Raw genomic sequence first — 57671 nt, forward strand, 5'->3', positions numbered from 1 at the left:
GGCCACGCATCCCAGCCCCGCCGGCGACTGAGGCGCGGGGTTCGGGGGCGGAGCCCCGACAGGCCGGGGCACCCACTCCAGCCCCGCCGGCGATTGAGGCGCCGGGCCCGGGGCGGAGCCCCGGAAAGAGGCCGCAGGACATGCGCGGCGCCCCCGGTCCCCCGCCCCGGCCACCGCCTAATTGTGGCTGTGGAGAACCTCGTTCAGCCCACCCCACACCGCGTTGTTCGGCCGCGCCTCCACCGCTCCGGTCACCGAGTTCCGCCGGAACAGGATGTTGCTCGCGCCGGACAGTTCCCGCGCCTTGACGATCTCGCCGTCGGGCATCGTGATCCGCGTTCCCGCCGTGACGTAGAGCCCCGCCTCGACCACGCACTCGTCGCCGAGCGCGATGCCGACGCCCGCCTCGGCCCCCACCAGGCAGCGCTCGCCGATGGAGATGATGACGTTGCCGCCGCCGGACAGCGTGCCCATGGTGGACGCGCCGCCGCCGATGTCGGAGCCGTTGCCGACGACGACTCCCGCGGAGATACGGCCCTCCACCATGGAGGTGCCGAGCGTGCCCGCGTTGAAGTTGACGAAGCCCTCGTGCATCACGGTGGTGCCCTCGGAGAGATGCGCGCCGAGGCGGACACGGTCCGCGTCGGCGATGCGTACGCCCTTGGGCACGACGTAGTCCGTCATCCGCGGGAACTTGTCGACGCTCGTCACCTGGAGGTGCAGCCCGTCGGCCCGCGCGTTGAGGCGGACCTTCTCGATGTCGTCGACGGCGACCGGCCCGAGCGAGGTCCAGGCGACGTTGGCGAGGAGCCCGAAGAGCCCGTCGAGGCTCTGGCCGTGCGGCTTGACCAGCCGGTGGGAGAGCAGATGGAGCCGCAGATACGCGTCGTGGGCGTCGAGCGGCTTCTCGTCGAGCGAGGAGATGACCGTACGGACGGCGACGACCTCGACACCCCGGCGGGCGTCGGGTCCGACCGCCTTCCCGGCACCCTCGCCGAACAGCGCGGCGGCCCGCTCGGCGTCGAGCCGCTCGGTCCCGGACGGTCCGGGCTCGGCGACGAGTTCGGGGGCGGGGAACCAGGTGTCGAGTACGGCACCGGCTGCGGTGAGGGTGGCGAGCCCGGCGGCGACGGCGCCGGTGGTACGGGGAGCGGTGGTATCGGTCATGAGGAGAACCTAACCGCCGACGCGCCCCCCGGGCGAACCCATCTCACGCCCCGGGTCGGGCCCGGTCACGCGGGGACGGCGGTGTCCGCGCGCACCCCCGGCGCGGGTCCCGGGCCGGCCGCCCGACCGGCCGTGACCGCCGGCCGCACCTCCCCCGGCGCGGGCCCGGAACCACCCGCTCCGGAGCTCAGCGCAGCACCCTCGCCAGCATCTCCCGCGCGTACTGCCTGTCGTACGTCCCGTCGGTCAGCAGCACCTGGAGGCTGATCCCGTCCATCAGGGCCACCAGGGCCCGCGCGGTGGCCGGATCGGTGAAGGGGGACAGCGCCTCCACGACGCCGTCGGTCCACTGCGCGGCGACCGGCCGCAGCGCGGGCCTGCGCAGGGCGGCCAGATACAGCTCGTACTCCAGCTCGACGGCGGTACGCTCGCCGGCCAGCCACGTTTCCATCAGCAGCGCGAGTTCCGTGGCGAGATCGGCCTCCGGGTCGACGAGCGCGGGGCTCTCCCGGACGGCCACCGCGAAGCACTCGTTCGTCTGCCGGAGCGCGGCGATCAGCAGGTCGTCGAGGGTGGCGAAGTGATACGTCGTCGAACCGAGCGGCACATCCGCCTCAGCCGCGACGGTGCGATGGCTCAGCCCGGCGATCCCGGCGCGCCCGACGACGCGGATCGCCGCGTCGATGATGCGCTGACGCCGCTCGGGGTCGTAGCGGCGGGCCATCAGTGGGCCCCGCCCGCGTTGAGCACCACCACTCCGGCGATCACCAGCGCGATCCCGGCGAACTTGGCCGGACTGGCGGACTCCCCGAGGAAGAGCATCCCGATCGCCGCCACGGCGGCGGTGCCGACGCCCGCCCAGATGGCGTAGGCGGTGCCCACCGACAGGGTCTTGAGCGTCAGCGCGAGGAGCGAGAAGGCGATCAGATAGCCCACGACCGTGAAGAGCGAGGGCCAGAGCCTGGTGAAGCCCGCGCTGTACTTCATGGCGGTGGTCGCCGCCACTTCGGCCGCGATCGCCCCGGCCAGCAGTCCGTATCCCATGCGTACGACTGTACACAACGATATGTACGGAAGTACACACCAGGTGGGAGGGGTGACCGTCGGACCGTACCTGCGCTACGACTACGGTGTCCGATCGGGCACAGTGCCGCTCCGGGCCGTGCGGCCACCGGTGGCTCGCACCCCGTCCGCGGCCGGCACCTCATCAACGGGAGACAACCTCAGTGGCATACGGAAACACGCCTCCGGGCTGGAGCGGCTGGGCGCCCCCGCCTCCGCCCAAGCCCGGAGTGATACCCCTGCGTCCGCTCGACCTCAACGAGCTGCTCGGCGGGACCTTCGCCACGATCGGCCGCTACTGGAAGCCGCTGTTCGGCATCGTCGCGGCCGTGTATCTGGCGGCGACCGCCCTTCTCTCGGCCGTGGCCGTGATCCTGTACCGGCAGGTCGAGGAGAGCGCCGACGCGCTGATCGCCCTGGAGGGACGGGATCCCGTCTGGGACGACTTCCGGCCCCTGGTGACCGCTCTGACCGTCTTCGGGGCCGCCGGGGTGGTCGTCATGCTGCTGACGACGGCCCTGGTCTCCGCTGTATGCCAGTCGGCGCTCCAGGACGCCGTGCTCGGCAGGCGGACGACCGCCGGCACCGTCTGGGGGCGGGCGTGGGCACGGTTCCCCGCCGTGCTCGGCACGGTGGTGCTCACCGGGCTGCTGTATCTGATCCCCGTCGGGCTGTTCATGACCGCCTATGTGTCCCTGCTGATCACGCTGGCCACCGACAGCGGGGGGACGGTCGCCCTTCTCCTGGTGACCGTGATCGCCGGGCTGATCGCGATCCCGCTGTGCACCTGGCTGTGGGTCCGGTTCAGCCTCTCCCCCGCGGTCGCCGTCTTCGAGCGCCAGGGCGCGGTCGCGTCGATGCGGCGCTCCGCGAAGCTGGTGGGCGGCAGCTGGTGGCGGGTTCTGGGCATCACCCTGCTCGCGGGTGTCATCGCCGGTACGGCGGGCTATGTGATCCAGATGCCGCTCAGCTTCATGACGATGGTTCCCGGTGTGGTGGACACCTCCGAGCTGGGCTCCGAGCCCACGTTCTCTCAGATCGTGTCCGCGCTGAGCGGTGTGGTGATCCTGCTGGTGCTGGGTCAGCTGATCAGCCAGATCCTGATCACGGTGTTCCCGCAGCTGGTCGTCGGGATGCTCTACATCGACCAGCGCATCCGCCGGGAGAACCTGGCCCCCGCCCTCGCCGAGGCCGCGGGCCCCCAGCCCCCGGGGCCGGTCCGCCCCGGCCCGTCCGGCGCCTGAGAGCGGACCCGTCCACCGGCACGGACCCCCGGAGCACGGATCATGGCCATGCCCGCCAGTGATCTGGCGGGCATGGCCATGATGTACGAGACCGATGTGCTCAGTGCGCCCCGACCGGTGCGCGGTCCCCGCGGAAGCCCCGCACCGTTCCGCGCCCCGGCCGCCGCAAGGCTCCCGGGCGCCTCAGACGTTGAACCCCAGCGCCCTCAGCTGCTCGCGCCCATCGTCCGTGATCTTGTCCGGTCCCCACGGCGGCATCCAGACCCAGTTGATCTTCAGCTCGTTGACCAGACCCTCCGTCGCCGACTGGGCCTGGTCCTCGATCACATCCGTCAGCGGACAGGCCGCCGACGTCAGGGTCATGTCCAGCGTGGCCACATTCGAGTCGTCGATGTGGATGCCGTAGATCAGACCGAGGTTGACGACGTCGATGCCCAGTTCGGGGTCGACGACGTCGTACAGCGCCTCGCGGATCTCTTCCTCGGAAGCCGGCTTCAGCGCGGCCCCTGCGTTCTCGGTCATACCGTCTTCCTCTCGGGGCCGTCGCCCAGCGCCTGGGCGGTCGCGTCCTTCCACGCCATCCAGCTCAGGAGCGCGCACTTCACCCGGGCCGGGTACTTGGAGACACCGGCGAACGCGATCGCGTCCTCCAGCACCTCCTCCATCGCGTCGTCCGGCTCGATCCTGCCCTTGGACTGCATCAGCTCCAGGAACGTGGCCTGGATCTTCTGCGCGTCGGCCAGTTCCCTGCCGACCAGCAGCTCGTTCATCACGGAGGCGCTGGCCTGGCTGATGGAGCAGCCCTGGCCCTCGTACGACACGTCCTCGATGCGCGAACCGTCGTACTTCACCCGCAGCGTGATCTCGTCGCCGCACGTCGGATTGACGTGGTGCACCTCGGCGTCACCGTCCCGAAGCCCCCGGCCGTGCGGGTGCTTGTAGTGGTCGAGGATGACGTCCTGGTACATCGAATCAAGCTTCACAAGGGCTCCGCTCTACCCGAAGAAGTTACGGACGTGCTCCAGCCCGTCGATCAGCGCGTCGACCTCTCCGGGCGTGGAGTACAGATAGAACGACGCTCGCGTGGTCGCCGGAATTCCGTACCGCAGACAGACCGGCCGCGCGCAGTGGTGGCCGACGCGAACCGCGATGCCCTGTTCGTCCAGCACCTGACCCACGTCATGGGGGTGGATGTCCCCCAGCGTGAAGGAGATCGCGGCGCCCCGGTCCTCGGCCGTGACCGGGCCGATGATCCGCAGATCGGGAACCTCCAGCAGACGCTTCACCGCGTACTCGGTGATCGCGTGCTCGTGGGCGGCGATGTTCTCCATGCCGATGGAGCTCAGATAGTCCACCGCCGCACCGAGGCCGACGGCCTGGGCGATCGGGGGCGTACCGGCCTCGAACTTGTGCGGCGCGGGCGCGTAGGTCGAGGAGTGCATCGAGACGGTCTCGATCATCTCGCCGCCGCCGAGGAACGGAGGCAGATCCTCCAGCAGCTCCTGGCGGCCCCACAGCACCCCGATCCCGGTCGGACCGCACATCTTGTGACCGGTGAAGGCCACGAAGTCCGCCTGGAGCGCCTGCACGTCCATCGGGGCGTGCGGGGCGGCCTGGGAGGCGTCGATCAGAACCAGGGCGCCGACCTCCTGGGCGCGGCGCACGATGGCCTCGACCGGGTTGATCGTGCCCAGGATGTTGGAGACCAGCACAAAGGAGACGATCTTCGTCTTCTCGGTGATGATCTCCTCGATGTTCGAGAGGTCGAGACGGCCGTCGTCGGTCAGGCCGAACCACTTCAGACGCGCGCCCGTGCGCTGCGCGAGCAGCTGCCACGGCACGATGTTGGAGTGGTGCTCCATCTCGGTGATGACGATCTCGGTGTCGCGGTCGACCCGGTAGGGCTCATCGGCCCAGCCGAGCATGTTGGCGACCAGGTTCAGCGACTCGGAGGCGTTCTTGGTGAAGATCACCTCGTCGCGGCTGGGCGCGTTGATGAACGCGGCGACCTTGTCACGGGCGCCCTCGTAGAGTGCCGTGGCCTCGTCGGCGAGGACGTGGATGCCCCGGTGGACGTTGGCGTGGTGCCGCTCGTAGTAGTCGTTGACCGCGTCGAGCACCTGGCGCGGCTTCTGCGAGCTCGCGGCACTGTCCAGATAGACGAGCTTCTTGTCCCCGTGGATCACCCGGTCGAGGATCGGGAAGTCCTTGCGGATCGCCTCGGTGTCGAGGAGGCCGGGCAGTTGGGTCATGCTGATACGCCACCCTTCACATAGGCCTCATAGCCCTCGGCCTCCAGCTTGTCCGCCAGCTCGGGACCACCGGACTCGGCGACGCGGCCGTCCACGAAGACATGGACGCGGTCGGGCTTGATGTAACGCAGAATGCGCGTGTAGTGCGTGATCAGCAGGGTGCCGACCTCGCCGGTCTCACGGACCCGGTTGACGCCCTCGGAGACGACCCGCAGCGCGTCGACGTCGAGGCCGGAGTCGGTCTCGTCGAGGATGGCGATCCTCGGCTTGAGCAGCTCCAGCTGAAGGATCTCGTGGCGCTTCTTCTCACCGCCGGAGAAGCCCTCGTTGACGTTGCGCTCGGCGAAGGCGGGGTCCATGTTGAGGCGCTCCATGGTCGCCTTGACCTCCTTCACCCAGGTACGCAGCTTGGGTGCCTCGCCACGGATCGCGGTGGCGGAGGTGCGCAGGAAGTTGGAGACGGAGACACCGGGGACCTCGACCGGGTACTGCATGGCGAGGAAGACACCGGCACGGGCGCGCTCGTCGACGGACATCTCCAGGACGTCCTCGCCGTCGAGGGTGACGGTGCCGCTGGTGATCGTGTACTTGGGGTGCCCGGCCAGCGAGTAGGCGAGGGTGGACTTGCCGGAGCCGTTGGGGCCCATGATGGCGTGGGTCTCGCCCTGCTTCACGGTCAGGTCGACACCCTTGAGGATCTCCCGGGAGCCGTTGTCGGCTTCGACGGAGACGTGCAGGTCGCGGATTTCAAGCGTTGCCATGGGTAGCTCAGGACTCCTGGGTGAGGGAGACGAGCACATCGTCCCCTTCGATCTTTACGGGGTATACGGGGACGGGGCGCGTCGCGGGCAGTCCGGACGGCTTGCCGGTGCGGAGGTCGAAGCTGGAGCCGTGCAGCCAGCACTCGATCTGGCAGTCCTCCACCTCGCCCTCGGACAGCGAGACGTTCGCGTGCGAGCAGATGTCGTGGATCGCGAAGACCTCGCCCTCGGTACGGACGACCGAGACCGGCGTGCCGTCGAGCTCCACCCGCCTCGGGGTGTCGTCCTCCAGCTCGCTCAGCGCACAGGCGCGGACGAAACTCATGCGACCGCCGCCTCCAGCTCTTCCTCGATCTTGGCGATCAGGCGCTCCTCGACGTCCGGGAGACCGATCTGCTGGACCAGCTCGGCGAAGAAGCCGCGCACGACGAGCCGGCGGGCCTCCTGCTCCGGGATGCCCCGGGCCATCAGATAGAAGAGCTGCTCGTCGTCGAAGCGGCCGGTGGCCGAAGCGTGGCCGGCGCCGACGATCTCACCGGTCTCGATCTCCAGATTCGGCACGGAGTCGACCCGGGCGCCGTCGGTGAGGACGAGGTTCCGGTTCATCTCGTAGGTGTCGGTGCCCTCGGCGGCGGCGCGGATCAGCACATCGCCGATCCAGACCGCGTGCGCGTCCTCGCCCTGGAGCGCGCCCTTGTAGACGGCGTTGGACTTGTTGTGGGGCGCGTTGTGGTCGACGAGGAGGCGGTGCTCCTGGTGCTGGCCCCGGTCCGTGAAGTAGAGGCCGAACAGCTCGGCCTCGCCGCCGGTGGCCGCGTAGGAGACGCGGGGGTGCAGCCGTACGAGATCGCCGCCGAAGGTGACGACGACGGACTTGAAGGAGGCGTCCCGGCCGACCAGCGCGTTGTGCTGGGCGACGTGGACGGCCTTGTCGTCCCAGTCCTGGACGGAGACGACGGTCAGCTTGGCGCCGTCACCGAGGACGAACTCGACATTGGCGGCGAGCACGGCGTCACCGGTGTGGTCGATGACGACGACGGCCTCGGCGAACGCGCCCAGCTCGACGAGCTGGTGGCCGTAGGCGACCCCGCCCTCGCCGTGCACGGCGACGCGGATGGGCTCGGTGAGGACGGCCTCCTTGGGCACGGTGACGACCGTCGCCTGCTCGAAGGAGGAGTACGCCTGCGCGGCGACGCGGTCCACGGGGACGCCCGCCCTGCCGAGCCGGGCGTCGTCACGGCCGACGGTCTCGACGGTCACGCCCTCGGGGGCGTCGACGGCGACCTTGACACCGCCGCTCGCGACCGCGGTGCCGTCGTGGAGACCGGCGAGGCGCTGCAGCGGGGTGAAGCGCCACTCCTCCTCGCGGCCGTGGGGCACCGGGAAGTCCGCCACGTCGTACGACGGGGGCACACTCATACGAGTGGCGACGGTCGACTCGGCGGCCACCGCGATCGCGCCGGCGGTGGTGGAGCCCGCCGGAATGTTCTGAGCCTCAACCATGGCTGTCGTCGTGCTCTCTCTCTGCCTCTGGTTCACAAAAGTCAGTCGCTGCTGGGGCGGGCACCCGTCGTGCCCGCCCCGTGGGAGGTCCGGCCGTCAGCCGACCGAGCCCTCCATCTGCAGCTCGATCAGCCGGTTGAGCTCCAGGGCGTACTCCATCGGCAGTTCCTTGGCGATCGGCTCGACGAAGCCGCGCACGATCATGGCCATCGCCTCGAACTCGGTCATACCGCGGCTCATCAGATAGAAGAGCTGGTCCTCGGAGACCTTGGAGACGGTCGCCTCGTGGCCCATGGAGACGTCGTCCTCGCGGACGTCGACGTACGGGTAGGTGTCCGAGCGGGAGATCGTGTCGACCAGCAGCGCGTCGCAGAGCACATTGGACTTCGCGCCCGGCGCGCCCTCGCCGATCTCGATCAGACCGCGGTAGGAGGTGCGGCCGCCGCCCCGGGCCACCGACTTGGAGACGATGTTCGAGGAGGTGTTGGGGGCCATGTGGACCATCTTGGCGCCGGCGTCCTGGTGCTGGCCCTCGCCCGCGAAGGCGATGGACAGGGTCTCGCCCTTGGCGTGCTCGCCCATCAGGTAGACGGCCGGGTACTTCATGGTGACCTTGGAGCCGATGTTGCCGTCGACCCACTCCATGGTCGCGCCCTCGTAGGCCACGGCCCGCTTGGTGACCAGGTTGTAGACGTTGTTCGACCAGTTCTGGATCGTCGTGTAGCGGCAGCGGCCGCCCTTCTTGACGATGATCTCGACGACGGCGCTGTGCAGCGAGTCCGAGGAGTAGATCGGGGCGGTGCAGCCCTCGACGTAGTGGACGTAGGCGTCCTCGTCGACGATGATCAGCGTCCGCTCGAACTGGCCCATGTTCTCCGTGTTGATACGGAAGTACGCCTGGAGCGGGATGTCGACCTGGACACCCTTGGGCACGTAGATGAACGATCCGCCGGACCACACCGCGGTGTTCAGCGAGGCGAACTTGTTGTCGCCGACCGGGATGACCGTGCCGAAGTACTCCTGGAACAGCTCCGGGTGCTCCTTGAGCGCGGTGTCGGTGTCCAGGAAGATGACGCCCTGCTCCTCCAGGTCCTCGCGGATCTGGTGGTAGACGACCTCGGACTCGTACTGCGCGGCGACACCGGCGACGAGGCGCTGCTTCTCCGCCTCCGGGATGCCGAGCTTGTCGTAGGTGTTCTTGATGTCCTCGGGCAGGTCCTCCCAGGACGCCGCCTGCTTCTCCGTGGAGCGCACGAAGTACTTGATGTTGTCGAAGTCGATGCCGGAGAGGTCGGAGCCCCAGCTCGGCATGGGCTTCTTGTCGAACAGCCGCAGGCCCTTCAGCCGCAGCTTCAGCATCCAGTCCGGCTCGTTCTTCTTCGCCGAGATGTCGCGGACGACGTCCTCGGAGAGTCCGCGCCTGGCCGCGGCGCCGGCCACGTCGGAGTCGGCCCAGCCGAATTCGTACGTGCCCAGACCCTCCAGTTCGGGGTGGGCAGTCTCCGTGGGGAGAGTCATGCGGGGTTCCTCCCGGCCGTGCTTGCTGATGCAGTCGGTGTGGTGGTCTGTCTGGTGCCGTGCGTCGGCGCTGAGCCGCGCGGGGGCCTGTTGTACGGGGCCTTGCCGTGCGGGGTGCTGTCGTTGCGCGGGATGAAGGTCGTGCACACGCCGTCGCCGTGGGCGATGGTGGCCAGACGCTGCACATGGGTCCCGAGCAGACGGGAGAAGACCTCCGTCTCCGCCTCGCACAGCTGGGGGTACTGCTCGGCGACATGGGCGACCGGGCAGTGGTGCTGGCAGAGCTGCTCACCCCGCTGGGGGGCGGGGGCGCTCCGCGCCGTAGCAGCGTACCCGTCGGCGCTGAGCGCTTTGGCCAGCGCCTCGGTGCGCTCCTCGGGGGCCGCCGCCTCGACGGCCCTGCGGTAGGACTCGGCCTGGGTCTCCATGCGGTCGCGGGCGAAGGCGGCCACGGCCGCCTCTCCCGCCGCGCCGCCGCCCGCGGTGCGCTCGATCCAGCGGAGCGCGTCGGCCGCGAGCGTGTCGTACGACTGGTCGAAGGCGTCCCGGCCGCAGTCGGTCAGGGCGAACACCTTGGCGGGCCTGCCGCGGCCGCGCGCCCCGTAGACCCGCTTGTCGCGGGCCTCGACCACCCGGTCGGACACCAGCGTGTCGAGATGACGGCGGACCGCCGCCTGGGTGAGGCCGAGACGGGCCGCGAGGTCCGCCACGGTGGACGGGCCGTGGTCCAGGATGGAGCGCGCGACCCGGTTGCGTGTCGAGTGGTCCCACTTCTGCTCGAACCGCGTCCCGGCCGCGAGTTCCTCCCGGGGAGCCTCGCCGACGTTTTTCACAACGCCATTGTTGCGTAATTCCTCTGAGCGTGACAACTGCCGTCCAACCCGTGGTCCGGTGCGCTTCATCACTTAGGGTTACCTAAGAACAGGGCCCGTCCGGTCTCCGCCGGACGGGCCCTGACCTGGTCTTCTCCCGGGTTCAGCCGCTGAGATCGGGGCGCTCGGTGACCCTGATCGAATTGACCAGAGGTTTGCCGTACTTCGCCGGGAACCGCAGGTCGAGACGGCCGTCGCCGGTGACCTGGACGGTGAAGGCGCGGTCGTGGGCCGTCCGGGTGCCCGCCTCCAGGGTGAGATCCAGATCGGGCACGGCCTCACGGCCCTGGGCCGTCACGCCGAAGACCCGGGCACCGGGCCGCTTGGACGCCAGCTCCGCGAAGCCCAGCTCGACCCGGTAGGTCCCGGCCGGCAGCCCGTCGAAGCGGTATCCGTACATGCCCTGGCGGGCCGTCGAGTACAGCGCCGGCGCGGCCATCGGCGGGACGCCCGCGACCGGCCGGGACGTGGACTGTGCGGTGGATCTTCCGAGATGGCCGTGGCCCCCGGGCGTGTACGGCACGTCCGGGGTCCAGGTGTCGCCGGACGGATCGGTCAGCGGCCGGGCCGCACCGGCGTCCACGGCCTTCTGGTACGCGGGCACGACGACCGTCACCGGAAGGTCGGTCACGGGCGCCCGGCCGCTGCGGGAGGTGATCCGCAGCGTGCCGGAGAGGACCGATCCCGGCCTCACCCCGGTCGTGTCGATGTCCAGGGTGACCGCCCGGCGCTGCCCCGGCGCCAGCTCGCCCGCGGCGGGCGACGCCGTGATCCAGCTCCCGGCGTCCTTCTCGGCGACCGTGTACGGGCTCGCCGAGCCGGTGTTGGAGAGCGTCAGGGTGCGGGTGCGGTGCTGTCCCGCCGGGACGACCACGGTCAGCGCCCGGGTGTCGGCGGCGACCCGGCCGGTGGCGAGTACGGCGTCGGCGACGGCGGTCCCGCCCGGCCCGGTGGTGCGGCGGGCCGTGGCCCCGGTGTAGGCGGGCGCGGACAGGTCGATGTCGTACGCCGCCGGCCCGGCCGACGGCACCTGGACGGCATAGCCGCCGTCCGCACCGGTCACATCGGCGCCGAGCGCGCCGGCCCCGCCGCCGACCGTTGCCCGCGCGCCCGCCACCGGACCGCCGTCGTTGGCGTCGGTGACCGTGCCGCTCAGAACCGCGGTCTTCGTCGTACGGAAGTGGATGCTCATCCCGTCGTGGATCACCGCCTCGTTGTACGAGTACATCAGGGCGTCGTCGGCCCGGTCGTTCTCGATCCCCACGGTGGCGGAGACACCCCGCTCGTACAGCCCGTCGTCGATGTCGCGGTAGTGGAAGGAGGCGGTGCCGTCCTCGCCGGCCACGGCCGAGAAGGTGAGCCGCTCGGGGCCGCGGGCGCGCAGGACGTTACGCCACTCGACGACGAGTTCGCGGTGCGGGGCGGTGCCGCGGGTCGTCCAGTAGACCCCGGAGCCGTCGTCGAGGGTGAGTTCGTCCCAGAAGGGGAGGAGCGCGCCGCTCGGGCCGGACGGGTCGGGCAGGGGCCAGTTCTCGCCCGAACCGCTGCTCGACGCGAAGGAGACGGCGCCCCGGAGGTTCGCGGTCGCCTGGCGGTAGGTGCGCCCGTAGAAGGGGATCGGGAAGGGGAGGTCGAAGGTGACCACGGCACCTCCCCAGGTGTTCATCGGCAGCTTGGTGGTCCCCCGGGGCAGTTCCTCCCCGGCGCGGACCGCGCACACGGTGCCGAAGGTGTCGGTCCGGTCCGGCAGCGCGATGTTCTGGACGGAGTCCGCGGTGACCTCGATACGGACGGCGGTCGGCGCGGCGCAGCGGTGGGCGGGAGTGGCGGCGAGGTCGTAACGGCCCAGGGGCAGGCGCAGCCGGTAGCGGCCGTCGGCGGCCGTGGTGGTGCGCAGGGGGGTGCCGGGGACGTGGACGGCGGTGTTCGCCTCGGCCCCGCCGAGTGCGGTGATCCTCCCGGTGACATCGGCCGACGGCAGCTCGGTGAGGGCGAAGTCCCGGACCGCGTCGGCGTTCTCGGGGACGGTCACGGTCCCGGTGACGGTGGTGTGTCCGAACTTCTCCGCCGTGACCCGGTACTCGCCGGCCACGATCCGGATCACGTCGTACCGGCCGTCCGCGCGGGTGGAGACGGTCGCCGTGACCGGCCCGGTGAAGGTCACCGTCGCGTCGGGCACCGGGGCACCGCCCGCGGTCACCGTGCCGCGGGCGGTGCCGACGGGCCCGCGCGCCGCCGCGGTCACGGCCGCGAACGCGTCGAGCCGGCCCTCGCCGAAGACGTTGTTCCGGTCGATCGTGCCGCCGCAGCTGAGGTCCCCCGTGTCGGCGGCCGAGGCGCCGAGCGCTCTTTCGGTCGCGGCGATGTCGCCGCGCATCGCGGGGACGGCCGACCAGAGCAGGGCGACGGCCGCGGCGGTGTGGGGCGAGGCGAGCGACGGGCTGGTGAAGGCCTTGTAGGTGCCGCCGCGCCAGGTGGAGCGGATGTCGACCCCGGGTGCCGCCAGGTCGGGCTTGATCCGGCCCGCCTCGCCCGTACCCCGTCCGGAGCTGCCCGCGATGGTGTTGTGGAAGTCGAAGGAGCCGGTGGAGTGGGCGTTGTCGTACGAACCGGGCGAGGCGGCCGTGACACATGCGGGGCCCGTGTTGCCGCTATGGAAGGCGGGGAAGATACCGGCGTCCCGCCATGCCTGAACGACGGGTTTGTACCAGGAGTCGTAGACGTGGTTCGTCCAGGAGCTGTTGACCACGTCCGGCGCGAGGTCCGGGCGCGGATTACGGCCGGCCCGGTCGGTGGGCGCGAGGATCCACTGCCCGATGCTCAGCATGGTGTCCTGGTAGCAGACGAGGGTCCCGCAGGCGCCGACCGCGATCCACCGGGCGCCGGGGGCGACACCGGTCCGGTTGTCCGCGCCGTCGTCGCCGACCATGATCCCCGCGGTGAGGGTGCCGTGTCCGGAGTAGTCGCAGGGCGCGTCCTCGGGCACACAGCGGCGGTAGGGGTCGAACCAGTTGTAGTCGTGGTCGTAGGTGCCGTCCGCGCGCAGCCCGCGGTACTGCGCCCGCAGGGCGGGATGGGTGTAGTCGACCCCGGTGTCGACGGAGGCGACGGTGATGCCCTCGCCCCGCACCCCGTAGCCGGACCAGACCTCGGGCGCGTTGACCCGCCCGACGTTCCACTCGGCGGCGGCGCGGGTGCGGATCCGCTGCCCGGGCTCGGGCCGCGGCGGGGTGAACCGGACCGGATCGTCCGCTTCCAGGGCGGTGACCTCGGGGCGGGCGGCGATCTTCTCGGCGAGGGCCTTTCCGGCGGTGACCTTGACGGTGTTGGTGATCCAGAAGGACTCGTACCGCGCGCCTCCCGCCTTGAGCAGGTTCAGCAGGGGGGCCTGCGACTTCCTGGCGTGGTCCCGTTTGATCGCGTGGACCGCGCGGCCCTTGGCCGCCTTGCCGCGCAGCCGCCGGGCGGCCGAGGTGTCGGCCTCGCCGGACAGGGTGACCCAGAAGGTCGCCCTGTCCCCGGCGTCGAGCCGGCTGCGGACGCCGGTCTCGGTCTTGGCCCGGTAGGGAGCGGCCGGCCCGGACACCGGGGCGGCCCCCGGTCCGGGTGCGGCCGGTGAGGCGGGGGCCGGTAACGCTGGAGGCGGGGCGGCGCCGACGGCGAGCGTGAACGCCAGGGCCGCGGTGGCGAGGGCGGCGCGGGCGGGCCGCCGTCCGGACAGACGTCTGACCACGGACTCTCCTTGTGGGGGGTGTGAGGGCTCAGGGACTCCTGCATCGTGAAGGAGTCGACACGTGCCGGGGAAGAACGCCTCATGCGTCAGTTCCGGCCGTTTTCGCACCCGGTGTCACAGGGGTCACAGGGCCCGCACCCCGGTGCCCCGCGGGGCCCGCCTAGACTTCCCGGCATGCGTAGCGAGCCCGCCGTCCAGATCCGGGGCCTGGTCAAGCGGTACGGATCCAAGACGGCCGTGGACGGCCTCGACCTCCGGGTACCCCAGGGCCTGGTCACCGCCGTGCTCGGCCCCAACGGAGCGGGCAAGACCACCACGATCGAGATCTGCGAGGGCTACCGCCGCGCCGACGCGGGCACCGTACGCGTCCTCGGACTCGATCCCGTCGCCGACGCCGCCCGGCTGCGCCCCCGCGTCGGGGTGATGCTCCAGTCCGGCGGGGTCTACTCCGGCGCCCGCGCCGACGAGATGCTGCGCCACACCGCACGGCTGCACGCGCATCCGCTGGACGTGGACGCGCTGATCGAGCGCCTGGGCCTGGGCGGCTGCGGCCGTACGGCCTACCGGCGGCTCTCCGGCGGCCAGCAGCAGCGGCTCGCGCTCGCGATGGCGGTCGTGGGCCGACCCGAACTGGTCTTCCTGGACGAGCCCACCGCGGGCCTCGACCCCCAGGCCCGCCGCTCCACCTGGGAGCTGGTGCGCGAACTGCGCGCGGACGGGGTGTCGACGGTCCTGACCACCCACTTCATGGACGAGGCCGAGGAACTCGCGGACGACGTCGCGATCGTCGACGCCGGCCGGATCATCGCCCGGGGCAGCCCCGAGCAGCTCTGCCGCGGTGGCGCGGAGAACACCCTCCGGTTCCTCGGCCGGCCGGGACTCGACGTCGGCTCGCTGCTCAAGGCGCTGCCCGACGGCACGGAGGCGGCCGAGCTGACCCCGGGGACGTACCGGATATCGGGCGAGGTCGGCCCCCAGCTGCTGGCGACGGTCACCTCCTGGTGCGCACAGCACGGAGTGATGCCGGACGGCATCTCGGTCGAACGCCACACGCTTGAGGACGTCTTCCTGGAGCTGACCGGCAAGGAGCTGCGCGGATGAGTGCCGGTACCTACGCGCCCAGGCCGGGTGCCGCGCCCCTGGGCCGCATGATCGCCGCGCAGACGGCGTTCGAGACGAGGATGCTGCTGCGCAACGGCGAACAGCTGCTGCTCACCGTCGTCATCCCCTCGCTCCTCCTCGTCCTGTTCTCGACCGTCGACATCATCGACACCGGTTCGGGCGAGGGCGTCGACTTCCTGGCACCGGGTGTGCTCGCGCTGGCCGTGATGTCCACCGCGTTCACCGGGCAGGCGATCGCCACCGGCTTCGAGCGGCGGTACGGAGTGCTCAAGCGGCTCGGCGCCTCACCGCTCCCCCGCTGGGCGCTGATGTGCGCCAAGACGCTCTCCGTCCTGGTCACCGAGGTCCTCCAGGTGGTCCTGCTGACCGGTATCGCGTTCGCTGTGGGCTGGTCGCCCCAGGGCGACCCGTTCTCCGTCCTGCTGCTGCTGGTCCTCGGGACCGCGGCCTTCAGCGGGCTCGGTCTGCTGATGGCCGGAACGCTCCGCGCCGAGGCGACGCTCGCCGCCGCCAATCTGGTCTTTCTGCTGCTGCTCGTCGGCGGCGGGGTGATCGTGCCGCTGGACCGCTTCCCGGACGGGGTCGCTTCGGTGCTCGCTCTGCTGCCGATCTCCGCGCTCTCGGACGGGCTGCGCGACGTCCTCCAGCACGGGTCCTCGCTGCCGTGGGGCGATCTGGGCATCCTCGCGGGCTGGGCGGTCCTGGGGCTGGGCGCCGCCGCCCGCTTCTTCCGCTGGGAGTGAGCGGGCGGTGAGCGGGGACGGGCGGCCGGGTGCCGAGCGGAGCCGTACGCGGACGGGGACCGGGACGGTAAGGCGGACCGCCTCCCCGGCGGAGCGCCCGATGTCACACCCCCCTCGTGAAATCTTGCACAAGGCCCGGCCTACGATTGTGCCCGTGCAAACTCCGCTCGCCCTCATCGCCCAGCGCTGGACGCCCGCTCCGGGGACCCTCCGGCGCGCCGCCCTGTCGGCCGTCGTGATGACCGTGGTCATCATCGTCACGGGAGGCGCGGTCCGGCTGACCGGCTCCGGCCTCGGCTGCGACACCTGGCCCAAGTGCACGGACGACAGCCTCTTCGCCACGCCCGAGCAGGGACTCCACGGGGCGATCGAGTTCGGCAACCGGATGCTGACGTACGTCCTGTCGGCGGCCGTCGGCTGGGCCATCATCGCCGCGCGCTCCACCAAGCCGCGGCGGCGCTCGCTGACCCGGCTCGGCTGGGCCCAGTTCTGGATCGTCGCGAGCAACGCCGTCATGGGCGGTATCACCGTGTGGGCGGGGCTGAACCCGTGGACCGTGGCGGGGCACTTCCTCGCGGCCAACGCGCTGCTCACCGTCGCCGTGGTCACCTGGCACCGGGCGGGCGAGGGCGACGGCGCGCCGCGCCCGCGTGTGCCGCGTCCGGTTCGCAAACTGTCCTGGGCGATCGTGATCACCGCCGGTCTCGTCATCACGCTGGGCACGGCGGTGACCGGATCCGGCAAGCACGCGGGCGACAGCAGTGACGTCCCGCGGATGCCGTGGGACTGGGTCAACGCGGCGCACGTGCACGCGATCTCCGCGTGGGTGGTCTGTGCACTGGGCGTCGCGATGTGGCTCGTTCTGCGTGTGGTGGACGCCCCGGACGACACCCGGGCGCGCGCGCGGGATCTGCTGATCGTGCTGCTGCTCCAGGGCGGGGTGGGCTACCTCCAGTACTTCACCGGGGTCCCGGAGATCCTGGTCGGCGCCCATATGCTCGGTTCCGCGCTGATGTGGATCGCGGTGGTCCGGCTGGCCCTGAGCATGCGCGAGCGCCCGGCGGCCACGGCGGAGATCCCGGCCCAGACCGACCCCGCGCTGACCCGGGTCTGAGACCGGCCCGTTCCGTACCGGCCGGGAAGCCGATCCCTGCCGGGTGGCCCCGGGCCGGGCCGGACAGGGACACGCGTACCTCACCGGGCGGACCGGGCTCAGGTCTCCCGGCGCGCCGCCCGTGACCTCTCAGCCGGGGCCCTGGCGGCCGGAGACCGCGAACGGCATGCGTCCCGGCCAGGCTGGCGCCGGCCGGCCGCTCCCCGCCGGACCGGGGACGGGGAGGCCGTAGACCCGGCGGGCGTTGCCGGCCGCGATCATCCCGGCGACCCGCTCCGCGTCCGTACGGGACCAGGCGCCGTCGCGGACCCAGCCGCCCAGCACCCGGCCCAGGGCCTCCCGGAAGACCCGGGCACCCACCACATGCAGCTCGGGCAGCCCGCGTGCGCCGCTGGAGAACAGCAGCTTGCCGAAGGGCACCAGCTCCAGGATCTCCGCCAGCACGGCCGCGGCCCGGGCGCCCGTGTGGGCGAGGGCGGGCCCCGAGTCGGCGTACACATGCGGGAAGACGCCCGCCAGATGCGCGGCGTGCCGGTGGTACGGATACCCGTGCAGCAGCACCAGATCGGTGCCGAGCCCCGCGGTGGCCGCGGCGAAGCCCGAGAGCAGCATGGGGTCGCCGACCCCCACATGGAGCTGGAGCGGCAGTCCGGAGGCCACCGCGACCCACAGCAGATGGCGGACGAGGACCGGATCGGTCAGCTCACCGCCGACCGGCCGCCCGGCGAGCCAGCGTCCGGCGGCCCTGCGGACCTCCCCGGGGCCCGGCGCCCCGGGATCGAGGGCGACCCCGTGACGTACCGCGGCGACGGAGGTGAAGGCCACGGCGGAGGCGGCGGCTCCGTGCACCGACTCGGCGAGGTTGGCGAGGAAGCCCTCCACGGTCCCGGAGGTGTCGGCGACCTGCTCGGCGAGGAGTTCGAGGCGGACGATCTCATGCGCCTCGGCCGCGGCCGAGGCGGCGATCTCGGACGGTCCGGTGAGATCCCCGGGCAGCCCGGTGTCCACGAGAAAGGTGGAGATCCCGCTCCCCCGCAGCAGTCGTCGGCCCGCCTCCAGCACCCCCAGCTCCCGTCGCCGGGCCAGATAGCGGGCGGGCGGACAGTGCGGTTCCAGGCCGAGCAGCGGCGGACACCAGCGGCGTACGGCAAAGCCGGTCTGGGTGTCGAAGAACGTCGTCCCGGGCGCGGGCGGGCCGTCCGCGCGCCCGAGCCGGGCCTCGAAGGTGCCGAGACCCAGCTCCGTACGGAGCACCCCGTGGCAGTACTGGTCCACGAGGGGGGACGGGGTGTCGATCATCCGGGCTCCCGGTCGTGGACTCGTGTGCTTCCACAGTCCTAACGGGTGACACCCCGGCGAGGTGTTGCTCGCCCCGCTCAGCCGTTGGACGGGCCCCCGAGCTGGATGCCGGCCATGCGGGTCCACTCGTACGGCCCGGTGCGCACCTTGGCCGCGAAGTCGCCGTCGAAGGACTCATGGAGGGTGAGACCGGCCTTCTCGGCCGCGGCGGCGGCGATGTCGTGGGTGGGGGCGACGAGGTCGCCCCAGCCGCCGTCCTCGCCGACGAGCACGATCCGGGTACCCATCTGTCCGAGATACGCGAGCTGGCCCTCCGCTCCTCCGTGGGCCTTGGAGAAGGCGGTGATCTCCCGGGTGAGCCTGGCGGTCGTACGGGCCGCGCGCTTGGTGTCTGCCATGGTCACGATGCTACGTACGGGGACCGGGCGCTGACCATGGCGGACGATCGTGGCGTGGGCCACTGGCGGCCCCGGGGGTCCATCACCCGGTGGTCGGCGGCCCCGGTGGCGCGCGGCCGGGCACCGGCCGCGCAACACACCGCGGCCCCGGGCCGGTTCGGCTCCGGGGCCTCGTCACACCTGCCGGACGGGCCCGGGTACCGGGCGGTCGCAGGAACCGGAACCAGGGATGCCGGTAGACCGGGAGTGCCGGGATCTAGCGGAGGAAGGGATCCACCGCGACGGCGACGAACAGCAGGGAGACATAGGTGATGGACCAGTGGAAGAGCCGCATCTCCTTCAGCTTGGCGCCCTTCACGCCCGCCTTGGCGCGGTTCTGGAGGGCGTGCGCCTCCCACAGCCACCAGCCGCCCGTCGCCAGCGCGACGGCCGTGTAGAACCAGCCGGTGTAGCCGAGCGGGGTGAGCAGCAGGGAGACGCCGACCATCACCCAGCTGTAGACGACGATCTGCCGGGCCACCACCTTGTTGGAGGCGACGACCGGGAGCATCGGCACCCCGACGCGCGCGTAGTCCTCCTTCACCTTCATCGACAGCGGCCAGTAGTGCGGCGGCGTCCAGAAGAAGATGACGAGGAAGAGGACGACCGCGGCCCACGACATCGAGTCGGTGACGGCGGACCAGCCGATCAGCACGGGCATACAGCCCGCGATACCGCCCCAGACGATGTTCTGCGCGGTGCGCCGCTTCAGGATCATCGTGTAGACGACGACGTAGAAGAGGAGCGCGCCGAGCGAGAGCCAGGCGGAGAGCCAGTTGACCAGGAGCCCGAACCAGAGCGTGGAGACGACGGTGAGGGTCAGGCCGAAGACCAGGCCCTCACGCGGCGAGACCATGCCGGTGACCAGCGGGCGCTGCGACGTCCGTTCCATCAGCGCGTCGATGTCCCGGTCGATGTACATGTTGAGCGCGTTGGCCCCGCCCGCGGAGAGATAGCCGCCGATACAGGTGACGAGCACCAGCATCAGATCGGGCACCCCTTGCGCGGCGAGGAACATCACCGGCACTGTGGTGATGAGCAGCAGCTCGATGATCCGGGGCTTGGTCAGGGCCACGAACGCCTTGACGCGGGCTCCGAACGGCCGGTTGCCGGGGCTCGTCCCGAGTTCCCCCATGGCCCGAGGGGCCGGGGAGGTACCCCCACCCACCGGACGGGATTCGACGGCCGTCACGCACACCCCTGACAGAGACTCCCAGCAAGCCCCGGGCGCATGACAGCACAGATGAAGGCCCGGTAAAGACTTGCGCGTACCACGCCACTGTAGAGGCTGCCCATCTCTCGCTCCGCACGGGGGTGGGGTCGTGTTGGGGCATGCGCGCGACCGGCGCGGACAGGCCCAGGTGGGGGCCCGGCGGGGGCTCCCCGGGAGGCGGACCGCTGCTGTTGGCGGGACCCTGGCTGTGTCCGGAGTGCGGCGGCGCGTACGGCGCACACGCCCACGGCACCCGTGGGTACGCCGGCGCACGGCGGTGTACGCACCGACCCGGGCCGACCGACGTACGGCACCCGCGCGCCGGACGACCGCACGGAGCGAACCCGTACGTACACAAACCACACGTACACAAAACAAGGGAGCCAAAGGGACGGCGCTCGAAATTTCCGCGCGTTGTGCCAAGGGTAGGCTCGACAACGCCCGGTGCTTCCGTCGTCACCGGGGGATATGACATGTGGAGAGGAGCCCTGACCCAGGGTGAGCACCAAGCCGACCGCAACAGACCTCGACTGGACCGATCTGGACCAGCGGGCCGTCGATACCGTCCGCGTCCTGGCCATGGATTCCGTACAGAAGGTCGGCAACGGCCACCCCGGTACGGCCATGAGCCTCGCGCCCGCCGCGTACGTCCTGTTCCAGAAGCTCATGCAGCACGATCCCGCGGACCCGGACTGGACCGGCCGCGACCGGTTCGTCCTCTCCGCGGGGCACTCGTCGCTGACGCTGTACATCCAGCTCTACCTGGCCGGCTACGGCCTGGAGCTGGACGATCTGAAGGCGTTCAGGACCTGGGGCTCCAAGACCCCCGGTCACCCGGAGTACGGGCACACCCCCGGCGTCGAGACCACGACCGGGCCCCTCGGCCAGGGCGTCGCGAACGCGGTGGGCATGGCGATGGCCTCCCGCTACGAGCGGGGGCTGTTCGACCCGGACGCCTCCCCGGGCACGTCTCCGTTCGACCACACCATCTGGGCCATCGCCGGTGACGGCTGCCTCCAGGAGGGCATCGCGGCCGAGGCGTCCTCGCTGGCCGGGCACCAGAAGCTGGGCAATCTGGTCCTGCTGTGGGACGACAACCACATTTCCATCGAGGGCGACACGGAGACGGCCGTCTCCGAGGACACCCTCAAGCGGTACGAGGCGTACGGCTGGCACGTCCAGCGCGTCGAGCCGAGGGAGAACGGCGACCTCGACCCGGAGGCGCTGTACACGGCGCTGAGGGCGGCGCAGGCCGAGACCGGGCGCCCGTCCTTCATCGCGGCCCGTTCGATCATCGCCTGGCCCGCCCCCCACGCGCAGAACACCGAGGCCGCGCACGGCTCGGCGCTGGGCGAGGAGGAGGTCGCGGCCACCAAGCGGGTCATGGGCTTCGACCCCGAAAAGCACTTCGAGGTCTCGGACGAGGTCATCGCGCACACCCGTGCGGCCCTGGACCGCGGCCGTGAGGCGCGCGGTGAGTGGGAGAAGAGGTTCGCCGCCTGGCGTACGGCCGACCCGCGGCGCGCCGCGGAGTTCGACCGGATCCGCGCGGGCGAGCTGCCGGCGGGCTGGGAGGACGCGCTGCCGGACTTCGAGACCGGCAAGGGCGTCGCCACCCGTGCGGCGTCGGGCAAGATCCTCCAGGCCCTGGGCGCGGTCGTCCCGGAGCTGTGGGGCGGCTCCGCCGACCTCGCGGGCTCGAACAACACGACGATCGACAAGACGTCCTCGTTCCTGCCCGCGGGCAACCCGCTGCCGGAGGCCGACCCGTACGGCCGCACGATCCACTTCGGCATCCGCGAGCACGCGATGGCGGCGGCGATGAACGGCATCGCGCTGCACGGCAACACCCGTGTCTACGGCGGCACCTTCCTGGTGTTCTCCGACTACATGCGCAACGCGGTCCGGCTCTCCGCGCTGATGCACCTCCCGGTGACGTACGTCTGGACGCACGACTCGATCGGCCTCGGCGAGGACGGTCCGACCCACCAGCCGGTGGAGCACCTGGCGTCGCTGCGGGCCATCCCGGGTCTGAACATCGTCCGCCCGGCGGACGCGAACGAGACCGTGATCGCCTGGCGCGAGATCCTCAGGCGCTACACCAAGGAGTTCGGTGTGGGCGCGCCGCACGGTCTGGCGCTGACCCGCCAGGGTGTGCCGACCTACGAGCGCGACGAGAACGCGGCCCGCGGCGGCTATGTGCTCTTCGAGGCCGAGGGGGCCGACGGCCGGCCTGCCGAGCCGCAGGTCGTGCTGATCGGTACCGGTTCCGAGGTGCAGCTCGCCGTCGGCGCGCGGGAGCAGCTCCAGGCGGCCGGTGTGCCGGCGCGGGTGGTCTCCATGCCGTCGGTGGAGTGGTTCGAGGAGCAGGAGCAGGAGTACCGCGACTCGGTGCTGCCGCCTTCCGTGAAGGCCCGGGTGGCGGTCGAGGCCGGGATCGGGCTCACCTGGCACCGCTACGTCGGCGACGCGGGTCGGATCGTTTCGCTGGAGCACTTCGGGGCTTCGGCCGACGGCAAGGTGCTCTTCCGCGAGTTCGGTTTCACTGCGGAAGCGGTCGCCGCCGCCGCACGGGAATCTCTCGAAGCCGCCGCACGCTGACCCCGGTATACGACCAGTAGGAGATGCAACTCTCATGACAGACGCACTCAAGCGCCTCTCCGACGAAGGCGTCGCGATCTGGCTCGACGACCTGTCCCGCAAGCGGATCACGTCCGGGAACCTGGCCGAGCTGATCGACCAGCAGCACGTGGTGGGCGTGACGACCAACCCGTCGATCTTCCAGAAGGCGATCAGCGCCGGTGACGGCTACGAGCAGCAGCTCGCGGAGCTGGCCGCCCGCAAGGTGACCGTCGAGGAAGCCATCCGCATGATCACCACGGCGGACGTACGGGACGCCGCCGACATCCTGCGGCCGGTCTTCGACGCCACGGACGGCCGGGACGGCCGGGTCTCCATCGAGGTGGACCCGCGTCTGGCCCACAACACGGCGGCGACGGTCGCCGAGGCCAAGCAGCTCGCCTGGCTGGTGGACCGGCCCAATACGCTGATCAAGATCCCGGCCACCAAGGCGGGCCTGCCGGCGATCACCGAGACCATCGGCCGGGGCATCAGCGTCAATGTGACGCTGATCTTCTCGCTGGAGCGCTACCGCGAGGTGATGGACGCCTACCTGGCCGGGCTGGAGAAGGCCGATGAGCGCGGCCTCGACCTCTCGAAGATCCACTCGGTGGCGTCGTTCTTCGTCTCCCGGGTGGACACGGAGATCGACAAGCGCCTGGACGCGCTCGGCACCCCGGAGGCCAAGGAGGCGCGCGGCAAGGCCGCTCTGGCCAACGCGCGTCTCGCGTACGAGGCCTACGAGGAGGTGTTCTCGTCCGAGCGCTGGAGCGTCCTGGACCGGGCGCGCGCCAACCGGCAGCGTCCGCTGTGGGCGTCGACCGGCGTCAAGGACAAGGCGTACAAGGACACGCTGTACGTGGACGAGCTGGTCGCGCCCGGCACGGTGAACACCATGCCGGAGGCCACGATGGACGCCACGGCCGACCACGGGCGGATCACCGGTGACACGGTGCGCGGCACCTATGAGCGCTCGCGGGCCGAACTGGCCGCCGTGGAGAAGCTCGGCATCGCGTACGACGATGTCGTGCAGCTGCTGGAGGACGAGGGCGTCGAGAAGTTCGCGGCGTCCTGGAACGACCTGCTCAACTCGACCGGGGCCGAGCTGAAGCGCCTCGCACCTTCGGAAGGCTGACCACCCTTGTCCGGTACAAGCGAAGCCAATCCGCTTCGTGACGCCGCCGACCGACGGCTCCCGCGCATCGCGGGGCCGTCGGGCCTGGTCATCTTCGGCGTCACAGGCGACTTGTCCCGTAAAAAGCTGATGCCCGCTGTGTACGATCTGGCCAACCGCGGGCTCCTGCCGCCGGGTTTCTCCCTCATCGGCTTCGCCCGCCGTGAGTGGCAGGACGAGGACTTCGCCCAGGAGGTCCACGACGCCGTCAAGGCGCACGCCCGCACGCCCTTCCGCGAGGAGGTCTGGCAGCAGCTCAATCAGGGCATGCGGTTCGTCCAGGGCGACTTCGACGACGACAACGCCTTCGAGAAGCTGAAGAAGACGATCGCCGAACTGGACCAGGCGCAGGGCACCGGAGGCAACTTCGCCTTCTATCTGTCCGTGCCGCCCAAGTTCTTCCCCAAGGTCGTGCAGCAGCTCAAGAAGCACGGCCTGGCCGACCAGAAGGAAGGCTCCTGGCGGCGCGCGGTCATCGAGAAGCCGTTCGGGCACGACCTGGCGTCCGCCATGGAACTGAACCAGGTGGTCCACGAGGTCTTCCCCTCGAACGAGGTCTTCCGGATCGACCACTACCTGGGCAAGGAGACCGTCCAGAACATTCTGGCGCTGCGGTTCGCCAACACCCTCTTCGAGCCGATCTGGAACCGGTCGTACGTCGACCACGTCCAGATCACCATGGCCGAGGACATCGGCATCGGCGGCCGTGCCGGGTACTACGACGGCATCGGCGCCGCCCGCGACGTCATCCAGAACCACCTCCTCCAGCTGCTCGCGCTGACCGCGATGGAGGAGCCCTCCTCCTTCGGCGCGGACGCGCTCGCAGCGGAGAAGACCAAGGTCCTCGGCGCGGTGAAACTGCCGAAGGACCTGGGAACCGGCACCGTGCGCGGGCAGTACGCCGCCGGGTGGCAGGGCGGCGAGAAGGCCGTCGGCTATCTGGAGGAGGAGGGCATCGACCCGCAGTCGAAGACCGACACCTACGCGGCCATAAAGCTGGAGATCGACAACCGCCGCTGGGCGGGGGTGCCCTTCTACCTCCGTACCGGCAAGCGGCTCGGCCGGCGTGTCACCGAGATCGCGGTCGTCTTCCAGCGCGCCCCGCACTCCCCCTTCGACCACACGGCCACCGAGGAGCTGGGGCAGAACGCCCTGGTGATCCGGGTCCAGCCGGACGAGGGCGTGACCATGCGGTTCGGCTCCAAGGTGCCGGGGACCTCCATGGAGGTACGGGACGTGTCGATGGACTTCGCGTACGGCGAGTCCTTCACCGAGTCCAGCCCCGAGGCGTACGAACGGCTCATCCTCGACGTCCTGCTCGGCGACTCCAACCTCTTCCCGAGGGTCGAGGAGGTCGAGCTGTCCTGGAAGATCCTCGACCCGATCGAGGAGTACTGGGACCGGCACGGCAGGCCCGCCCAGTACCCCTCCGGGTCCTGGGGGCCGGTCGAGGCGGACGAAATGCTCGCACGAGACGGACGGAGCTGGCGCCGGCCATGAAGATCGACCTTACGGACACCACGTCCAGCAAGATCAACAAGGCGCTGGTACAGGGGCGCCGGGCGATCGGCACCCCGGCCGTCGGCATGGTCCTCACCCTGGTCATCGTCACCGACGAGGAGAACGCCTACGACGCGCTGAAGGCCGCCAGCGAGGCGTCGCGCGAGCACCCCTCGCGCACCCTCGTGGTCATCAAGCGGGTCTCGCGCAGCCCGCGCGACCGGGCGCAGGCGCGCCTGGACGCCGAGGTGCGCGTCGGCGCGGACGCGGGCACCGGGGAAACGGTCGTGCTGCGGCTGTACGGCGAGGTCACCGACCACGCCCAGTCGGTCGTGCTGCCGCTGCTGCTGCCGGACGCCCCCGTGGTCGTCTGGTGGCCGGTGAACGCGCCGCTCGACCCGGCGGCGGACCCGCTGGGCGCGCTCGCCCAGCGGCGGGTGACCGACGCCTACGCCGCCGAGCACCCGACCCGTGAGCTGTCGGCCCGTGCCGAGACGTACACCCCCGGGGACACGGATCTGTCCTGGACGCGGATCACGCCGTGGCGCTCCATGCTGGCCGCCGCGCTGGACCAGGTGAGCTGCGAGGTCACGGCGGTCGAGGTGGAGGGCGAGGAGTTCAACCCGAGCGTCGAGCTGCTCGCCATGTGGCTCGCGGACCGGCTGAAGGTCCCGGTGCGGCGCACGTCGTCGTCGGGTCCCGGGCTGACCGCGGTGCGGCTGGAGTCCACGTGCGGCCGGATCGTGCTGGACCGGGCGGACGGCTCGCTGGCCACGCTGTCCATCGAGGGGCAGCCGGACCGGGCGGTCGCGCTCAAGCGCCGGGACACCGCGGAGCTGATTGCGGAGGAGCTGCGGCGGCTGGACCCGGACGACACGTATGCCTCGGCGCTGCGGTACGGAGTCGACCGGCTCGGCGACGGCGGGCCGGGCGGCTCGGCGGACGTCTCGGAGATCGCCGCCGCCGCGCGGGCGGCCGAAGCGGCCAAGGTGGTCGGGGCGACGACCCCGCCGACCGGGTCGCCGGGCTCCGCGTCCGCGGGGTCGGGCTCCTCAGGCTCCTCGGGCTCCGCGTCGGCGGGTTCCGAGTCGGCAGGTTCCGAGTCCGCGGGTTCCGAGTCGGCGAGCGGGGGCTCCTCGCGTACGACCCCGAAGGCCGCGGCCAAGCGGACCACGGCGAAGAAGGCGCCCACCAAGAGGGCGGCGTCGACGTGAGTGCGCCCCAGCTCGTGGTCCACCGCGACAAGGAGCTGATGGCCCAGGCCGCGGCGGCCCGGCTGATCACGAAGGTCGTGGACGCCCAGGCCGCACGCGGGCGGGCGTCGGTGGTCCTGACGGGCGGGCGCAACGGCAATGCCCTGCTGGCCGCGCTCGGGGCCTCCCCGGCGCGCGACGCGATCGACTGGCGCCGTCTCGACCTGTGGTGGGGGGACGAGCGCTTCCTCCCCGAGGGCGACCCGGAGCGCAATGCGACCCAGGCGCGGGCGGCCCTGCTCGACCGTGTCCCGGTGGATCCGGCGCGGGTGCACCCGATGCCCGCGTCGGACGGGCCGTACGGCAGTGACCCGGAGGCCGCGGCCGCCGCGTACGCGACCGCGCTCGCGGCGGCGGCCGGGCCCGAGGACCACGGCCCGGTGCCCACGTTCGATGTTCTGATGCTGGGTGTCGGGCCCGACACCCATGTCGCCTCGCTGTTCCCGGAGCTGCCGGCGGTACGCGAGCAGGACCGCACGGTGGTGGGGGTCCACGGCGCGCCGAAGCCCCCACCCACCCGGATCACGCTGACCCTCCCGGCGATCCGCGCGGCGCGTGAGGTGTGGCTGCTGGCGGCGGGCGAGGACAAAGCAAACGCCGCGGCGATCGCTCTCTCGGGCGCGGGTGAGATCCAGGCCCCGGCGGCGGGCGCGTACGGCCGCAGCCGGACGCTGTGGCTTCTGGACGCCCCGGCGGCCTCCCAGCTCCCCCGGGATCTGTATCCCCCGGCCTCTCCCTGACCCCCTTCCCCGTATCCGGGCCCGGTCTCGCCACATCCGGCGGGCCGGGCCCCGGTACGGGGTCTCCTGTACCGGGCCGGGCTCCGGTACGGGGTCACCCCGTTCCGGGCCGGGCGTGTGCCGCGACGCCGTGCGCGGATCCCGCACGGTCACGGCTCCTGCCGGTGCGCTCACGTCCGCCGCAGCCACCGGCAGCGGACCCTGGGCGGCGGGGGCGACGGCCGCGTCATGGGAGCGGTGGAAGGCCGGGTCCCACCGCCCGCGGTCGACGAGGGCCGGTCGCTGGGGGTGAGGTCCTCGGGCCGGCCGGCCGGAGCGGGCCGGTGCCGCGGGACGGCCCGGTCGCCGGGTTCGGTCCCGGTCTTCCGGGCCGCCCGGAGTGCCCGGATACCCGGATGCCGCCCGGGTGCCCGGATACCGGGTGCCGTCACAGGGACGGTGGCTCGCCGCCCGCGCCCGCCGGTCCCTCCTCGCGTAGGAGAAACGGCTCCAGCAGCCCCGGTACCGCGTCGGAGGCGAAGGCCAGGCCCTCACTCTCCCCGGCGTCGTACACCGTGTACGCCCCCGAACCGGCGGCCGTCGTCGCGGTCAGGTCCAGCACGCCCGCCCGGCGCTGGAAGACGGACTGCGTCAGGGTCCAGCCGATGACCCCGCCGCGCTGGAGAGCCACGGTGGTGCGGCGGGCCGATCCGGAGCGCGCCACGAGGTAGTCGCCGCTGATGCCGTGGCCCAGGCTGCGGTAGGCGTCGAGGGCGAAGATCACGGCGGCCGGGAGTCCCACGACCGCGCAGGCCGCCGCGATGTACAGCAGCACGTCCGTGAGCCAGAACCCCAGGGCGCAGAGCACCACGAGCGGAACGGCCACCAGCGCCAGCCCCGCCCGCAGGCGGCGGTTGCGGGCAGCCCTCGGGTGCGGTGTCAAAGGCGCGTCGGTGGGGGTGCGCGGCTCGCGGAGCACCTGCCCGGCGACGGCGTCGGCGAGCGCCCGGGGCGCGGGCGGCAACAGCACCTGGAGGTCGGCGTGCTTGTCCTTGTCGTCCTTGGCGATGCCGGTGGCGACCGCGTCCACCCGGGCCGCGCCGAGCAGCCGCACACCGAGCGGCTCGACCAGCTCCACCCCGCGCAGCCTGCGCTCCTCCACCGATATCGAGCGGGCCGTGAACAGGCCCCGCCGCACCCGGAGGGTGCCTCCGGGCTCCCGCTCCAGCCGGTAGTTCCACCACATCTCGATCCACAGGCCCAGGGAGCCGACGATGCCCGCGACGAGCGCCGCGAGGACGAGCACGGTGACCATCAGGACGACGGAGGTGTCCCGGAAGCGGTCACCGACCCAGTCGACGACCTCACCCTGGAGCCCGAACCATTCGCTGACCTGCATGACCGCCCCCGCGGCCGCACCACCCAGCAGCGGGGCGACGAACGACGCCGGAGCGTACCGGATCCACAGGGGGTCGACGGCGGCGAGCGCACCCTCGCGGTGGGGGCCGGGGACGGTGGCCGGGCGGTCCAGCAGTTCGCCGCGGAGCCGCTCGCCCTCGGCCCTGGAGACCGGGTTCAGCTCCAGCGTGGACTCACCGCTCCCGCTGTGCTCGCCGGTGCCGATGCGCACCTTCACGAGGCCGAGGATCCGCAGCAGGGGGTTGGCGGTCAGATCGACGCTGCGGATGCGCTCGCGGGCCAGCGAGCGCCGCTTGACCAGCAGCAGCCCGGTGTGGAGGTCGACCCGCTCGCGGCCGATGCGGTAGCGGGTCCTGCGCCAGTTGACGTACTCGGCGGCCACGGAGACCAGCACCAGCAGAACCCCGCCGGTCAGCAGCAGCACGAGGCCCACGCCGCGCCGGGGGCCGTTGCCGAACCAGGCTCCGGAGGAGAGCCCCATCAGGACCGGGAGGCAGATGCCCCCCGCGACGCCCGTCATGACGGCCGCGGTGACCAGCAGTGCCCGCTTGTCGAGCTGCCGCCACGCGTCCCCCGGCGCGCTCAGCGGGGGATCTGCCAGGAGAGCGAGAGCGTCCGCCGGGACCACGGCCGGGCCGCCCCCGGAGGGCACCGGCGCGGGCCCCGGCAGGGCGTCTGCCGGGCCGTCCGCCGGCCCCCGCGGTACCCGGGACCCTCCGTCCGGATCGCCCTCCGGCAGCCCCGGCGGAGCGCCCGGAGAGGCAGCCGCGCCGGAAAGGGAGCCCTCGGCCGCCCCGGAGGGCGGTGCGCCCGCCCCACCCGGACGGTCGGCACCGTCCAGACCGTCGGCCCCACCCGGACCGTCGGCACCGCCCAGACCGTCGGCACCGCCCAGACCGTCGGCACCGTCCGGCCCCGGGAAAGGGGCGCCCGCGGAGTGCTCCGGGCCGGATGCCCCGTGCGGGCCCGGCGCGGGGCTCATGTCGCGTCCCCGGGAGTCGCCCCGGTGATGTGCGTCAGCCTCGCCGCCAGTTCCGCCGCCACCTCGTGGTCGAGGCCCGCGATCTTGATCGCGCCCTTGGAGGACGCGGTGGTGACCGTGACCGTCGCCAGCCGGAAGGCCCGTTCCAGCGGTCCCCGCATCGTGTCCACGGTCTGGATCCGGGACATCGGCGCGATGCGCCACTCCTGCCAGAAGGCGCCGGTACGGACATACACGGCGTCGTCGGTGACCTCCCAGCGGTGGACGCGGAACCACCAGAACGGGTAGAGCGCGGTGCCGATCAGCATCAGCGCCGCCAGCACGGCCGCGGTGATCAGCAGCCATGACCGGGCGGGCGTGATGAACAGACCCAGCACGGCCGGGAGACCTGCGACGACGACCGTGCCGATCAGCCACTGGGTCCGCCACCAGCCCACGGCCCGCTCGTTCAGCGTGTGGTTCGGCGGCCGGAGCCGCACCGCGCTCTCCCCCCCGGTCATCGCGTCAACGCCCCCGCAGCTCGCGGTACTTCGCGACCAGCGCGGCGGTCGAGCTGTCGAGCCGCTCTCCCCCGGCCCCGGCCCCATCCACCAGTACGGGCTCGATCCTCTTGGCGAGGACCTTGCCCAGCTCGACACCCCACTGGTCGAAGGAGTCGATGTTCCAGATCGCGCCCTGGACGAACACCTTGTGCTCGTACAGCGCGATCAGCTGTCCGAGCACGGACGGGGTGAGCTCGTCGGCGAGGATCGTCGTCGTGGGGTGGTTGCCCCGGAAGGTCTTGTGCGGCACCAGTTCCTCGGGCACCCCCTCCGCCCGCACCTCCTCGGAGGTCTTGCCGAAGGCCAGGGCCTGGGTCTGGGCGAAGAAGTTGGCCATCAGCAGATCGTGCTGGGCGGCCGGTCCGGGCGGCAGATCGGCGACCGGCCCGGCGAAGCCGATGAAGTCGGCCGGGATGGTCTTGGTGCCCTGATGGAGCAGCTGGTAGTACGCGTGCTGCCCGTTGGTGCCGGGCGTGCCCCAGACGACCGGGCCGGTCCCCCAGTCCACGCGGTTGCCCTCGCGGTCCACGGACTTGCCGTTGGACTCCATGTCGAGCTGCTGGAGATAGGCGGTGAACTTGCTCAGATAGTGGGAGTACGGCAGGACGGCATGGGACTGGGCGCCGAAGAACCCGCCGTACCAGACGCCCAGCAGACCGAGCAGCAGCGGTGCGTTGGCCTCGGGCGCGGCCGTGCGGAAGTGCTCGTCGACCAGGTGGAATCCGTCGAGCATCTCGCGGAAGCGGTCCGGGCCGATCGCGATCATCAGCGAGAGCCCGATGGCCGAGTCGTACGAGTAGCGTCCGCCGACCCAGTCCCAGAACTCGAACATATTGGCCGTGTCGATGCCGAAGTCCGCGACCTTTTCCGCATGCGTCGACAGCGCCACGAAGTGCTGGGCGACGGCCTCCTGACCGGCTTTCAGTTCGGTGAGCAGCCAGTCGCGCGCGGAGTTGGCGTTGGTGATGGTCTCGATGGTGGTGAAGGTCTTGGAGGCGATGATGAACAGGGTCTCGGCCGGGTCGAGGTCCCGGACGGCCTCGTGCAGATCGGCCCCGTCGACGTTCGACACGAAGCGGAAGGTGAGATCGCGCGCGGTGTAGGAGCGCAGCGCCTCGTACGCCATGGCGGGGCCGAGGTCGGATCCGCCGATGCCGATGTTGACGATGTTCCTGATCGGGCGGCCGGTGTGTCCGGTCCACTCGCCGGAGCGGATCTGCCGGGAGAAGGCGGCCATCCTGCCGAGGACCGCGTGCACCGCGGGCACCACGTTCTCCCCGTCGACCTCGACGACGGCGTCCCGGGGGGCCCGCAGGGCGGTGTGGAGGACGGCGCGGTCCTCCGTGGTGTTGATCTTCTCGCCGCGGAACATCGCGTCCCGCAGCCCGGCCACACCGGTCGCGGCCGCCAGGTCCCGCAGCAGCCGCAGGGTCTCGCCGGTCACCAGGTTCTTGGAGTAGTCGAGATGGAGATCGCCGACGCGCAGTGTGCAGGCGCTACCGCGGGACGCGTCCGCGGCGAACAGCTCCCGCAGATGCGTCTGCCCCAACTCCTCGCGGTGCTTGCCCAGGGCGGTCCACTCGGGTGTCTGGTTGAGCCTGGTACGGCCTTGTGTCGTCACTCGGACATCAGCTCGCTTCGTCTCGTGCCTGCCTGCTGCCCCACCGTCCCCAACCTAATTGATCAGAGGGGGCCACGCGGCGAGTACGGCCGCGCTGAGCACGCTCCGTGTTCACCCGTACAAAAACCGTAGAGGACGGCACTGACAATTGACGGAAAGAGCCCGGGAACGCGTACGGCCGGGCACCCATCGGGTGTCCCGGCCGGATCGCAAGTCCTAGATCTCGCCCCGCAGTTTGGCGAGCGCCTCGGCGAGAATCGCTTCGCCGTCCGCGTCACTGCGCCGCTCCCGCACATACGCCAGATGCGTCTTGTACGGCTCCGTACGCGGCGGGTCCGGCGGGTTGTCCCGGTCCTGGCCGGCCGGGAACCCGCAGCGCGGGCAGTCCCAGGTGTCGGGGACCTGAGCGTCGCTGGCGAAGCTCGGCTGCGTCTCGTGCCCGTTCGAGCACCAGAAGGAGATGCGCAGGCGTGGCGCGGACTCGCCGCGCTCGGCCTCGCCCATCGGCCCCGCTCCGACCCGGCTTCCCCGGATCGCGTTGCCACTTGCCACGGTCGTAACTCCCTGCGTGATGGTGCTGTACAGCGTCTCACAGCGGCTGCGCCGCGGTGCCCCAGTCTACGTAAGGCCCAACGCTCGTCCAGTGATTGGAGTTACACCCCACCCCGGGACGGGAATACCTCCGGATCAGCTGTCCAGCTTCACCAGCAGGCCGAGTACGACAATGCACGCGAACCACAGAAGACCGACCACGACGGTGATCCGGTCGAGGTTGCGCTCGGCGACCGAGGAGCCGCCGACGGACGACTGCATACCGCCGCCGAACATGTCGGAGAGGCCGCCGCCCTTCCCCTTGTGCATCAGCACCAGCAGCATCAGCAGCAGGCTGAAGACGATCAGGGCGATCGAGAACCCCATAACCACGGCTGGACCCTACTTCCTGGCAATTCTCGGATTTCTACGGACTGCGGGGACCCGGGCCCGGCGGCCACAGGTCCCCGCAAGGGTACGACGGATCGGCGCTAGCGCATACTCACTGGTCGCGGAACCGGACGATCTTGACGAACTCGTCGGTGTCCAGCGCGGCGCCGCCCACCAGGGCTCCGTCGACATCGGGCTGGGCCATGATCGCGGCCACGTTTCCGGCCTTGACCGAGCCTCCGTACTGGATGCGGACCTTGCCGGCCACCTCCTGGGAGTACAGCTCGGCGAGCCGTCCGCGGATCGCGCCGCAGACCTCCTGCGCGTCCTCGGGAGTGGCGACCTCGCCGGTGCCGATGGCCCACACCGGCTCGTACGCGATCACGGCGGTCTCGGCCTGCTCGGCCGGGACGTCCGCGAGGCCGCCGTCGAGCTGGGCGAGCGTGTGCTCGACCTGGCGGCCGGCCTTCCGGACGTCGAGGCCCTCGCCGACGCAGAGGATCGGGGTGATGCCGTGCCGGAAGGCGGCCTTCACCTTGGCGTTGCAGAGCTCGTCCGTCTCGGCGTGGTACTGCCGGCGCTCGGAGTGGCCGACCGCGACATAGGAGCACTTCAGCTTGGACAGCATGGCGCCCGAGATCTCTCCGGTGTAGGCCCCGGAGTCGTGCGCCGAGATGTCCTGGGCGCCGTACCTGATCTTGAGCTTGTCGCCGTCGACCAGGGTCTGGACGGACCTCAGATCGGTGAAGGGCGGCAGAACCGCCACGTCGACGGCGTCGTAGTCCTTGTCCGCCAGAGCGAAAGCGAGTTTCTGGACGTGGGCGATGGCCTCAAGGTGGTTGAGGTTCATCTTCCAGTTGCCCGCCATGAGCGGGGTGCGCGTACTCATCAGAGTGTCAGTCCTCCAGTGCGGCGAGGCCGGGAAGCGTCTTGCCCTCGAGATATTCGAGGCTCGCGCCGCCGCCGGTCGAAATATGGCCGAATGCGTTCTCGTCGAAGCCGAGGATCCGCACCGCTGCGGCGGAGTCTCCGCCGCCGACCACGGTGAAGGCCGGGGAGTCGACGAGCGCCTGGGCGACGGCCCTGGTGCCCTCGGCGTAGTCGGGGTGCTCGAAGACGCCCATGGGGCCGTTCCAGAAGACGGTGGCCGCGTCGGCGAGCTTCGATGCGTACAGCTTGCGGGTGTCGGGACCGATGTCCAGACCCTGCTGGTCGGCCGGGATGGCGTCCACGGCGACGGTGGTGGGGTGGGCCGGGGCCTTGGTCTTCAGATCGGGGAAGTCCTGGGCGACCAGCACGTCGGTGGGGAGCACGAACTCCACGCCCTTGGCCGCGGCGCGCTCCAGGTACTCCTTGACGACCGGGACCTGGTCCTCCTGGAGCAGCGAGCTGCCGACCTCGTGGCCCTGGGCCTTGAGGAAGGTGTACGCCATGCCGCCGCCGATCAGGATGCGGTCGGCCTTCTCCAGGAGATGGTCGATGACACCGAGCTTGTCGGAGACCTTGGCTCCGCCGAGGACCACGGCGTACGGCCGCTTGACGTCCTCGGTGAGCTTCTTCAGGACACCGACCTCGGTGGCGATGAGGTCGCCGGCCGCGTGCGGCAGGCGGGCGGGGAGGTCGAACACCGAGGCGTGCTTGCGGTGGACCGCCCCGAAGCCGTCGCCGACGTAGACGTCGGCGAGGGCGGCGAGCTGATCGGCGAAGGCGGCGCGCTCGGCGTCGTCCTTGCTGGTCTCGCCGGGGTTGAAGCGGAGGTTCTCGATCACCGCGACGTCCCCGTCGGCGAGGCCCGCGACGACGGACTTCGCCGAGTCGCCGACGGTGTCGGTCGCGAACGTGACGCCGGTGCCGAGCAGTTCGCCGAGCCGCGTCGCCGCGGGCGCGAGCGAGAAGGCGGGGTCCGGGGCGCCCTTGGGCCGGCCCAGATGGGAGGCGACGACGACACGCGCGCCCGCCTCGGCGAGCCGGGCGACGGTGGGCCGAACGGCCCGGATCCGGCCGTCGTCGGTGATGGTCGTGCCGTCGAGCGGCACATTGAGGTCGGCACGGACGAATACGCGCTTGCCCGCGACCCCTTCGTTCAGAAGCTGGTCGATCGTCTTCATGGACGGGACTCCTCAGGAGGGCTGGACGTGCGACAGGGCCCGGACCGCGCCACCTTGCGCCGCCCGGGCCCTTCGCTCACATCGTGGTGCTGTCATCGCCGGTCGAGGCCGATCCGATCGATAGTGACCGGAAGCCGATCAGTGCTGAGCTGTTCAGGGCCGTCAGAGCCGGCCGCCGACGAAGACCGTGAGGTCCACGAGACGGTTGGAGTAGCCCCACTCGTTGTCGTACCAGCCGAGAATCTTCACCGAGGTGCCGTCCTGGACCATGGTCAGGGAGGAGTCGAAGGTGCAGGAGGCCGGGTCGCTGACGATGTCCGAGGAGACGATCGGGTCCTCGGTGTAGTACAGGACGCCCTTCAGGTCGCCGTCCTCGGACGCCTTCTTGAACGCGGCGTTGACCTCGTCCCTGGTGACCTCGCGGGCCAGTTCCACCACCAGGTCGGTGGCCGAGCCGGTCGGGACCGGGACGCGCATGGCGATGCCGTCCAGCTTGCCCTTGAGCTGCGGGAGGACCAGGGCGGTGGCCTTGGCGGCACCCGTCGTGGTCGGGATGATGTTCTCCGCGGCGGCGCGGGCGCGGCGCAGGTCCTTGTGCGGGAAGTCGAGAATGCGCTGGTCGTTGGTGTAGGCGTGGACGGTGGTCATCAGACCCCGGACGATCCCGAAGTTCTCGTCGAGGACCTTGGCCATCGGCGCCACACAGTTCGTGGTGCAGGACGCGTTCGAGATGACGTGGTGGTTCGCCGGGTCGTACTTGTCCTGGTTGACGCCCATCACGAGGGTGATGTCCTCGTCCTTGGCCGGAGCCGAGATCAGGACCTTCTTCGCACCGCCGGCGATGTGCTTCTCGGCGTCGGCCTTCTTGGTGAAGATGCCGGTCGACTCGATGACGATGTCGACGCCCAGCTCGCCCCACGGGATGTCGGCGGGGTTGCGCTCGGAGAGCACCTTGATGGTGTGGCCGTCGACGGTGATCGTGTCGGCGGTGTGGGACACCTCGGCCTTGAGGCGGCCGAGGATGGTGTCGTACTTCAGCAGGTGGGCCGTGGTCGCAGTGTCACCCAGGTCGTTGACAGCCACGATCTCGATGTCTGCACCCTGCTCCAGCAGCGCGCGGAAGTAGTTACGACCGATGCGGCCAAAGCCGTTGATGCCTACGCGGATCGTCACGAACCGATCTCCTCGTTAGGTACGCCGGGTTTCGACGCCCGGCGAGTTGTATGGGATGTCCCCGACCGCTTACGACCCTACCTCGCTGGACCGCCCGAGGTGACATCGGAGGGCTTGTACACGACGGCGGCGATCCATACCCCCCGGTAGGGGGTACGGACCGCCGCCACCTGCGCCGGAGGCTCCCCGGAGCCCCCGCTACGGCGGGTCAGCGCCGGAGTGCGCCCAGCGCCTTGCCGAGCAGTTGCCGGCGGTCGGAGGCCGCGGGCACGTGCTCCAGGCCGAAGCCGATGAGCACGGTGTCGCGGGTGGTGACCGCCGACGCCGACGGGTACAGATCCTGGCTGCGCTGCCAGTTTCCGCGCAGCGCGGGGCTGCCCGCGGGGGGACCCGCCGCCGACCAGGGCCCGAGGGAGGTCTCGAAGCCCTCCGCGCCCTGTTCGCCACCGCCGGTCACCAGCTTGGTGTCGTCGACGAAGACGCCGCGTCCGCCGTCACTGGGATCGGTGATGTACGAGACGGAGACCTCGATCTGCTTGCCCGCGTAGGCGCTCAGATCGAAGGAGGCGGCCCGCCAGCCGTCGGAGGCCCCGGTGAAGGAGTTCCAGGCGCCGGTGGTGCCGGTCGCGGCGCAGCCGTCGTCGCCGACGGTGAGGTAGTGCCGCAGGAACGGGTGCTGGTTGACGTAGAACCCGGCGTCGCACTCGGCCGGCACGGTCGTCCTGGTGCCGCCGTTGGCGTCGGGGAGCGTCGTCCAGTCGTCCTGGCCCACGGTGTGGACCTCGACGACCGCGTTGTCGTAGCCGGGCTCGGTGTTGAAGCTGAGCCGGAGGTTCAGCCTCGGGTTGTCGGCCGCCGCGGTCCCGGTCAGATCGAGGGTGCGCGCGAGCCGCATCCAGGAGGAGTTCCGGTGGGCCGCCACCGCGTACCACTGGCCCTCGTACGGCGAGAACGGCATCCGGACACCCGGGTAGTCGCCCGCCGCCGCACTGCGGAACTGCGGGAACTCGTCGGGTGGCAGCGTGTCCGAGGTGATCGTGTACGCGCCCGCCGCGTTCAGCGGGTTCCCGGGGGCGTCGGCGAGCGCGGCGGAGGCGCCGGTGAGGCGTCCCGTACCCGCGAAGGCCGAGGTCCCGCCGAGCGAGGCACGGCCGGACGCGCCCAGGTAGTACTGCGCGAAGTCGTCGCTCACCGCGCCGCCGAGGTTGGCGTTGCCCCCGGCTCTTTCACCCGTGGTGATGAGCTTTCCGCCCTCGTTGAGGTAGGCGCGTACGGCCCGGGTGGTGGCCCAGGAGGGCGCTTGCGCCCCCGTGTACCAGACGGCGGTGTCGAAGTGGCTGAGCACGCCCAGCGGGTGGGGGGTGCCCTGGGTCGCGACGTCCCAGACGGCGCCGCGCTTCTTGTTGTCCGCGAGTGCGCCGGTGTACGCCGCCGTGTGCGCGGCGGGCGCGGTGCCTCCCTCCTCGGCGATCACCAGGGTGTCGGCGCGCGGCCGTTCGGCGACCGTGTAGGTGAAGGGCTCGCTGGAGGTGCGCTTCCCGTCCCTCGTACGGCCGGTGAACCAGACCTCGACGCGGTCGCCGGGCTCGGCGTCCTCGACCTCGGCGCGGTACTCGTCGAAGCGGATGTTGTCCTCGCCGCCGAAGGTCTCGCCGCCCTTCCAGGGTTCGAGGTCCTCGTCGTGCACCCGCCCGCCGTTGATCCGGTAGTTCAGCTCCTTGTCACGCACGGACTTGCGGGCGACGACGGAGACCTCCTGGTCGCCGCCGCGCGCGTACGAGACGGTGAACGGGTCGGGGGTGAAGTCGGCCGCCTTCAGGCCGAGCGAGGAGACCGGCTGGTCGGGGGTGGCGGAGGTCTCGGCGACGGAGAGCGCGAACGGGATGTTCTTGGCGAACTCCTGCTGGATCAGCTTCTCGTCGTCGGGGAAGGTGAAGACGGAGGCGCAGTCCGCCGCGTTCCAGGCGTCGCCGGGGTCGATCCGGGAGGCGGTGGCGCAGGTCGACATCTCGGGGGTGTACATCATCATCCCGTTGATGTTGGCCGCGTGGCCGTCGGCCTCGCCGTTGGTGATGTAGAGCTCGGAGGAGACCTGGGGGCGGTAGCCGGGTATCGCGGGGTTCGCCGGTGTGCCCGCGAGTGCCTTGTAGGCGACGTCGTCGGGTGTCGAGGTGGCGACCTGCCAGCCGACTCCGTACAGGATGAGTTCGGCCGCCGAGTGGTAGTTGATGCCGTACTCGAAGCCGATCCGCTTCTGGAAGGCGTCGATGGCCTGGGTCTCGGGCTCGGAGGCGGGTCCGGTGCCGCGGTAGGTCTCGTCGAAGGTGTCGGGGGACGAACCCTCGTTGTCGTAACCCCACTTGTAGGCGAAGTTCCGGTTGAGGTCGACGCCGTCGCCGGCGCCCGTCTTTCCGTCGCCGTTGTTGTCGCGCAGGTTCTTGCGCCACTGACGCGCGGTCGTGCCGGTGAAGGTGTGGTCGTAGCCGTCGGGGTTGGCCGACAGGACGAACCACAGCTCGGTCGTATCGATGATCTTGGTGATACGGGGGTCCTTGCCGTAGTTCGTGAGGTAGTGGTGCATCAGCCGCCGGGTCATCTCCGGGGTGATCCACTCACGCGCGTGCTGGTTGGACATGTAGAGCGTCGCCGGCTTGGAGCCGTCGCGGCTCTTCTTGGCACCCTTGCTGATCTTGAGGGCGAGGATGTCCTGGCCCTTGACCGACTTGCCGATGCTGATGGCCTTGGTGAGGCCGGGATGGGCCTGCGCGGTGGCGAGGATCTCGCCCTTGAGGCCGCCTTCGCCGCTGTACGGGCGGTAGACGCCGTCCCCCGCGGCGGCGACGCGCTGGCGTGCCGCGGCCGAGAGGGTGTGCTCGGTGATGCCGACGCCCTGCTCGCGCAGATCGCCCGCCTGGTCCTCGGTGAGGTGCAGTTCGACGGTGGCGGTGCCCTTGTCCGGGACCCGCTCGGTGAGTTCATGGCCGTCGGCGCCCGCCGCGAGCAGCAGCGGGACCTGGGCCTTGGTGACTTTCGCGTGCCAGACGGAGAGTCCGTCGCCGCTGCCGTCACCGGACTGTGCCCGGGCGATCGGAGCCGCCGCCAGTGTGGCGGTCAGCAGTGAAACCGCGGCGAGGATCGATCTCGCTCTGCGTCTCATAAAGCCCCCCTTGCCGGTGTGTGTGCCAGGAAAGTGAACGGAAGTCAGACTGTGCACGCCCCATGACCATGTCAATACGGCGGTCATGGGTATATGAGCGCGCAGAAAGACCGCTGCCGGTGTCCGTGGGACACCGGCAGCGGTATGTGGCGTTTGTGGCAGGGGATGTCACCGGGGGCGCGGGCCGCCCCGGGAGTCGTGCGCGGGCGCGGCCGGGGAAGGGGCACCGGCGGTCCCCGGAGGATGCGGGCCGCGGCGGGAGCGGGCGCCGCCCGGGCGGCGGGCCGCCCCCGGGGAGGGGCGAGTACCCGGGGAGGGGTGCCCGGGGCCCGCCCTCCGGGGTGGGCTCAGCCGACCAGGCCGTCCGCCATCTCTTCGGTGAGGTTGGACTCCGTACCGGGGACACCGAGGTCCTGCGCCCGCTTGTCCGCCATCGCCAGGAGCCGGCGGATACGGCCCGCGACCGCGTCCTTCGTCAGCGGCGGGTCGGCGAGCGCGCCCAGCTCCTCCAGCGACGCCTGCTTGTGCTCCATGCGCAGCCTGCCCGCCGCGGCGAGGTGCTCGGGCACCTCCTCGCCGAGGATCTCCAGCGCCCGCTGGACCCGCGCGCCGGCGGCGACCGCGGCACGGGCCGAGCGGCGGAGGTTGGCGTCGTCGAAGTTGGCGAGGCGGTTGGCGGTGGCACGCACCTCGCGCCGCATCCGCCGCTCCTCCCAGGCCAGCACCGACTCGTGCGCGCCGAGCCGGGTCAGCAGCGCGCCGATCGCGTCACCGTCGCGCACGACGACCCGGTCCACCCCGCGCACCTCGCGCGCCTTCGCGGCGATGGAGAGCCTGCGGGCCGCGCCGACCAGGGCCAGGGCGGCCTCCGGACCGGGGCAGGTGACCTCCAGCGAGGAGGAGCGGCCGGGCTCGGTCAGCGAGCCGTGCGCGAGGAACGCGCCGCGCCAGGCGGCCTCCGCGTCACAGGTGGCTCCGGAGACGACCTGCGGCGGCAGGCCGCGGATCGGGCGGCCGCGGCCGTCGACCAGCCCGGTCTGCCGCGCCAGCTGATCACCGCCCGCCACCACCCGTACGACATACCGGGAGCCCCGGCGCAGTCCGCCGGGGGCCATCACCATCAGCTCGGAGCCATGGCCGAAGATCTCCAGAATGTCCCGCTTCAGCCGGCGGGCGGCGATGCCGGTGTCCAGCTCCGCCTCGATCACGATCCGCCCGCTCACCAGGTGCAGCCCGCCCGCGAACCGCAGGATCGCCGAGACCTCCGCCTTTCTGCAGCAGGTCCGGGTGACGGGAAGCCGGGAGATCTCGTCCTTCACCGCTGCCGTCATCGCCATGGGCCGATCCTTCCATGCATCCGAAAAATACGGTCGTACGCGGCGGCCAGCAGCTCCGGGTCATGCTTCGGAACTCCTCCTCCTGCAGCTTCGCCCCTGGTGGGAGTCCCCCCGGTGACGGCCACGGGAGCGAGCTCGACCGCGGCGCCGAGGCGCTTTGCGGCGTCGGCGAGGGAATCGCGGTCGGGCACGGCGGCCTCGTCGGCCAGCACCACGTCCAGGGCGAGTTTAGGCGCGTGTCGTCCCAAAACCTCCAAATGACGCTGCGGTGAGAAGCCCTCAGTTTCTCCGGGTTGCGGAGCGAGATTGAGCGAGAGGACCCGGCGGGCCTTCGTCGCCACCAGCGCGTCCAGCAGCTGGGGCACCAGAAGATGCGGGATCACCGACGAGAACCAGGACCCGGGGCCGAGAACCACCCAGTCGGCGTCAAGGACGGCGGCGACCGCCTCGGGCACGGCGGGCGGGTCGTGGGGTACGAGGTGCACGGACTGCACCTCCCCCGGGGTCAGGGCGACGGTCGCCTGCCCCCGTACCGTGTCGACCTCGTCCGGGCGGGCCGGGTCGTGGCCCCGTACCAGCGCCTGGAGCTCCAGGGGGACGGCGGACATCGGCAGCACCCGGCCGTGTGCGCCGAGCAGCCGGCCCACCAGGTCCAGGGCCTGCACCGGGTCGCCCAGCTGCTCCCACAGCGCGACGATCAGCACATTGCCGACGGCGTGGTCGTGCAGATCGCCCTGGGAGTGGAAGCGGTGCTGGATCACCCGCGCCCAGGTCTGGCCCCAGTCGTCGTCGCCGCACAGGGCCGCGAGGGCCTTGCGCAGATCGCCGGGCGGCAGGACGCCCAGCTCCTCCCGGAGGCGTCCGCTGGAGCCGCCGTCGTCGGCGACGGTGACCACGGCGGTGAGGTCGCCGGTGATACGGCGCAGGGCGGCGAGGGACGCGGACAGACCGCGGCCGCCGCCGAGGGCGACGACCTTGGGCTGTGCTCCGCGTTTACGCCCGGCGGGCGTGTGGGTGTACCTGCGCAGCCGCCGCAGCCGCAGGGAGCGTCCGGTCACTCGCGCCCCATGTCCCGGTGGACCACGACGGTCTCGATGCCCGCGGAGGAGAGCCGGGCGGCGAGCTTCTCGGATGTGGCGACGGAGCGGTGCTTGCCGCCCGTGCAGCCGACGGCGATGGTCACGTACCGCTTGCCCTCGCGGCGGTAGCCGGCCGCGATCAGCTGGAGCAGCTCCGTGTACCGGTCGAGGAACTCCTTGGCGCCGGGCTGGTTGTAGACGTAGTTCGACACCTCCTCGTTCAGTCCGGTGAAGGGGCGCAGTTCGGGGACCCAGTGCGGGTTCGGCAGGAAGCGCATGTCGACGACGAGGTCCGCGTCGACCGGCAGGCCGTACTTGAAGCCGAACGACATCACCGTGGCCCGAAGCTCCGGCTCCTCGTCGCCGGCGAACTGGGCGTCCATCTTGGCGCGCAGCTCGTGCACGTTCAGACTGGAGGTGTCGATCACCAGGTCGGCGTCCCCGCGCAGCTCACGCAGCAGATCGCGCTCGGCGGCGATGCCGTCGACGATCCGGCCGTCCCCCTGGAGGGGGTGGGGCCTGCGGACCGATTCGAACCTCCTGACCAGAGCCTCGTCCGAGGACTCCAGGAAAACGATCCGCCGGGTGACCTGCTTGGAGTCCAGGTCGGCGAGGGATTCGCGCAGATTGTCGAAGAACCGCCGGCCGCGTACGTCGACGACGACGGCGATCCGGGCGACATTGCCCTGCGAGCGCGCGCCCAGCTCCACCATGGTGGGGATCAGCGCGGGCGGCAGGTTGTCGACGACGAACCAGCCGAGGTCCTCCAGACACTTGGCGGCCGTGCTGCGCCCTGCGCCGGACATACCGGAGATGATCACCAGCTCGGGGATGGCCGCCTCCGCGGCACCGCCGGGCTCGTTCGTAGTGCCCGTACTCACGTCTGCTGCTCCGTCTCCGTCGTGCTCACTCATGTCGTACCGCCCCCGTCGTTCTCTTCCATGATCTCTCCTGTCGCCGTGTTCACGGCAGGGGCCGCCGGGGCCGCCGTGGCGAGGGCCGCGACCAGGGACTCCGCTGTCTTGCGGCCCATGCCGGGCACCTCGCAGATCTGCTCGATTGTGGCCTGTTTCAGTCGCTTGACCGAGCCGAAATGCTTGATCAGCGCCTGTTTCCGGGTTTCACCGAGGCCGGGGACGGCATCGAGGGGGCTGGTACGGATGCGTTTGGTGCGCTTGGAGCGCTGGTAGCGGATGGCGAAGTCGTGGGCGGTGTCGCGGACGCGCTGGAGCAGATACAGGCCCTCGCTGGAGCGCGGCAGCACGACCGGGTCCCGCTCGCCGGGCAGCCAGATCTCCTCCAGCCGCTTGGCCAGCCCGCAGACGGCCACATCGTCGATGCCCAGCTCGTCGAGGGCGCGCTGGGCTGCGGCCACCTGGGGCCCGCCGCCGTCGACGACGACGAGCTGCGGCGGGTAGGCGAAGCGCTTGGGGCGGCCGTCGTCCTCCGGCGGACCGCCGGCCTCGCCGGGCCGCACGGACGCCGGCCGGGGGTCTGCGGGGGTGTCCGCCGTGCTCCCCGTACCCGCCCCGTCCGCCGTGGCCGCGGTGGTCGGCGTGTCCTCCGGGCTGTCCGCCCCGATCCACTCGCCCGTCCTGTCCTTTTCGGCCAGGTAGCGGCGGAAGCGGCGGCTGACGACCTCGTGCATCGAACGGACGTCGTCCTGCCCCTCGAACGACTTGATCTGGAAGCGGCGGTACTCGCTCTTGCGCGGCAGGCCGTCCTCGAAGACCACCATGGAGGCCACGACGTCCTCGCCCTGGAGATGGGAGATGTCGAAGCACTCGATCCGCAGCGGAGCCGAGTCCAGGCCGAGGGCCTCGGCGATCTCCTCCAGCGCGCGGGAGCGGGTGGTCAGATCGCCGGCGCGCCTGGTCTTGTGCAGGGCGAGCGCCTGCTGGGCGTTGCGCCCGACGGTCTCCATCAGGTCCTTCTTGTCCCCGCGCCGGGGGACGCGCAGCGACACCTGCGAGCCCCGGCGCTCGCTCAGCCACTGCCCGACGGCGTCCGGGTGCTCGGGGAGGGCGGGGACGAGGACCTCCTTGGGGACGGCGTCGCCGCGCTCCTCCCCGTACAGCTGCTGGAGCGCGTGCTCGACGAGGCCGGAGGTGCCGACGGCCTCGACCTTGTCGGTGACCCAGCCGCGCTGGCCGCGCACCCGCCCGCCGCGGACGTGGAAGATCTGGACGGCGGCCTCCAGCTCGTCCTCGGCGACGGCGATCAGATCGGCGTCGGTGGCGTCGGCGAGCACGATCGCGTTCTTCTCCAGGGCACGCCTGAGCGCCCCTATGTCGTCACGGAGGCGGGCCGCCCGCTCGTACTCCATCTCCTCGGCCACCGCCGTCATCTGCTTCTCCAGCCGGCGGATGTACGTGCCGGTGCGGCCGGCCATGAAGTCGCAGAACTCCTCCGCCAGTTCCCGGTGCTCCTCGGGAGTGACCCGCCCGACGCAGGGGGCCGAACACTTGCCGATGTAGCCGAGGAGACAGGGGCGGCCCTTCTGCTGGTGGTTCCTGAGAACGCCCGCCGAGCAGGTGCGCACCGGAAAGACGCGGAGCATCAGGTCGACGGTCTCGCGGATCGCCCAGGCGTGGCCGTACGGACCGAAGTAGCGCACGCCCTTGCGCTTGGCGCCGCGCATCACCTGGACCCGGGGGAACTCCTCGTTCATGGTGACCGCGAGATACGGGTAGCTCTTGTCGTCCCGGTACTTCACGTTGAACCGGGGGTCGTACTCCTTGATCCAGGAGTACTCCAGCTGGAGCGCCTCGACCTCGGTGGCGACGACCGTCCACTCCACGGAGGACGCGGTGGTGACCATCGTGGCCGTGCGCGGGTGGAGATGCGCCACGTCCTGGAAGTAGCTGGAGAGCCGCGAGCGCAGGTTCTTCGCCTTCCCGACGTAGATCACCCGGCGGTGCTCGTCGCGGAATCTGTAGACCCCCGGGGAGTCGGGGATCTCTCCCGGCCTGGGGCGGTAACTGGAGGGGTCTGCCATGCCGTCCACCCTACTGGCGGGGGCTGACGGAGCGGCGGGACTCCGGGCCGCGCCCGGCCGCGGTGGGCAACCCGGCCGGGGCACGCGCGCACCCCGGCCGGGGGTGTCCGGGGGTGCCCGCCGCCGGGGAGTGGGACGGGCACCCGGGTGGATCAGCCGCGGCGCCGGAGCCTGGAGGCCGTCACCCCGCACAGAGCGATCGCGAGGACCGCGCCCGCCCCGGCGGCGACGGAGGCCACCGTGACCGCGCCGTCGTCCCGCGTCCCGGCGGCGGTGGAGACGGCCGGGGCACCGGCGCGGGCGGGCCCTGCCGTCCCGGCGGAGTGCTCGCGTCCGCGAGCGCCCTCGGAGTGGCCGTACCCGCCCGCCGCGCCCTTCTTCGCGTACGCCGAACCGGGCAGTTTGTCCGCGTACGCGGAGCGGACCCGGTCCCGGTAGGCGGCGAGGGTGGTGCCGCCGGCGCCGACCGCCCGTACCGCGTCGTCGTCGAGCGGGAGCACGCGGGTGTCCTTGCTGACGTACCAGGCGTCGATCTGCGGCTCGCGGAAGACCGTGCCGCCGGGCAGGGCGGCCGCGCCCAGCCGGGCGTACCGGAACTCGTCGTCGCCGGTCGCGATATTGACCACCTGCCAGCCCTTGCCCAGGCGGGCCGCCCAGACGGACGCCTCCCGGCCGTCCGGCGCGACCGCCTTGGTGGCGAGGAACTCGGTGCGCGCCACCGGAGCGCCCGCCTTCCCGGCCACGAAGTCCGCGGAGAGCGTCAGCACGGGCACGGTCGCTCCCTCGGCCCGGGGAGCGGCCGCCGACCGGGCGCCGGCGCCGTCCCGGGCGAAGAAGCGCGAGAGCGTGTCCAGGGTGGCGGGCGCGGTGGCCGCGCCCCGGGCCGCGGCGAGGTCGGCGGCGGACACCGCGGGAACCGCGGGTGCTCCGGTGCCGGCGGCGGCCGGGCCGGCGAGCGCGCCCGCGGTCCCGAGGGCGAGGCAGGCCGTGAACACGGCGGTGGCGGTTCTCGACGGGAACGTGTTCCGCTTCATCGCGTTCATGCTCCGATCCTGTAGAGCGAGTGGGTCCAGGAGAAGGAGCCGTTGTTCACGTACCAGGCGTGGGAGGCCCAGTTGTAGCGCTGGCTGGAGGGCCAGGGATCGCCCCAGTGGACCCAGTTGCCGTCCGTGTCGTAGCCGTAGACGACATGCATGTGGCCACCGCCGCTCGACCACTGGATCCGGGTCTCGACGGGCCGGTTGGCGTTGATCTCGGTCTGCACGGCCGGGTAGCGCAGCCAGTTGGCGATGTACGAGCCGGGGCTGACGCCCGTCCAGCGCAGACCGGTCTGCACAGTGGCCAGCGTGGCCTGCGAGTTGGGGCACTCGCTGCCCTGCTGCCGGTTGAAGGCGGCATTGCAGAACTGGTTCTGCGTGTAGGTGCGGCCGTAGTACGAGGAGATGGTGTTGCCGGCGGCGGCCCAGCACCAGTTGGTCTTGAGCTGTGCCTGCATGGTGATGCCGAGCCGCTTCGACGCGAGGGCGGCGGAGGTGCCGGCGGACCGGTCGGCCGACGGCGCGGTGGAGCGCTCGGCCGCGTGGCCGGCGGACCGGTCGGCGGTGGACCGCGCGGGGGCGCGGTCGTCGCCGGCCGGCGCCGCCGAGGCCGTGGACAGGGGCAGTGTGACGAGTGCGGCGAGCACGGTCGCCGTGGTGGCGAGCCGTCTCCTGGGGTGGCGCATCGCGTTCCTCCCGTAGGGGTGGTGGGGGTGGAGGAGCGCGTCCGGACGCTGCTGATTGAGCATCAGTCCTTGTCGCGGGCAGGTCAACACGCTTCAATGCGGGGGACCCGGAGCTGTGAACGCCGCGGCCGGGTTGTGAACGGCTGCGCCCGTGCCACCTGGACGGCCGTTCCCGCCCGGCCGCGCGAGCGGACCGGGCCGTGAACGTTCACCGCACGCCGCGCGTGGTGCTGTGCGGCCCCGGTGCGTCCGGGCGCGCACGCAGGAGCAGTACCGGGTCGACGTGCCCCCGCCGATCACAGCCGCTGGAGGTTCCCATGGGTCACACCGAGGCCGATCTGGCGCAGGTGCTGCACACCGGCCCCTTCCATCTGGCGCTGCGTGCCGCCCTCGCGGTGCGCGGACTGCCGCTCCAGCGGGTGCAGCACCATCTGGCGCATCGGGGGATCAAGGTCGGTGTCACCAGCCTCAGCTACTGGCAGCAGGGCGCGCGCCGCCCGCAGCGACCGGAGTCCCTGCGGGCCGTACGCGCCCTGGAGGAGGTGCTCGACCTGCCCGGGAACTCCCTCATCCGGCTCCTCGGCGTCGGCGAGGGCAGCGGCAGCGCCGACGTCGGGCGCCCCGCCTCCCGCTCGTACCGCTCCCTGGTGGAGGTCTCGGACACGGTGGAACAGCTGCTGGCGGAGCTGGAGTCCCCCGCCGACGGCGGTCTGCACACGGTGGGCCACACCGAGCGGGTCCGGATCGGGCCGGACCGCGAGCTGGTCGGGCGGGACTCGCAGCATGTCATACGGGCCCACCGCGACGGTGTGGACCGCTATCTCGCGATCCACCATGGGGACCCGGGCTGCGATCCGGAGCGGGTGCGGGTGAGCGCCCTGGAGAACTGCCGTACCGGGCGGGTGCGCCGGCACCGGGAGAGCGGGATGGTCATCGCCGAGCTGCTCTTCGACGCCCGGCTGCGCGCGGGTGACACGCATCTCTTCGGCTACGGCTTCGAGGACGCGACCGGCGGTGTGAGCACCGAGTACGTGCGCGGCTTCACCTACGCGGGCGGGCAGTACGTCCTGCAGATCCGTTTCGACGAGGGCGCGCTGCCGGTGCGGTGCCGCCGGTTCGCCCAGGCCACGACGGGTGCCCCGCGCGGCGCCCGGACCGATCTGACGCTGAGCGGCAGGCACCGGACGGTCCACCTCGTCGAGCAGGGGGTACGGCCGGGGATCCTGGGGATCGACTGGAACTGGGACTGAGCGGGAGGTCGGCACGGGGACGTGGGATGGGGGGCGGGGGCCGGGCTGGTGGTGGACGGGGGGCGGGGGACCGGCGGGCGGTGGCGGAGGCGCGCGCGGAGGTGGTACGCGGGGCGTGCGGGTGGGTGCGCGGGGCGCGCTGAGCGGGCGCGCGCCCGGGCGTGGGGGCGTGCCGAGGGGCGTGCGGCCGAGGGTGCGCGCCGGGCGGGGGGCGTTACGCGCCGGGCCCCGCGACCAGCTTGCCGTCGCGCACCGTGATCGGGACCTCCGGGAGCGGCACGGTCGCCGGGCCCTTCAGCGCCTCGCCGGAGGTGACGTCGAAGCGGCTGCCGTGGCAGGGGCAGTTGCCCTCGTTGCCCTCGACCTTGTCCAGCACGCAGCCCGCGTGGGTGCACTGGGCGCTGAACGCCTTGTACTGGCCCTTCGCCGGGCAGCTCACCACAAGGCGCTGCTCGCTGTAGAGCCGGGCCCCGCCGACCGGTACGGCGTCGGCCGCGCCCAGGTCCACGGGCGCGGTCGGGGTGGGGACCTGGGCGTGCCCGAGCTTCGACTCCGTGGAGCAGGCGGCGGCCCCCAGCCCCGCGGCCCCGGCGAGGGCCGCGCCTTTCAGCACGGTGCGGCGGGCGGCTGAGGGGTGGCCGGACATGAGAACTCCACTGGTCAGAGCGTGGGGGCGGTCGTGGTGACAGACCCGACCATACCGGCGTGGACCCCGTGGCCTCGGAGCGGGCTCCCCTCCCGCGGGACGGAGCGATGGGCTACGTTCACGCCATGATCGTCGTCGCCGGAGAGTCCTTGATCGACCTGGTCCCGCAGGGGCGCGGCGAGCCCCTGCCCGCGCTGCTGCCGCGTCTGGGCGGCGGCCCGTACAACACCGCCGTCGCCCTGGGACGCCTGGGCGCGAGGACGGCCTTCTGCTCGCGGATGTCGACGGACGGCTTCGGGGACGCGCTGCTGGCCGGGCTGGATGAGGCCGGGGTGAACACCTCTCTCGTCCGTCGCGGGCCCGAGCCGACGACGCTGGCGGTCGCGTCCCTCGGCGGGGACGGCTCGGCGGGATACCGCTTCTATGCGCAGGGCACGGCGGACCGGCTGTTCGAACTGCCGCCCCGGCTGCCCGGCGAGGCGCGCGCGGTGGCGTTCGGCACCTGCTCGCTCGTACTCGAACCGGGCGCGAGCGCCTACGAGGAATTGCTGCGGCGGGAGGCCGGGCGGGGGCTGTTCACCCTGCTGGATCCCAATGTCCGGCCGGGGCTGATCCCGGACCCGGACGCCTACCAGAAGCGGTTCCGTAGCTGGCTTCCGTATGTCTCCCTGCTCAAGCTCTCGGAGGACGACGCCCGCTGGCTGGGCGGTGTGCCCGAGGGCCCGCCCGCGGTCGTGCTGACCCGTGGCGCGGAGGGTCTGACGGTACGCCCCCGGGCGGGCGGGGAGATCTCCGTCCCGGCCGCCGAGGTGACGGTCGCGGACACGATCGGCGCGGGGGACACCGTGAACGCGGCCCTGCTCCAGGGCCTGGCCTCCCTCGGCGCCCTGTCGTCCGCCGCCCTCGCGGATCTGCCCCCGGACGCCTGGCGCGAGGTCCTGCGGTTCGCCGCCCGCGCGGCGGCCGTGACCTGCTCCCGTACGGGGGCGGAGCCTCCGTACGCCTGGGAGCTGCACGCGTAGCGACCGGCCCCTTCTCCCTGGCCCGCCGTCTGGCCCCGCTGCTCCTCGGCTGCCCGGAGCTGCCCCGCCGGGGGACTTCCTGCCCGGGGCCGGCCCGGAGGCATCCCACCCGGGCCTGGCCCGGGTGGCCTGAGCCGGGGCCCCCGGGTGGGCACGAGCCCGGACGCCCGGCTGGCGGGGAGCGGGTCCGAGCAGCATGAGAGCAGCAGGGTGGTCACGGATTCCCCGACCCCCGCCGGCGGCCGTCCGGCTCGCCCCCGTGCAAAGGGGAGCCCGGCCGAGGCCGGGTCCTGCCCTGACCGCGGGGCCCGGCGAGACGACTTCGCGGGCCTATGACTTACGGGCGCGGGCCGCCGCCTTCCTGGCCGGAGCCTTCTTCGCCACCGTCTTCTGCGCGGCCGTCTGCTTGACGGGTGTCTGGTTGACGGGTGTCTGGTTCACGGGCGCCTTCTTCGCAGTGATCCTCTTGGCCGCGGACCGGGCCCGTGGCACCACGGCGTCACTGACCCGCTCCGGGTCGAGAATGTCGCGCAGGAACTTTCCGGTGTGGCTGGCCGGGACGCCCGCGACCTCCTCCGGTGTGCCCTCGGCGATGACCAGCCCGCCGCCGCTGCCGCCCTCGGGGCCCATGTCCAGGACCCAGTCGGCCGTCTTGATCACATCGAGGTTGTGCTCGATGACGATGACCGTGTTGCCCTTGTCGACCAGTCCGGAGAGCACCGAGATCAGCTTGCTGATGTCCTCGAAGTGCAGCCCGGTCGTCGGCTCGTCCAGGACGTACACCGTGCTGCCGGTGGAGCGCTTCTGGAGCTCGGAGGCCAGCTTGACCCGCTGGGCCTCACCGCCGGAGAGCGTCGGCGCGGACTGCCCGAGGCGCACATAGCCGAGACCCACCTCGTGGAGCGTCTTCAGATGACGGGCGATGGTCGGCACGGCCTCGAAGAAGCCGAGCGCCTCCTCGATGGGCATGTCCAGCACCTCGGCGATGGACTTGCCCTTGTAGTGGACCTCCAGGGTCTCCCGGTTGTAGCGCGCTCCGTGGCAGACCTCGCACGGGACGTACACATCCGGGAGGAAGTTCATCTCGATCTTGATGGTGCCGTCGCCCGAGCAGTTCTCACAGCGGCCGCCCTTGACGTTGAAGGAGAACCGGCCGGGGAGATAGCCCCGGACCTTGGCCTCCATCGTCTCCGCGAAGAGCTTGCGGACATGGTCGAAGACGCCGGTGTACGTCGCGGGGTTGGAGCGCGGTGTGCGCCCGATGGGCGACTGGTCGACATGGACGACCTTGTCGACGAGGTCGTCGCCGTCGACGCGGGTGTGGCGTCCGGGCACCGACTTCGCGCCGTTCAGCTCGCGGGCGAGGTGGGTGTAGAGGATGTCGTTGACCAGGGTGGACTTGCCGGAGCCGGAGACCCCGGTGACGGCCGTGAGCACGCCGAGCGGGAAGGAGACGTCGATGTCCTGCAGATTGTTCTCCCGGGCGCCGTGGACGGTGAGCCGCCGTCCCGGGTCGGCGGGCCGGCGGATGCCGGGCGTCGGGATCGACTTCTTCCGGGCCAGATACTGCCCCGTCATCGACTCCTTGTTGGTCAGCAGCTCCTTCAGGGGCCCGGAGTGGACGACCTTGCCGCCGTGCTCCCCCGCGCCGGGGCCGATGTCGACGACCCAGTCGGCCACCTTGATGGTGTCCTCGTCGTGCTCCACGACGATCAGGGTGTTGCCCATGTCGCGCAGACGGACCAGAGTCTCGATGAGCCGGTGGTTGTCGCGCTGGTGGAGTCCGATGGAGGGTTCGTCCAGGACGTACAGCACGCCGACGAGTCCGGAGCCGATCTGGGTGGCGAGCCGGATGCGCTGGGCCTCGCCGCCGGAGAGCGTGCCGGCCGCGCGGTTCAGCGAGAGATAGTCGAGGCCGACGTCGACCAGGAACCTCAGCCGTTCGTTGACCTCCTTGAGGACCCGCTCGGCGATCTTCCTGTCGCGCGCGTTCAGCCTGAGACGGCCGAGGAAGTCGGCGCACTCGCTGATCGACATGGCGGAGACATCGGCGATGGACTTCTCCATCACCGTGACCGCGAGGACGATCGGCTTGAGCCGGGTGCCCTCACAGGTCGGGCAGGGGACCTCGCGCATATAGCCCTCGAAGCGCTCCCTGCTGGTGTCGCTCTCCGCCTCCTGGTGCCGCCGCTTGACGAACTGGACGGCGCCCTCGAACGCGGGGGTGGTGTACGCCCGCTCCCGTCCGTACCTGTTCCGGTAGCGGACCTCGACCTGGGTCTTGTGGCCGTACAGCAGGGCCTTCCGGGCGCGCTGGGGCAGCCCGCCCCACGGCATGTCCGTGGCGAACCCGAGCGCCTGGGAGAGCCCGCCGATCAGCCGCCCGAAGTACTCCTTGGTGTGGCCGTGGGACCAGGGGTGGATCGCGCCCTCGTCCAGGGACTTCTCCTCGTCCGGGACGATCAGCTCGGGGTCGACCTCCATCCGGGTGCCGATACCGGTGCAGTCGGGACAGGCGCCGAAGGGGGAGTTGAAGGAGAAGGAGCGGGGCTCCAGCTCCTCGAAGGACAGGTCGTCGTACGGGCAGTACAGATGCTCGGAGTACATCCGCTCGCGCTCGGGGTCGTCCTCGGGGAGGTCGACGAAGTCGAGCACGACCATGCCGCCGGAGAGGCCGAGCGCGGTCTCGACCGAGTCGGTCAGCCGGCGCTTGGCGCTGTCCTTGACGGTGAGGCGGTCCACGACCACCTCGATGGTGTGCTTCTCCTGCTTCTTCAGCGCCGGCGGCTCGGCGAGCTGGATCGTCCGCCCGTCGACCCGGGCGCGGCTGTACCCCTTGGTCTGGAGGTCGGCGAAGAGATCGACGAACTCTCCCTTGCGCTCACGCACCAGCGGGGAGAGCACCTGGAAACGGCTGCCCTCGGGCAGCTCCAGCACCTTGTCCACGATGGCCTGCGGCGACTGCCGGGAGATGGGGCGGCCGCACTCGGGGCAGTGGGGCTTGCCGATCCGGGCGAACAGCAGCCGGAGGTAGTCGTACACCTCCGTGATGGTGCCGACGGTCGAGCGGGGGTTGCGCGATGTCGACTTCTGGTCGATGGAGACGGCCGGGGAGAGGCCCTCGATGAAGTCGACGTCGGGCTTGTCCATCTGCCCCAGGAACTGGCGGGCGTACGACGACAGGGATTCCACATAGCGGCGCTGGCCCTCGGCGAAGATCGTGTCGAAGGCGAGCGAGGACTTGCCCGACCCGGAGAGCCCCGTGAACACGATGAGGGAGTCACGGGGGAGGTCGAGCGAGACGTTCTTGAGATTGTGCTCGCGAGCGCCACGGACGATGAGACGGTCGGCCACGCCGGGTCCGCACCTTTCTTGAGGGGGCTTGAGAGAAGCGGGGGCACCGGCCCCCGGTACCGGACCTTTCCAGCCTATGGGGGCCGCCAAGCCGTATGAGTGCCTGAGCGGTGAATGCCTGACAACCAAGGATGCCTCGCCCCAGGCTATAGCACGCGCATTCGATTTCAGACGGCTCTCCGTCGACTTCACCCGATCGTGTGGCGGGACTATCGTCGGCGCCATGATCGATCCACTGAGCGACCTCGCCTCACTCCGGGCGGCCACGGAACGGCTGCTCACCGCGGCCGACGCCATGGACAACGCCACCGCCGCCGGACCGTCACGGCTGCCGGGCTGGCGCCGCGGTCATGTCCTCGCCCATCTCTCCCGCAACGCCGACGCGCTCGTGAACGTCTTCGAGGGCCGTCCCATGTACGTGAGCGCCGAGGCCCGTGACGCGGACATCGAGCGGGACGCCGGCCGGCCGGTCGACGTCCAGCTCGCCGATCTGCGCGACAGCGCCGCCCGGCTGGCGGCCGTGGCCGCGCTCCCCGGCGACTGGGAGCGCCCGGTCGAACTGCGCAACGGCGTCGTCGACCGGGCGGAGCGGCTGCCGTTCCGCAGGCTCGTCGAGATCGAGCTCCACCACGTGGATCTGGACATCGGCTACGAGCTGGAGGACCTGCCCCGCGACTTCGTCCTGCGGGAGATCACGTTCCTCGCCGAGCGGTTCGCCGGGCATCCCGGAGTCCCGCCGACCCGGATCGTCGCGTCCGGCGACCTCGGCGACTGGTCCACGGGCGGCGCCCAGGGCGAACCGGTGACGGTCGGCGGGCCTCCGGCCTCGCTGGTCGGCTGGCTCGCGGGCCGCCGTTCCGGGGCGGATCTCACCGTCCGCACGAACTCCGCGACCGCCGGGCCGCCTGTGCTCCCGCCCCTCTGAATCCCGCCTCCATGAATCCCGGCACGGCCGAACCGGGAGGTCCAGGGGCGGTCCGGAGCCGGGGTCCGGTTGCCGGGAGGCCCATGGCCGGAGGATCCGCTTCCCCACGGCGGGAAGCTCCGGAGCCGGGCGTTCCGGGTGGGCCCGGCGGATCCCGGGAGTACGGGGCCGGGAGCCCGGGGACACGGCGTCCCCCGCGGTCACGGGCCCGGCGGTGCTCGCGCCGCCCGTGTCCGGGCCCGGGGATAGGCTGCCCCTCATGACGTACAGCGGAGTGGTGAAGGTCGGCGGACCCGCGGATGTGCACGAGCTCACGGATCTGATGATCTCCAAGGTCGCGGTCGGCCCGATGGACAACAACTGCTATCTCCTGCGGTGCCGGGCCACCGGCGAGCAGCTGCTGATCGACGCGGCCAACGACACCGGAACCCTGCTCCGGCTGATCGGCGAGGACTCGATCGCGTCCGTCGTCACCACCCACCGCCACGGCGACCACTGGCAGGCGCTCGCCGACGTCGTCGCCTCGACCGGCGCCCGCACCTACGCGGGGAGGTACGACGCCGAGGGCATTCCCGTCCCGACCGACGTGCCCGTCGAGGACGGTGATGTGATCAGGGTCGGCCGGGTCGAGCTGACCGCGCGCCACCTGGTGGGACACACCCCGGGTTCGATCGCCCTGGTCTACGACGATCCGCACGGCCCTCCGCATGTGTTCACGGGCGACTGCCTCTTCCCCGGCGGGATCGGCAACACCCGCAAGGACCCGGATGCCTTCGCCAGCCTCATCGGCGACGTGGAGTCGAAGCTGTTCGACCGGCTGCCGGACGAGACCTGGGTCTACCCCGGGCACGGCAGGGACACCACACTCGGCGCCGAGCGCCCCCATCTGCCGGAGTGGCACGCCCGCGGCTGGTAGCCACCGGGCCTCCCGGGGCACCTCGCCCCTGCGGGACACGCCCCTTCAGGAGGTGCCCTCCGCCGCCTCCCCCACGGGCACGTCGACCGGAGCCCCGCCAACGCCCGCCCCGGGGCGGGCGGCGAAGCGCTCCCGGACCCCCGGCGGCAGCGGTCCCAGGCCCAGCAGACCGGTGACCAGGTCGGCGGTGAGCCTGTGCCAGACGGGAGCACGGCGGAGCATCGCGTGGTCGCCGCCGGGCATCCGCAGCCCGCAGACACGCGCGCCCGCGTGACGCGCCCGGTCCGCGAGCGCCCAGGAGGCGTCCGGGTCCGTCACACGGTCGGCATCACCGTGGACGAGGACGATCCGCTTGCCGGCGAGATGCTCCACCGGCTCTCCGCCGGGACACCACGGCGCGAGCCCGATCACCGCCTCGACCAGCGGGTGCGCCGCGGCGCGCAGGGCGGCCCGGCCGCCCATCGAGTGCCCCACCAGGACCACCGGGACGGGCCCGGTGAGGAGAGTCAGTTCGTCCAGGGCCCGCAGGGCGTCCGCCGCCGCGTCGGCGCGGTCGCCGTTCCAGCCGCGCCGGCGGTAGCGGACCGAGCCGAGCAGCACCTCCGCGCCGTCGGTGGCGCGGGCGATCGCCCGGCCGAAGGGGCGCATCCGGACACCGGGCAGATTCAGGCGGGGTGGCGGCTCCAGTGCGTCCTCGCGGCCTCCGTGCAGCAGCAGTACGGCCGCCGCAGGACCGCCGGGAACGCGGTCGAGCCGCAGGGCGGCGGGGAGGGGCTCCTCTTCGGGGGTACGAATGGGTCACGTCCTCGTCGGGTCCGGGCCCGCGGGCGCGGGGCGGGCGGGCTGCGGCAGGTGCAGGGTTGTACACGCCGTCGGACGCACGCCGGGTTGCGCCGGGTTCATCGTCACCGGGCCGCACCGCGCCGCGGGCGTGGCCAGGGGGCGCGCACCCCGTGCGGTGATGCGCCCGCCCCGGGGGCGTGGCCGATCACGGTACGCCGGGTCGTCGCGGGTCCGGGGCCGCCCCGCCGGATCACCGTACGCCGGGCCGGAGCCGCCTCACGCCGGGGGCCGCGCCCGTACGGGACCGGCCGCATCGGAGCCGTACCCTTGCCGACCCGCCGCACGCGCACCGCCCCTGCCGCACGCGCAAGGACCCCGCCGTACGCACCCGGGTCCCGCCGTACGCGTACGGACCCCGCCGGATCGGGAGGCCCGAGCCGGGCCCGCCCCTGTCACGGCGGAAGCGTCGCCGTCACCACCAGTCCCCCGCCGTTGCGCGGACTCGCCTCCACCGTGCCGCCATGGGCACGGGCCACCGCCCGCACGATCGACAGCCCCAGGCCCGCTCCCCTCGTGCTGACCAGACGGTCGCTGCCGAGGCGGCGGAACGGTTCGAACAGGGTGGGAATGTCGTACGGCGGCACCACTGGCCCGGTGTTGCTCACTTCGACCTGGGCGCTTCCGTCGGCGCCGGTGCGGCTGATCACATGGATCGAGCCACCGCTGCCGGAGTTGTGGCGGATGCCGTTCTCGACGAGGTTGTGCACCATGCGCTCCAGCAGGAGCGCGTTTCCCGTGGTCGTGGCCTCCTCCGCCTTCTCGTGGACGGCGATGCCCGCGCGCGCTGCCTCCGGCCCCGTCTGCGCGACCACATGGGAGACGACGTCGGCCAGATCCACGGGGAGCCGGTCGGTGATCTCGTTCTCCGAGTCGGCGAGCAGCAGCAGGCCGCTGATCAGCCGCTCGTGCCGGATATTGATCTCCAGAAGGGTCTCGCCCAGCTGTTTGACGTCTTCCGACGCCGCCTTGCGGTGCATCGCGACCTCGACGAGGGCACGGCCGAGGGTGAGCGGGGTCCGCAGTTCGTGGGAGGCGTTGGCGACGAAGCGCCGCTGGCCGTCGAAGGAGCGGTCCAGCCGTTCGACCATGGTGTCGAAGGTGTCGGCGAGGTCCTTGACCTCGTCGTCGGGGCCGCTCAGGGCGATGCGTTCGTGGAGTCCCCGGCCGGCCGCCGGGGCGGCGGCGATACGGCTCGCGGTTTCGGTGACCCGGTGGAGGGGGGCCAGGACCCGGCCGGCGACCAGCCAGCCGAACCCGGCCGCGGCTCCGCCGACGACGAGGAGGACCAGGCCGCCCTGGCCGAGCAGGGTGGTGACCGCGGCGTCGTTGAGCTTCTCCCGCTGCGCCTTCATCCACTTCTCGTCGACGGCCTTGACCTGCTTGCCTTCGACGGCTGTGGGCAGCGGGGGCGGGGACGCGCCGGGGGACGCGTCGGGGGACGGCTTGTTCACGGCAGAGATGATCTTCGGTCCCCCACCGTTGAGCTGCTGGTTGAACAGGACATAGGTGACGCCGAGCATCACCACGCCGGCGACCAGGAAGAGCCCGCCGTAGATCAGGGTGAGCCGGGTGCGCAGTCCGATCCGGGCCGGCAGGATCCGGCCCGGCCCCCGCGGCCGGCGCCCGGCCCGTGTCCGCGCTCCCGGCCCCGGCACGGACACAGAACCGGAGTCCCGCGGCCCGGGCTCCGGCCCGGCGGTGGGCTCCGGCCCGGCGGTGGGCTCCGGCCCGGCGGTGGGCTCCGGCCCGGCGGTGGGCTCCGGCCCGGCGGTGGGCTCCGGCCCCCGCGCCGGCCCGGCACCGGCGGACCCGGCCCCTGAGCGGGACCGGCGCCGGGACCCGGACCGCCCCCGGAACCCGGGGCCGGGCTCCCGCTCGGACCGGTGACCCTGGTCTGCTCGGGGCTCGGCGTCGTTCATGGGATCCGATACCCCACTCCCGTAACGGTTTCGACGACCGGTGGGCCGCCGAGCTTGCGCCGCAGCTTGAGCACGGCGAGCCGGACCGCCCCCGTGAACGGATCCGCGTGCTCGTCCCATGCCTTCTCCAGCAGATGCTCCGTGGAGACCGCCGCGCCGTCCGCGCGCAGCAGTTCGGCGAGGACCGCGAACTCCTTCCGCGACAGCGGCACGAACCGTCCCTCGCGGAACACCTCGCGGCGGGCCGGGTCCAGGGTGATGCCCGCCCGGCGCAGGACGGGGGGCGCCGCGGGGCGGGAGCGCCGGCCGAGCGCCTGGACGCGGGCGGCGAGCTCGGGGAAGGCGAACGGCTTGGTGAGATAGTCGTCCGCCCCCAGGCCCAGCCCGTCGACCCGGTCGGCGATCTCGGCGGCCGCGGTGAGCATCAGCAC

At 71.7% G+C, this 57671-nt stretch carries 48 protein-coding genes (1 of these 48 only partly in view); 13 read left to right on the plus strand and 35 right to left on the minus strand.

What is annotated here, in order from left to right:
• Nucleotides 1–177: 177 nt before the first annotated feature.
• The 3 genes from dapD to ACFYT4_RS15385 form a co-directional block, all read right to left on the minus strand.
• A complete protein-coding gene (gene dapD, locus ACFYT4_RS15375) occupies nt 178–1167 on the minus strand; it encodes a 2,3,4,5-tetrahydropyridine-2,6-dicarboxylate N-succinyltransferase (protein ID WP_389268485.1) in 990 nt (329 codons plus the stop codon).
• A gap of 187 nt (nt 1168–1354) precedes the next feature.
• Nucleotides 1355–1891, minus strand: a complete 537-nt coding sequence (locus ACFYT4_RS15380) for a TetR/AcrR family transcriptional regulator (RefSeq protein ID WP_389268487.1) — start codon at nt 1889–1891, stop codon at nt 1355–1357.
• The gene (locus ACFYT4_RS15385; protein ID WP_389268489.1) at nt 1891–2211 is read right to left on the minus strand and encodes a DMT family transporter; all 321 of its coding nucleotides are present in this window, start codon (nt 2209–2211) and stop codon (nt 1891–1893) included. Before ACFYT4_RS15385 ends, ACFYT4_RS15380 begins: the two co-directional genes overlap by 1 nt.
• A gap of 182 nt (nt 2212–2393) precedes the next feature.
• Here ACFYT4_RS15385 and ACFYT4_RS15390 point away from each other — a divergent pair, with 182 nt between their 5' ends.
• Entirely contained in the window at nt 2394–3473 is a 1080-nt protein-coding gene (locus ACFYT4_RS15390; protein WP_389268491.1) for a hypothetical protein, read from the plus strand.
• A gap of 183 nt (nt 3474–3656) precedes the next feature.
• Here the strand turns inward: ACFYT4_RS15390 and ACFYT4_RS15395 are convergent, their stop codons facing one another.
• The 9 genes from ACFYT4_RS15395 to ACFYT4_RS15435 form a co-directional block, all read right to left on the minus strand.
• Entirely contained in the window at nt 3657–3995 is a 339-nt protein-coding gene (locus ACFYT4_RS15395; RefSeq protein ID WP_389268493.1) for a metal-sulfur cluster assembly factor, read from the minus strand.
• Complete coding sequence (sufU, locus tag ACFYT4_RS15400; protein WP_389268495.1) at nt 3992–4456, minus strand: Fe-S cluster assembly sulfur transfer protein SufU; 465 nt, start codon at nt 4454–4456, stop codon at nt 3992–3994. The genes ACFYT4_RS15395 and sufU overlap by 4 nt, the downstream gene beginning before the upstream one ends.
• 12 nt (nt 4457–4468) lie before the next feature.
• On the minus strand, nt 4469–5725 hold the full coding sequence (locus tag ACFYT4_RS15405; protein WP_389268497.1) for a cysteine desulfurase: 1257 nt from the start codon (nt 5723–5725) through the stop codon (nt 4469–4471).
• Nucleotides 5722–6486: a Fe-S cluster assembly ATPase SufC gene (gene sufC / locus ACFYT4_RS15410; protein ID WP_389268499.1), complete on the minus strand. Its 765-nt coding sequence runs from the start codon at nt 6484–6486 to the stop codon at nt 5722–5724. Before sufC ends, ACFYT4_RS15405 begins: the two co-directional genes overlap by 4 nt.
• Before the next feature lie 7 nt (nt 6487–6493).
• On the minus strand, nt 6494–6811 hold the full coding sequence (locus ACFYT4_RS15415) for a non-heme iron oxygenase ferredoxin subunit (RefSeq protein ID WP_389268501.1): 318 nt from the start codon (nt 6809–6811) through the stop codon (nt 6494–6496).
• Nucleotides 6808–7989, minus strand: a complete 1182-nt coding sequence (gene sufD / locus ACFYT4_RS15420) for a Fe-S cluster assembly protein SufD (RefSeq protein ID WP_389268503.1) — start codon at nt 7987–7989, stop codon at nt 6808–6810. Before sufD ends, ACFYT4_RS15415 begins: the two co-directional genes overlap by 4 nt.
• 96 nt (nt 7990–8085) lie before the next feature.
• Nucleotides 8086–9507: a Fe-S cluster assembly protein SufB gene (gene sufB / locus ACFYT4_RS15425; RefSeq protein WP_389268505.1), complete on the minus strand. Its 1422-nt coding sequence runs from the start codon at nt 9505–9507 to the stop codon at nt 8086–8088.
• Nucleotides 9504–10340, minus strand: a complete 837-nt coding sequence (locus ACFYT4_RS15430) for a helix-turn-helix transcriptional regulator (protein ID WP_389268507.1) — start codon at nt 10338–10340, stop codon at nt 9504–9506. Before ACFYT4_RS15430 ends, sufB begins: the two co-directional genes overlap by 4 nt.
• A gap of 142 nt (nt 10341–10482) precedes the next feature.
• Complete coding sequence (locus ACFYT4_RS15435; RefSeq protein WP_389268509.1) at nt 10483–14112, minus strand: S8 family serine peptidase; 3630 nt, start codon at nt 14110–14112, stop codon at nt 10483–10485.
• Nucleotides 14113–14286: 174 nt separating this feature from the next.
• Here ACFYT4_RS15435 and ACFYT4_RS15440 point away from each other — a divergent pair, with 174 nt between their 5' ends.
• From ACFYT4_RS15440 to ACFYT4_RS15450, 3 genes are all read left to right on the plus strand, one after another.
• A complete protein-coding gene (locus tag ACFYT4_RS15440; protein ID WP_389268511.1) occupies nt 14287–15213 on the plus strand; it encodes an ABC transporter ATP-binding protein in 927 nt (308 codons plus the stop codon).
• Nucleotides 15210–15977 (plus strand): ABC transporter permease, encoded by a 768-nt coding sequence (locus tag ACFYT4_RS15445; protein WP_389268513.1) that lies wholly within the window; start codon nt 15210–15212, stop codon nt 15975–15977. Before ACFYT4_RS15440 ends, ACFYT4_RS15445 begins: the two co-directional genes overlap by 4 nt.
• Nucleotides 15978–16077: 100 nt before the next feature.
• Nucleotides 16078–17091: a heme A synthase gene (locus ACFYT4_RS15450; RefSeq protein ID WP_389268515.1), complete on the plus strand. Its 1014-nt coding sequence runs from the start codon at nt 16078–16080 to the stop codon at nt 17089–17091.
• A 129-nt stretch (nt 17092–17220) separates the two neighbouring features.
• Here ACFYT4_RS15450 and ACFYT4_RS15455 read toward each other — a convergent pair whose 3' ends face one another.
• The 3 genes from ACFYT4_RS15455 to ACFYT4_RS15465 form a co-directional block, all read right to left on the minus strand.
• Entirely contained in the window at nt 17221–18390 is a 1170-nt protein-coding gene (locus tag ACFYT4_RS15455) for an amidohydrolase family protein (RefSeq protein WP_389268517.1), read from the minus strand.
• A 77-nt stretch (nt 18391–18467) separates the two neighbouring features.
• The gene (locus ACFYT4_RS15460) at nt 18468–18788 is read right to left on the minus strand and encodes a hypothetical protein (RefSeq protein WP_389268519.1); all 321 of its coding nucleotides are present in this window, start codon (nt 18786–18788) and stop codon (nt 18468–18470) included.
• Between the two features lie 256 nt (nt 18789–19044).
• Entirely contained in the window at nt 19045–20019 is a 975-nt protein-coding gene (locus ACFYT4_RS15465; RefSeq protein ID WP_389268521.1) for a heme o synthase, read from the minus strand.
• 519 nt (nt 20020–20538) lie between these two features.
• Between ACFYT4_RS15465 and tkt the strand changes: the two genes are divergently transcribed.
• The 5 genes from tkt to pgl are packed head-to-tail and all read left to right on the plus strand — an operon-like array spanning nt 20539 to nt 27326.
• Nucleotides 20539–22641, plus strand: coding sequence for a transketolase (gene tkt, locus ACFYT4_RS15470; protein ID WP_389268523.1), 2103 nt, complete (start codon nt 20539–20541; stop codon nt 22639–22641).
• A gap of 34 nt (nt 22642–22675) precedes the next feature.
• Nucleotides 22676–23794, plus strand: coding sequence for a transaldolase (gene tal, locus ACFYT4_RS15475; RefSeq protein WP_389268525.1), 1119 nt, complete (start codon nt 22676–22678; stop codon nt 23792–23794).
• A 6-nt stretch (nt 23795–23800) separates the two neighbouring features.
• A complete protein-coding gene (gene zwf, locus ACFYT4_RS15480) occupies nt 23801–25333 on the plus strand; it encodes a glucose-6-phosphate dehydrogenase (protein WP_389268527.1) in 1533 nt (510 codons plus the stop codon).
• Complete coding sequence (gene opcA, locus ACFYT4_RS15485; protein ID WP_389268529.1) at nt 25330–26547, plus strand: glucose-6-phosphate dehydrogenase assembly protein OpcA; 1218 nt, start codon at nt 25330–25332, stop codon at nt 26545–26547. The genes zwf and opcA overlap by 4 nt, the downstream gene beginning before the upstream one ends.
• Nucleotides 26544–27326 carry a 6-phosphogluconolactonase gene (gene pgl, locus ACFYT4_RS15490; RefSeq protein ID WP_389268531.1) on the plus strand — a complete coding sequence of 261 codons (783 nt, stop codon included), beginning with the start codon at nt 26544–26546 and terminating at the stop codon, nt 27324–27326. Before opcA ends, pgl begins: the two co-directional genes overlap by 4 nt.
• Nucleotides 27327–27753: 427 nt before the next feature.
• Here the strand turns inward: pgl and ACFYT4_RS15495 are convergent, their stop codons facing one another.
• The 15 genes from ACFYT4_RS15495 to ACFYT4_RS15565 form a co-directional block, all read right to left on the minus strand.
• Nucleotides 27754–29352 carry a PH domain-containing protein gene (locus tag ACFYT4_RS15495; protein WP_389268533.1) on the minus strand — a complete coding sequence of 533 codons (1599 nt, stop codon included), beginning with the start codon at nt 29350–29352 and terminating at the stop codon, nt 27754–27756.
• A gap of 350 nt (nt 29353–29702) precedes the next feature.
• The gene (locus ACFYT4_RS15500) at nt 29703–30206 is read right to left on the minus strand and encodes a PH domain-containing protein (RefSeq protein WP_389268535.1); all 504 of its coding nucleotides are present in this window, start codon (nt 30204–30206) and stop codon (nt 29703–29705) included.
• Between the two features lie 4 nt (nt 30207–30210).
• Nucleotides 30211–31869, minus strand: coding sequence for a glucose-6-phosphate isomerase (pgi, locus tag ACFYT4_RS15505; RefSeq protein WP_389268537.1), 1659 nt, complete (start codon nt 31867–31869; stop codon nt 30211–30213).
• A gap of 216 nt (nt 31870–32085) precedes the next feature.
• Nucleotides 32086–32421 carry an RNA polymerase-binding protein RbpA gene (locus ACFYT4_RS15510; protein WP_003957010.1) on the minus strand — a complete coding sequence of 112 codons (336 nt, stop codon included), beginning with the start codon at nt 32419–32421 and terminating at the stop codon, nt 32086–32088.
• 135 nt (nt 32422–32556) lie between these two features.
• The gene (secG, locus tag ACFYT4_RS15515) at nt 32557–32787 is read right to left on the minus strand and encodes a preprotein translocase subunit SecG (RefSeq protein ID WP_177148920.1); all 231 of its coding nucleotides are present in this window, start codon (nt 32785–32787) and stop codon (nt 32557–32559) included.
• Nucleotides 32788–32902: 115 nt separating this feature from the next.
• Complete coding sequence (tpiA, locus tag ACFYT4_RS15520; protein ID WP_389268539.1) at nt 32903–33679, minus strand: triose-phosphate isomerase; 777 nt, start codon at nt 33677–33679, stop codon at nt 32903–32905.
• A gap of 7 nt (nt 33680–33686) precedes the next feature.
• Nucleotides 33687–34898: a phosphoglycerate kinase gene (locus ACFYT4_RS15525; RefSeq protein WP_389268541.1), complete on the minus strand. Its 1212-nt coding sequence runs from the start codon at nt 34896–34898 to the stop codon at nt 33687–33689.
• 162 nt (nt 34899–35060) lie between these two features.
• On the minus strand, nt 35061–36071 hold the full coding sequence (gap, locus tag ACFYT4_RS15530) for a type I glyceraldehyde-3-phosphate dehydrogenase (RefSeq protein ID WP_389268543.1): 1011 nt from the start codon (nt 36069–36071) through the stop codon (nt 35061–35063).
• A 208-nt stretch (nt 36072–36279) separates the two neighbouring features.
• Nucleotides 36280–39228, minus strand: a complete 2949-nt coding sequence (locus ACFYT4_RS15535) for a M14 family zinc carboxypeptidase (protein WP_389268545.1) — start codon at nt 39226–39228, stop codon at nt 36280–36282.
• A gap of 347 nt (nt 39229–39575) precedes the next feature.
• Nucleotides 39576–40565: a DNA-binding protein WhiA gene (gene whiA, locus ACFYT4_RS15540; RefSeq protein ID WP_389268547.1), complete on the minus strand. Its 990-nt coding sequence runs from the start codon at nt 40563–40565 to the stop codon at nt 39576–39578.
• Entirely contained in the window at nt 40556–41623 is a 1068-nt protein-coding gene (gene yvcK, locus ACFYT4_RS15545) for a uridine diphosphate-N-acetylglucosamine-binding protein YvcK (protein WP_389268549.1), read from the minus strand. The genes whiA and yvcK overlap by 10 nt, the downstream gene beginning before the upstream one ends.
• Complete coding sequence (gene rapZ / locus ACFYT4_RS15550) at nt 41620–42558, minus strand: RNase adapter RapZ (protein ID WP_389268551.1); 939 nt, start codon at nt 42556–42558, stop codon at nt 41620–41622. The genes yvcK and rapZ overlap by 4 nt, the downstream gene beginning before the upstream one ends.
• Nucleotides 42555–44642 (minus strand): excinuclease ABC subunit UvrC, encoded by a 2088-nt coding sequence (gene uvrC, locus ACFYT4_RS15555; RefSeq protein ID WP_389268553.1) that lies wholly within the window; start codon nt 44640–44642, stop codon nt 42555–42557. The genes rapZ and uvrC overlap by 4 nt, the downstream gene beginning before the upstream one ends.
• 152 nt (nt 44643–44794) lie before the next feature.
• A complete protein-coding gene (locus tag ACFYT4_RS15560; protein WP_389268675.1) occupies nt 44795–45676 on the minus strand; it encodes a hypothetical protein in 882 nt (293 codons plus the stop codon).
• 5 nt (nt 45677–45681) lie between these two features.
• Entirely contained in the window at nt 45682–46365 is a 684-nt protein-coding gene (locus ACFYT4_RS15565) for a papain-like cysteine protease family protein (protein WP_389268677.1), read from the minus strand.
• Nucleotides 46366–46682: 317 nt separating this feature from the next.
• Here ACFYT4_RS15565 and ACFYT4_RS15570 point away from each other — a divergent pair, with 317 nt between their 5' ends.
• Nucleotides 46683–47615 (plus strand): hypothetical protein, encoded by a 933-nt coding sequence (locus tag ACFYT4_RS15570; protein WP_389268555.1) that lies wholly within the window; start codon nt 46683–46685, stop codon nt 47613–47615.
• 214 nt (nt 47616–47829) lie between these two features.
• On the opposite strand, the gene ACFYT4_RS15575 is transcribed toward ACFYT4_RS15570, so the two are convergent.
• The gene (locus ACFYT4_RS15575; RefSeq protein WP_389268557.1) at nt 47830–48261 is read right to left on the minus strand and encodes a Rieske (2Fe-2S) protein; all 432 of its coding nucleotides are present in this window, start codon (nt 48259–48261) and stop codon (nt 47830–47832) included.
• 125 nt (nt 48262–48386) lie between these two features.
• On the opposite strand from ACFYT4_RS15575, the gene ACFYT4_RS15580 reads away from it, so the two are divergent.
• Nucleotides 48387–49283 (plus strand): carbohydrate kinase, encoded by an 897-nt coding sequence (locus ACFYT4_RS15580; RefSeq protein WP_389268679.1) that lies wholly within the window; start codon nt 48387–48389, stop codon nt 49281–49283.
• A gap of 330 nt (nt 49284–49613) precedes the next feature.
• Here ACFYT4_RS15580 and uvrA read toward each other — a convergent pair whose 3' ends face one another.
• Nucleotides 49614–52637, minus strand: coding sequence for an excinuclease ABC subunit UvrA (uvrA, locus tag ACFYT4_RS15585; protein ID WP_389268559.1), 3024 nt, complete (start codon nt 52635–52637; stop codon nt 49614–49616).
• Nucleotides 52638–52860: 223 nt separating this feature from the next.
• Between uvrA and ACFYT4_RS15590 the strand changes: the two genes are divergently transcribed.
• On the plus strand, nt 52861–53562 hold the full coding sequence (locus ACFYT4_RS15590) for a maleylpyruvate isomerase family mycothiol-dependent enzyme (RefSeq protein WP_389268561.1): 702 nt from the start codon (nt 52861–52863) through the stop codon (nt 53560–53562).
• A gap of 259 nt (nt 53563–53821) precedes the next feature.
• Complete coding sequence (locus ACFYT4_RS15595) at nt 53822–54478, plus strand: MBL fold metallo-hydrolase (protein ID WP_389268563.1); 657 nt, start codon at nt 53822–53824, stop codon at nt 54476–54478.
• Between the two features lie 45 nt (nt 54479–54523).
• Here the strand turns inward: ACFYT4_RS15595 and ACFYT4_RS15600 are convergent, their stop codons facing one another.
• The 3 genes from ACFYT4_RS15600 to ACFYT4_RS15610 all read right to left on the minus strand — a co-directional run.
• The gene (locus tag ACFYT4_RS15600; RefSeq protein WP_389268565.1) at nt 54524–55126 is read right to left on the minus strand and encodes an alpha/beta fold hydrolase; all 603 of its coding nucleotides are present in this window, start codon (nt 55124–55126) and stop codon (nt 54524–54526) included.
• Nucleotides 55127–55713: 587 nt separating this feature from the next.
• A complete protein-coding gene (locus ACFYT4_RS15605) occupies nt 55714–56982 on the minus strand; it encodes a sensor histidine kinase (protein ID WP_389268567.1) in 1269 nt (422 codons plus the stop codon).
• A gap of 254 nt (nt 56983–57236) precedes the next feature.
• On the minus strand, nt 57237–57671 hold the 3' portion of the coding sequence (locus ACFYT4_RS15610) for a response regulator transcription factor (protein WP_389268569.1). Its footprint extends 222 nt past the window's final position; only the last 435 of its 657 coding nucleotides appear in the window; its start codon lies off the right edge, out of view — the gene reads right to left on this strand; its stop codon occupies nt 57237–57239.

The sequence above is a fragment of the Streptomyces sp. NPDC004609 genome, from assembly GCF_042873655.1.
Classification (GTDB): Bacteria; Actinomycetota; Actinomycetes; order Streptomycetales; family Streptomycetaceae; genus Streptomyces.

Bases quoted from the DNA above. Each gene is read 5' to 3' on its own strand.
- dapD (WP_389268485.1), bottom strand. From the start codon at position 1,167: ATGACCGATACCACCGCTCCCCGTACCACCGGCGCCGTCGCCGCCGGG.
- ACFYT4_RS15380 (WP_389268487.1), bottom strand. From the start codon at position 1,891: ATGGCCCGCCGCTACGACCCCGAGCGGCGTCAGCGCATCATCGACGCG.
- ACFYT4_RS15385 (WP_389268489.1), bottom strand. From the start codon at position 2,211: ATGGGATACGGACTGCTGGCCGGGGCGATCGCGGCCGAAGTGGCGGCG.
- ACFYT4_RS15395 (WP_389268493.1), bottom strand. From the start codon at position 3,995: ATGACCGAGAACGCAGGGGCCGCGCTGAAGCCGGCTTCCGAGGAAGAG.
- ACFYT4_RS15405 (WP_389268497.1), bottom strand. From the start codon at position 5,725: ATGACCCAACTGCCCGGCCTCCTCGACACCGAGGCGATCCGCAAGGAC.
- sufC (WP_389268499.1), bottom strand. From the start codon at position 6,486: ATGGCAACGCTTGAAATCCGCGACCTGCACGTCTCCGTCGAAGCCGAC.
- ACFYT4_RS15415 (WP_389268501.1), bottom strand. From the start codon at position 6,811: ATGAGTTTCGTCCGCGCCTGTGCGCTGAGCGAGCTGGAGGACGACACC.
- sufD (WP_389268503.1), bottom strand. From the start codon at position 7,989: ATGGTTGAGGCTCAGAACATTCCGGCGGGCTCCACCACCGCCGGCGCG.
- sufB (WP_389268505.1), bottom strand. From the start codon at position 9,507: ATGACTCTCCCCACGGAGACTGCCCACCCCGAACTGGAGGGTCTGGGC.
- ACFYT4_RS15440 (WP_389268511.1), top strand. From the start codon at position 14,287: ATGCGTAGCGAGCCCGCCGTCCAGATCCGGGGCCTGGTCAAGCGGTAC.
- ACFYT4_RS15445 (WP_389268513.1), top strand. From the start codon at position 15,210: ATGAGTGCCGGTACCTACGCGCCCAGGCCGGGTGCCGCGCCCCTGGGC.
- ACFYT4_RS15450 (WP_389268515.1), top strand. From the start codon at position 16,078: ATGTCACACCCCCCTCGTGAAATCTTGCACAAGGCCCGGCCTACGATT.
- ACFYT4_RS15455 (WP_389268517.1), bottom strand. From the start codon at position 18,390: ATGATCGACACCCCGTCCCCCCTCGTGGACCAGTACTGCCACGGGGTG.
- ACFYT4_RS15460 (WP_389268519.1), bottom strand. From the start codon at position 18,788: ATGGCAGACACCAAGCGCGCGGCCCGTACGACCGCCAGGCTCACCCGG.
- tal (WP_389268525.1), top strand. From the start codon at position 22,676: ATGACAGACGCACTCAAGCGCCTCTCCGACGAAGGCGTCGCGATCTGG.
- opcA (WP_389268529.1), top strand. From the start codon at position 25,330: ATGAAGATCGACCTTACGGACACCACGTCCAGCAAGATCAACAAGGCG.
- ACFYT4_RS15500 (WP_389268535.1), bottom strand. From the start codon at position 30,206: ATGACCGGGGGGGAGAGCGCGGTGCGGCTCCGGCCGCCGAACCACACG.
- secG (WP_177148920.1), bottom strand. From the start codon at position 32,787: ATGGGGTTCTCGATCGCCCTGATCGTCTTCAGCCTGCTGCTGATGCTG.
- tpiA (WP_389268539.1), bottom strand. From the start codon at position 33,679: ATGAGTACGCGCACCCCGCTCATGGCGGGCAACTGGAAGATGAACCTC.
- ACFYT4_RS15525 (WP_389268541.1), bottom strand. From the start codon at position 34,898: ATGAAGACGATCGACCAGCTTCTGAACGAAGGGGTCGCGGGCAAGCGC.
- ACFYT4_RS15535 (WP_389268545.1), bottom strand. From the start codon at position 39,228: ATGAGACGCAGAGCGAGATCGATCCTCGCCGCGGTTTCACTGCTGACC.
- whiA (WP_389268547.1), bottom strand. From the start codon at position 40,565: ATGGCGATGACGGCAGCGGTGAAGGACGAGATCTCCCGGCTTCCCGTC.
- rapZ (WP_389268551.1), bottom strand. From the start codon at position 42,558: ATGAGTGAGCACGACGGAGACGGAGCAGCAGACGTGAGTACGGGCACT.
- uvrC (WP_389268553.1), bottom strand. From the start codon at position 44,642: ATGGCAGACCCCTCCAGTTACCGCCCCAGGCCGGGAGAGATCCCCGAC.
- ACFYT4_RS15560 (WP_389268675.1), bottom strand. From the start codon at position 45,676: ATGAAGCGGAACACGTTCCCGTCGAGAACCGCCACCGCCGTGTTCACG.
- ACFYT4_RS15565 (WP_389268677.1), bottom strand. From the start codon at position 46,365: ATGCGCCACCCCAGGAGACGGCTCGCCACCACGGCGACCGTGCTCGCC.
- ACFYT4_RS15570 (WP_389268555.1), top strand. From the start codon at position 46,683: ATGGGTCACACCGAGGCCGATCTGGCGCAGGTGCTGCACACCGGCCCC.
- ACFYT4_RS15575 (WP_389268557.1), bottom strand. From the start codon at position 48,261: ATGTCCGGCCACCCCTCAGCCGCCCGCCGCACCGTGCTGAAAGGCGCG.
- ACFYT4_RS15580 (WP_389268679.1), top strand. From the start codon at position 48,387: ATGATCGTCGTCGCCGGAGAGTCCTTGATCGACCTGGTCCCGCAGGGG.
- ACFYT4_RS15590 (WP_389268561.1), top strand. From the start codon at position 52,861: ATGATCGATCCACTGAGCGACCTCGCCTCACTCCGGGCGGCCACGGAA.
- ACFYT4_RS15595 (WP_389268563.1), top strand. From the start codon at position 53,822: ATGACGTACAGCGGAGTGGTGAAGGTCGGCGGACCCGCGGATGTGCAC.
- ACFYT4_RS15600 (WP_389268565.1), bottom strand. From the start codon at position 55,126: ATGCGCCCCTTCGGCCGGGCGATCGCCCGCGCCACCGACGGCGCGGAG.